This window comes from Streptomyces sp. NPDC020807 (genome assembly GCF_040641575.1).
Classification (GTDB): Bacteria; Actinomycetota; Actinomycetes; order Streptomycetales; family Streptomycetaceae; genus Streptomyces.
The window spans coordinates 280,632-327,482 of the sequence record NZ_JBFADU010000006.1; the positions used below are offsets into that span (position 1 = coordinate 280,632).

42 protein-coding genes (1 of these 42 cut by a window edge) are annotated in these 46,851 nt (G+C 73.8%); 28 read left to right on the forward strand and 14 right to left on the reverse strand.

The window, feature by feature from the left end:
• The 9 genes from AB0G79_RS13420 to nadE form a co-directional block, all read left to right on the forward strand.
• On the forward strand, positions 1-304 hold the 3' portion of the coding sequence (locus AB0G79_RS13420; protein ID WP_360805022.1) for an amino acid ABC transporter ATP-binding protein. 452 nt of this gene lie to the left of the window's left edge; only the last 304 of its 756 coding nucleotides appear in the window; its start codon lies beyond the left edge, outside the window; the stop codon is at positions 302-304.
• A gap of 52 nt (positions 305-356) precedes the next feature.
• Positions 357-1,232: a glutamate ABC transporter substrate-binding protein gene (locus AB0G79_RS13425; RefSeq protein ID WP_360805025.1), complete on the forward strand. Its 876-nt coding sequence runs from the start codon at positions 357-359 to the stop codon at positions 1,230-1,232.
• Between the two features lie 10 nt (positions 1,233-1,242).
• Positions 1,243-1,908 carry an amino acid ABC transporter permease gene (locus AB0G79_RS13430; protein WP_360805028.1) on the forward strand — a complete coding sequence of 222 codons (666 nt, stop codon included), beginning with the start codon at positions 1,243-1,245 and terminating at the stop codon, positions 1,906-1,908.
• Positions 1,905-2,873: an amino acid ABC transporter permease gene (locus AB0G79_RS13435; RefSeq protein WP_360805031.1), complete on the forward strand. Its 969-nt coding sequence runs from the start codon at positions 1,905-1,907 to the stop codon at positions 2,871-2,873. The genes AB0G79_RS13430 and AB0G79_RS13435 overlap by 4 nt, the downstream gene beginning before the upstream one ends.
• Positions 2,874-2,962: 89 nt before the next feature.
• The gene (locus AB0G79_RS13440; RefSeq protein WP_360805034.1) at positions 2,963-4,585 is read left to right on the forward strand and encodes a molybdopterin-dependent oxidoreductase; all 1,623 of its coding nucleotides are present in this window, start codon (positions 2,963-2,965) and stop codon (positions 4,583-4,585) included.
• Positions 4,586-4,637: 52 nt separating this feature from the next.
• Complete coding sequence (locus tag AB0G79_RS13445; RefSeq protein WP_360805037.1) at positions 4,638-7,076, forward strand: regulator; 2,439 nt, start codon at positions 4,638-4,640, stop codon at positions 7,074-7,076.
• Between the two features lie 80 nt (positions 7,077-7,156).
• Entirely contained in the window at positions 7,157-7,447 is a 291-nt protein-coding gene (locus AB0G79_RS13450) for a hypothetical protein (protein WP_360805040.1), read from the forward strand.
• Between the two features lie 42 nt (positions 7,448-7,489).
• Positions 7,490-8,629, forward strand: a complete 1,140-nt coding sequence (locus AB0G79_RS13455; RefSeq protein ID WP_360805042.1) for a sulfite oxidase — start codon at positions 7,490-7,492, stop codon at positions 8,627-8,629.
• A gap of 57 nt (positions 8,630-8,686) precedes the next feature.
• Entirely contained in the window at positions 8,687-9,517 is an 831-nt protein-coding gene (nadE, locus tag AB0G79_RS13460) for an ammonia-dependent NAD(+) synthetase (RefSeq protein ID WP_360805045.1), read from the forward strand.
• A gap of 19 nt (positions 9,518-9,536) precedes the next feature.
• On the opposite strand, the gene AB0G79_RS13465 is transcribed toward nadE, so the two are convergent.
• A complete protein-coding gene (locus tag AB0G79_RS13465; protein ID WP_360805048.1) occupies positions 9,537-10,553 on the reverse strand; it encodes a hypothetical protein in 1,017 nt (338 codons plus the stop codon).
• A gap of 115 nt (positions 10,554-10,668) precedes the next feature.
• Between AB0G79_RS13465 and AB0G79_RS13470 the strand changes: the two genes are divergently transcribed.
• From AB0G79_RS13470 to AB0G79_RS13480, 3 genes are all read left to right on the forward strand, one after another.
• Positions 10,669-11,967: an alpha/beta fold hydrolase gene (locus tag AB0G79_RS13470; protein WP_360805051.1), complete on the forward strand. Its 1,299-nt coding sequence runs from the start codon at positions 10,669-10,671 to the stop codon at positions 11,965-11,967.
• A 113-nt stretch (positions 11,968-12,080) separates the two neighbouring features.
• Entirely contained in the window at positions 12,081-13,013 is a 933-nt protein-coding gene (locus AB0G79_RS13475; protein WP_360805054.1) for an SIS domain-containing protein, read from the forward strand.
• A complete protein-coding gene (locus AB0G79_RS13480; protein WP_360805057.1) occupies positions 13,010-13,762 on the forward strand; it encodes a PIG-L deacetylase family protein in 753 nt (250 codons plus the stop codon). Before AB0G79_RS13475 ends, AB0G79_RS13480 begins: the two co-directional genes overlap by 4 nt.
• Positions 13,763-13,857: 95 nt before the next feature.
• Here AB0G79_RS13480 and AB0G79_RS13485 read toward each other — a convergent pair whose 3' ends face one another.
• Both AB0G79_RS13485 and AB0G79_RS13490 read right to left on the reverse strand, forming a co-directional pair.
• On the reverse strand, positions 13,858-14,634 hold the full coding sequence (locus tag AB0G79_RS13485) for a VOC family protein (RefSeq protein WP_360805060.1): 777 nt from the start codon (positions 14,632-14,634) through the stop codon (positions 13,858-13,860).
• A 102-nt stretch (positions 14,635-14,736) separates the two neighbouring features.
• Positions 14,737-15,735: an NAD(P)/FAD-dependent oxidoreductase gene (locus AB0G79_RS13490; RefSeq protein ID WP_360805063.1), complete on the reverse strand. Its 999-nt coding sequence runs from the start codon at positions 15,733-15,735 to the stop codon at positions 14,737-14,739.
• A 67-nt stretch (positions 15,736-15,802) separates the two neighbouring features.
• Here AB0G79_RS13490 and AB0G79_RS13495 point away from each other — a divergent pair, with 67 nt between their 5' ends.
• From AB0G79_RS13495 to AB0G79_RS13545, 11 genes are all read left to right on the forward strand, one after another.
• Positions 15,803-16,390 carry an XRE family transcriptional regulator gene (locus tag AB0G79_RS13495; RefSeq protein ID WP_360805066.1) on the forward strand — a complete coding sequence of 196 codons (588 nt, stop codon included), beginning with the start codon at positions 15,803-15,805 and terminating at the stop codon, positions 16,388-16,390.
• Positions 16,391-16,462: 72 nt separating this feature from the next.
• Positions 16,463-17,431, forward strand: a complete 969-nt coding sequence (locus tag AB0G79_RS13500) for an NADPH:quinone oxidoreductase family protein (protein WP_360805069.1) — start codon at positions 16,463-16,465, stop codon at positions 17,429-17,431.
• Positions 17,428-18,609 carry an acyl-CoA dehydrogenase family protein gene (locus AB0G79_RS13505; protein ID WP_360805072.1) on the forward strand — a complete coding sequence of 394 codons (1,182 nt, stop codon included), beginning with the start codon at positions 17,428-17,430 and terminating at the stop codon, positions 18,607-18,609. The genes AB0G79_RS13500 and AB0G79_RS13505 overlap by 4 nt, the downstream gene beginning before the upstream one ends.
• On the forward strand, positions 18,606-19,712 hold the full coding sequence (locus AB0G79_RS13510) for an acyl-CoA dehydrogenase family protein (protein WP_360805075.1): 1,107 nt from the start codon (positions 18,606-18,608) through the stop codon (positions 19,710-19,712). The genes AB0G79_RS13505 and AB0G79_RS13510 overlap by 4 nt, the downstream gene beginning before the upstream one ends.
• An 89-nt stretch (positions 19,713-19,801) precedes the next feature.
• Complete coding sequence (locus tag AB0G79_RS13515) at positions 19,802-21,418, forward strand: ABC transporter substrate-binding protein (protein ID WP_360805078.1); 1,617 nt, start codon at positions 19,802-19,804, stop codon at positions 21,416-21,418.
• Positions 21,415-22,407, forward strand: coding sequence for an ABC transporter permease (locus AB0G79_RS13520; RefSeq protein ID WP_360805081.1), 993 nt, complete (start codon positions 21,415-21,417; stop codon positions 22,405-22,407). The genes AB0G79_RS13515 and AB0G79_RS13520 overlap by 4 nt, the downstream gene beginning before the upstream one ends.
• Positions 22,400-23,236 (forward strand): ABC transporter permease, encoded by an 837-nt coding sequence (locus AB0G79_RS13525; protein ID WP_360805084.1) that lies wholly within the window; start codon positions 22,400-22,402, stop codon positions 23,234-23,236. The genes AB0G79_RS13520 and AB0G79_RS13525 overlap by 8 nt, the downstream gene beginning before the upstream one ends.
• Positions 23,233-24,600: an ABC transporter ATP-binding protein gene (locus tag AB0G79_RS13530; RefSeq protein WP_360805087.1), complete on the forward strand. Its 1,368-nt coding sequence runs from the start codon at positions 23,233-23,235 to the stop codon at positions 24,598-24,600. Before AB0G79_RS13525 ends, AB0G79_RS13530 begins: the two co-directional genes overlap by 4 nt.
• On the forward strand, positions 24,593-25,264 hold the full coding sequence (locus tag AB0G79_RS13535) for an ATP-binding cassette domain-containing protein (RefSeq protein ID WP_360805090.1): 672 nt from the start codon (positions 24,593-24,595) through the stop codon (positions 25,262-25,264). The genes AB0G79_RS13530 and AB0G79_RS13535 overlap by 8 nt, the downstream gene beginning before the upstream one ends.
• Before the next feature lie 129 nt (positions 25,265-25,393).
• Positions 25,394-25,588 (forward strand): hypothetical protein, encoded by a 195-nt coding sequence (locus AB0G79_RS13540; RefSeq protein WP_360805093.1) that lies wholly within the window; start codon positions 25,394-25,396, stop codon positions 25,586-25,588.
• Positions 25,589-25,757: 169 nt separating this feature from the next.
• On the forward strand, positions 25,758-27,305 hold the full coding sequence (locus AB0G79_RS13545) for a hypothetical protein (protein WP_360805184.1): 1,548 nt from the start codon (positions 25,758-25,760) through the stop codon (positions 27,303-27,305).
• A 57-nt stretch (positions 27,306-27,362) separates the two neighbouring features.
• Here AB0G79_RS13545 and AB0G79_RS13550 read toward each other — a convergent pair whose 3' ends face one another.
• From AB0G79_RS13550 to AB0G79_RS13565, 4 genes are all read right to left on the reverse strand, one after another.
• Positions 27,363-28,163, reverse strand: coding sequence for a VOC family protein (locus AB0G79_RS13550; RefSeq protein ID WP_360805096.1), 801 nt, complete (start codon positions 28,161-28,163; stop codon positions 27,363-27,365).
• 97 nt (positions 28,164-28,260) lie between these two features.
• Positions 28,261-28,797, reverse strand: a complete 537-nt coding sequence (locus AB0G79_RS13555) for an NUDIX domain-containing protein (RefSeq protein WP_360805099.1) — start codon at positions 28,795-28,797, stop codon at positions 28,261-28,263.
• 13 nt (positions 28,798-28,810) lie between these two features.
• The gene (locus AB0G79_RS13560; RefSeq protein WP_360805102.1) at positions 28,811-29,779 is read right to left on the reverse strand and encodes a universal stress protein; all 969 of its coding nucleotides are present in this window, start codon (positions 29,777-29,779) and stop codon (positions 28,811-28,813) included.
• Positions 29,780-29,870: 91 nt separating this feature from the next.
• Complete coding sequence (locus AB0G79_RS13565; RefSeq protein WP_360805105.1) at positions 29,871-30,278, reverse strand: DUF5997 family protein; 408 nt, start codon at positions 30,276-30,278, stop codon at positions 29,871-29,873.
• Between the two features lie 65 nt (positions 30,279-30,343).
• Between AB0G79_RS13565 and AB0G79_RS13570 the strand changes: the two genes are divergently transcribed.
• Both AB0G79_RS13570 and AB0G79_RS13575 read left to right on the forward strand, forming a co-directional pair.
• Entirely contained in the window at positions 30,344-31,195 is an 852-nt protein-coding gene (locus tag AB0G79_RS13570) for a LysR family transcriptional regulator substrate-binding protein (RefSeq protein ID WP_360805108.1), read from the forward strand.
• 53 nt (positions 31,196-31,248) lie between these two features.
• Positions 31,249-31,821: a Type-2Aa cytolytic delta-endotoxin gene (locus tag AB0G79_RS13575; RefSeq protein ID WP_360805111.1), complete on the forward strand. Its 573-nt coding sequence runs from the start codon at positions 31,249-31,251 to the stop codon at positions 31,819-31,821.
• Positions 31,822-31,875: 54 nt separating this feature from the next.
• Here AB0G79_RS13575 and AB0G79_RS13580 read toward each other — a convergent pair whose 3' ends face one another.
• The 3 genes from AB0G79_RS13580 to AB0G79_RS13590 form a co-directional block, all read right to left on the reverse strand.
• Positions 31,876-33,546, reverse strand: a complete 1,671-nt coding sequence (locus AB0G79_RS13580; protein WP_360805114.1) for an FAD-dependent oxidoreductase — start codon at positions 33,544-33,546, stop codon at positions 31,876-31,878.
• 55 nt (positions 33,547-33,601) lie between these two features.
• Positions 33,602-34,495 (reverse strand): diiron oxygenase, encoded by an 894-nt coding sequence (locus AB0G79_RS13585; RefSeq protein ID WP_360805117.1) that lies wholly within the window; start codon positions 34,493-34,495, stop codon positions 33,602-33,604.
• 212 nt (positions 34,496-34,707) lie between these two features.
• A complete protein-coding gene (locus AB0G79_RS13590; protein WP_360805187.1) occupies positions 34,708-36,486 on the reverse strand; it encodes a S8 family serine peptidase in 1,779 nt (592 codons plus the stop codon).
• A 229-nt stretch (positions 36,487-36,715) separates the two neighbouring features.
• Here AB0G79_RS13590 and AB0G79_RS13595 point away from each other — a divergent pair, with 229 nt between their 5' ends.
• A complete protein-coding gene (locus tag AB0G79_RS13595) occupies positions 36,716-37,654 on the forward strand; it encodes a GNAT family N-acetyltransferase (RefSeq protein WP_360805120.1) in 939 nt (312 codons plus the stop codon).
• A 68-nt stretch (positions 37,655-37,722) separates the two neighbouring features.
• Here the strand turns inward: AB0G79_RS13595 and AB0G79_RS13600 are convergent, their stop codons facing one another.
• Together AB0G79_RS13600 and AB0G79_RS13605 are read right to left on the reverse strand one after the other, a co-directional pair.
• Positions 37,723-40,743 (reverse strand): carbohydrate binding domain-containing protein, encoded by a 3,021-nt coding sequence (locus AB0G79_RS13600; RefSeq protein WP_360805123.1) that lies wholly within the window; start codon positions 40,741-40,743, stop codon positions 37,723-37,725.
• A 214-nt stretch (positions 40,744-40,957) separates the two neighbouring features.
• Positions 40,958-41,425, reverse strand: a complete 468-nt coding sequence (locus AB0G79_RS13605) for a MarR family transcriptional regulator (RefSeq protein ID WP_360805126.1) — start codon at positions 41,423-41,425, stop codon at positions 40,958-40,960.
• 111 nt (positions 41,426-41,536) lie between these two features.
• Here AB0G79_RS13605 and AB0G79_RS13610 point away from each other — a divergent pair, with 111 nt between their 5' ends.
• Positions 41,537-43,018 (forward strand): MFS transporter, encoded by a 1,482-nt coding sequence (locus AB0G79_RS13610; RefSeq protein WP_360805129.1) that lies wholly within the window; start codon positions 41,537-41,539, stop codon positions 43,016-43,018.
• A 97-nt stretch (positions 43,019-43,115) separates the two neighbouring features.
• Here the strand turns inward: AB0G79_RS13610 and AB0G79_RS13615 are convergent, their stop codons facing one another.
• Positions 43,116-43,928 (reverse strand): VOC family protein, encoded by an 813-nt coding sequence (locus AB0G79_RS13615; protein ID WP_360805132.1) that lies wholly within the window; start codon positions 43,926-43,928, stop codon positions 43,116-43,118.
• A 149-nt stretch (positions 43,929-44,077) separates the two neighbouring features.
• Positions 44,078-45,007, reverse strand: a complete 930-nt coding sequence (locus AB0G79_RS13620) for a MerR family transcriptional regulator (RefSeq protein WP_360805135.1) — start codon at positions 45,005-45,007, stop codon at positions 44,078-44,080.
• Positions 45,008-45,080: 73 nt separating this feature from the next.
• Between AB0G79_RS13620 and AB0G79_RS13625 the strand changes: the two genes are divergently transcribed.
• Positions 45,081-46,712 carry an alpha/beta fold hydrolase gene (locus AB0G79_RS13625; RefSeq protein ID WP_360805138.1) on the forward strand — a complete coding sequence of 544 codons (1,632 nt, stop codon included), beginning with the start codon at positions 45,081-45,083 and terminating at the stop codon, positions 46,710-46,712.
• Positions 46,713-46,851 lie beyond the last annotated feature (139 nt).

Genomic DNA, 46,851 nt, shown 5'->3' on the forward strand with positions numbered 1-46,851 from the left:
GCAGCGCGTGGCGATCGCCCGCGCCCTCGCGATGGAACCGAAGGTGATGCTCTTCGACGAACCGACCTCCGCGCTCGACCCCGAGATGATCAACGAGGTCCTGGAGGTCATGCAGCAGCTCGCCCGGGACGGCATGACGATGGTGGTCGTCACCCACGAGATGGGGTTCGCCCGCTCCGCGGCCAACCGCGTCGTCTTCATGGCGGACGGACGGATCGTGGAGGAGACGACCCCGGACGAGTTCTTCGGCAATCCGCGCAGCGAACGGGCCAGGGACTTCCTGTCCAAGATCCTCCACCACTGACGAGCCGTGGCCCTCGCGCGCCCAGCAGCCCCCAGGGGTGATCGCCATGGTCATGAGCCACACGCACACGACGCCGCTCGGGATCGGGAGGGCGGTGAGGGCCTCCGTCGCCGTCGCGGCGGCCGTGGTCCTCTCCGTCACGTCGGCCGGATTCGCGCAGGGCGCCTCCGGAGCCGTACCCGCCGACCACGGCGACGGCGACGAGATCACCATCGGCATCAAGTACGACCAGCCGGGCATCGGCCTCAAGACGCCCGACGGCACGTACACCGGCTTCGACGTCGACGTGGCCACCTACGTCGCGAAGCAACTCGGCCACGACCCCGCCGACATCGTGTGGAAGGAGGCGAAGAGCGCCGACCGCGAGACGCTGCTCCAGCGCGGCGACGTCGACTTCATCGTCGCCTCGTACTCGATCAACGACAAGCGCGCGGAGAAGGTCGACTTCGCGGGCCCCTACCTCCTCGCCCACCAGGACGTGCTGATCCGCGCCGACGACGACTCGATCAAGGAGCCGTCCGACCTCAACGACAAGAAGCTCTGCTCGGTCACCGGCTCGACCTCCGCGCAGAACGTCAAGGACAAGATCGCCCCCGACGCCCAACTCCAGGAGTACGGCGGCTACTCCGAGTGCCTGACCGGCCTGGAGAACGGCGTCGTCGACGCCCTCACGACGGACGACTCGATCCTCGCGGGGTACGCGGCGCAGCCGGAGTTCAAGGGCAAGTTCGAGCTCGGCGGCTTCGAGATGAGCAACGAGAACTACGGCATCGGCGTCCAGAAGGGCAGCGAACTCAAGGCGAGGATCAACACCGCCCTGGAGAAGATGGTCGCCGACGGCTCCTGGGAGGCGGCGGTCAAGAAGAACTTCGGGCCCGCCGGCTACCAGAACGAACCGGCCCCGGAGATCGGCGTCGTCGTGAAGTGAGCGGACCGCCGTGTTCGACTTCCTCGAAGGCTACAACCTGCTGGGAGCCTTCTGGACCACCGTCCAGCTGACCGTCTACTCCGCGGTCGGCTCCCTGGTCTGGGGGACGCTGCTCGCCGCCATGCGCGTGAGCCCCGTCCCCCTCATGCGGGGCTTCGGCGCCGCGTACGTGAACGTCGTCCGCAACATCCCCCTCACCGTCATCATCGTCTTCACCTCGCTCGGCCTCTTCCAGACGCTCGGCGTCAGCCTCGGCGCCGAGCGGTTCACCACCATCAACTTCCGGCTCGCCGTCCTCGGCCTCACCGCCTACACCAGTGCCTTCGTCTGCGAGGCGCTCCGCTCCGGCATCAACACCGTCCCCCTCGGCCAGGTCGAGGCGGCCCGCGCGATCGGGCTGAGCTTCCCGCAGGTCCTGCGGATCGTCGTGCTCCCGCAGGCGTTCCGCTCCGTCGTCGGACCGCTCACCAACGTCCTCATCGCCCTCACCAAGAACACGACGGTCGCGGCGGCGATCGGCGTCGCCGAAGCGGCGCTGCTCATGCGGGAGATGATCGAGAACGAGGCCCAACTGATCCTGATCTCCACGATATTCGCCGCCGGATTCCTCTGCCTCACCCTGCCGACCGGCCTGTTGATGGGCTGGATCGCCAAGAAGGTGGCGGTGAAGCGGTGAAGAGCGAGAAGGACGTCCCCACCGTCCTGTACGACGTGCCCGGCCCCCGCGCCCGGCGGCGCAACCTCCTGTGGACCGTCCTGTTCCTGCTGGCCCTCGCCGCCGTCGTCTGGTGGGTCGTGGCGGGCCTCGCCGCGAAGAACCAGCTCGAATGGTCCAAGTGGGCACCCTTCTTCACCGACCCCCGCGTCTGGGAGACGTACATCCTGCCCGCCCTCGGGAACACCGTGATCGCCGCCGGGCTCGCGATGGTCATCGCCCTGCCCCTCGGTGCGTTCCTCGGCATCTCCCGCCTCTCCGACCACCGCGCGGTCCGGGGCGCGGCCGGAACGGTCGTCGAGTTCTTCCGGGCCATCCCCGTCCTCATCCTCATGCTCTTCGCCAACGCCGCGTACTCCGAGTTCACCGACATCAGCCCCGACACCCGGCCCCTGTACGCGGTCGTCACCGGCCTCGTCCTCTACAACGCCTCCGTCCTCGCCGAGGTCGTCCGCGCCGGCATCCTCGCCCTCCCGAGCGGCCAGACCGACGCGGCCAAGGCGATCGGCATGCGCAAGGGCCAGACCATGGCGTACGTGCTGCTCCCGCAATCCGTCACCGCCATGCTGCCCGCGCTCGTCAGCCAGCTCGTCGTCATCGTCAAGGACACCGCGCTCGGCGGCGCGATGCTCGGCTTCTCCGAACTCCTCGCCTCCGTGCGGCCGATGAGCGCGAACTACGGCGCGAACACCATCGCCTGCTTCACCGTGGTCGCCGTCATCTTCGTGGTCCTCAACTTCGCGCTCACCACCTTCGCCTCCTGGCTGGAGCGACGCCTGCGGCGCGGGAAGAGGAGCACGGGCGCGGTGGTCGGCGTCGAGGCGGTCGAAGAGCTGGCGGTCCCGGGAGACGCGCCGGGGGACACCCGGGGAGCCGGCCGTGGCGACGCCACCGGAGACCGGCCCGACCGACGGGACGCCCCCTGACCAAGGGGTGCCTCACCGATCATGCCGGTCTCGTCGACGAGACCCCCCAGGGACTTGTGCGGGAAGCGTGACGTGCCGAAGTTCGACCCATGAACCCGGATACGCCCACCTCGGCGGCGCCCCCACCCACGGACCGACTGCTGGCCGCGCTCGCCGGACTGGTCAGCGCGTACGTCTCCCTCGCCGTGGCCGACCTCGTCGCCTCCCGCGTACGGCCCGAGGCCGCACCCGTCCCGGCCGTCGGCGGCGCCGTCGTCGACCGGACACCGGCCGGAGTGAAGGAATGGGCGATCCGCACCTTCGGCGAGGCCGACAAGACCGTCCTGACCGTCGGCATCCTGCTCCTCCTCGGCCTCCTCGCCGTCGCGATCGGCCGCATCGCCCTCCGGAACCGCGCCCTCGGCGCGGCGGCGGCCGGGGCCTTCGGCGTGATCGGCGCCGTGGCGGCCGTGACGCGCCCCGACTCCGACTCCGCCCTCGACGCCCTGCCGTCGCCGGCGGGCGCGGCGTGCGGGGCGCTGCTCCTGTACGTCCTGGCCGGGCGGCTCGGGGCCCCGGGAGGGGGGAACCGCCGGGGAGCCGAGCCCCGTCCGGGACCGGCCGCCGGTCGGGCCGACCGGCGCGGCTTCCTGCTGGTCGCCGGGGGCGCCGGCCTGGCCGCGACCGGGGCCGTCGCGCTCGGCCGTGCCGCGGGCTCCCCCGTACAGGAGCGCGCCGCCGCCTCACGTGCCGCGCTCCGCCTGCCGCGGCCGGCGTCCCCCGCCCCGCCCGTGCCCGCCGGGGCGCAGCTCCCCGTCCCCGGCATCAGCCGCTTCCTCACCCCGAACGGTGACTTCTACCGCGTCGACACCGCGCTCGTCGTGCCCAAGGTCGACGCCGACCGCTGGCGACTGCGCCTCCACGGCCTCGGCGTCCGCGAGGAGACCGTCCTGACCCTCCCGCGGCTGATGGCCCGGCCGGCCGTGGAGCGGGACATCACGCTCGCCTGCGTCTCCAACGAGGTGGGCGGCCCGTACGTCGGCAACGCCCGCTGGCTCGGCGTCCCCCTCGCCGACCTGCTCCGCGAGGCCGGCGTCCGGCCGCCCTCCCAGGGCGGGCCCGCCGACCAGCTCGTGGCCCGCTCCGTCGACGGGATGACGATCGGCACCCCCGTCGAGGACGTCATGGACGGCCGCGACGCGCTCCTCGCCTACGGGATGAACGGGGAGCCCCTGCCCTTCGCCCACGGATTCCCCGTCCGCATGGTCGTCCCCGGCCTGTACGGGTACGTCTCCGCCTGCAAATGGATCACGTCCCTCGAACTGACCACCTTCGACGCGTACGACGCCTACTGGGTCCCGCGCGGCTGGGCCGCCGAGGCCCCGGTGAAGACGCAGTCCCGCATCGACACGCCCCGCGCCCTCGCCCGCCCGGACGCCGGAACGGTCACGGTCGCCGGGGTCGCCTGGGCCCAGCACCGGGGCGTCGAACGGGTCGAGGTGCGGATCGACGACGGCCCCTGGCGCCCCGCCCGGCTCGCCGCCCCGACCGGCCGCGACACCTGGCGCCAGTGGTCGTACGCCTGGGAGGCCGCCCCCGGCCGCCACACGATCGGCGTCCGCGCCACCGACGCCACCGGCGCGACACAGCCGGAGCCGCGGAAGGACACCATGCCGGACGGCGCCGAGGGATGGCACACGGTGGAGGTGACGGTGCGCGGGCGCCGAACGTAACGAACCAGGTCGAGCGGGCCCGTTCGGCGGTGCGATGGGGGAGACTGCTGCCGTGCGTGGACATCTTCCGGACGAGAGCCCCGGGTTCGTGGGGCGCCGCGAGGAACTGGAGCACGTCTCCGCCGCGTTGACGGAGCACCGGCTCGTCACCGTGACCGGCGTCGGCGGGGTCGGCAAGACCCGGTTCGCCCTGCGGGCCGCCCGCCACGTCGCCGAGCGGTTCCCGGACGGCGCCTGGTGGGCCGACCTCACGCCGCTCGACGGCGACCGGCTGCTCGTCGCCCTCGTCGCCGACTCCGTCGACCTCTCGGACCACACGCCCGGCATGGCCACCACCGCGCTCCGCCGCCGCCTCGCCGAGGACCGGCTCCTCCTCGTCCTCGACTCCTGCGAACACCTCACGGAACCGTGCGCCCGGCTCGTCACCGAACTCCTCGCCGCCGCGCCCGGGCTGACCGTCCTCGCCACCAGCCGCCGGTCCCTCGGCGTCGAAGGGGAACACGTCGTCGCCCTCGAACCCCTGCCGCCCGACGGACCCGACGCCCTGGAACTGCTGCGCACGGCCACGGGGGAGACGCTCCCGGCCGAAGGGCCCGCCGCGGACATCTGCGTACGGCTCGAAGGCATCCCGCTCGCCCTGGAGCTCGCCGCCGCGCAGATCCGGCGCGTCGGCGCCGAGGCCGTACGCGACCAGCTCGCCTCCCGGCCCGACGAGCCGCCGGGCGCCCGCTTCGACCTCCTCGCCTCCACCGAACGGGTCTGGCCCAGCCGCCACGAGACGCTGCGCGCGGCCATCGGCTGGAGCCACGCCCTGTGCGACCCCCTCGAACGGCTCCTGTGGGCCCGGCTGTCCGTCTTCCGCGGCCCCTTCGACCCGGCGTCGGCCACCGCCGTCTGCTCCGGCGGCCCCCTCACCGCCGACACCCTCCCGGCCGTCCTCGACGGACTCGTCCGCTCCTCCGTGGTCCAGCCGCCCGACGCGGCCGGACGCCACCGGATGCTCGACACGATCCGGGCGTACGGGGCGACGTGGCTGGACCGCACCGGCGAGAGCGCGACGGTCGCCGACCGGCACGCGGACCACTTCCGGGCCCTGGCCCGCCGGGCCGACACCGCCTGGCTGGGCGCGCCCCGCCTCCGCCACGGCGGCGCCGACGCCCACCACACCGACCTGCGCAGGGCCCTCGACCACCTGCTCCGCACCGACCCCGACGCGGCCCTCGACCTCATCGGCTCCGTCGCCTTCGCCTGGTCCTGCCGCGGCCACCTCCGCGAGTCCCGCGACGGCCTCGAACAGGCCCTGTCCCGCTCCGCCTCCCGCGGCCGGGCCCGCTCCCGGGCCCTGTGGGCCCTGGGCGTGACCCTCCTGCTCCAGGGCGACTTCGCCCCGGCCCAGGAGGTCGGGGAACAGTGCGCGCGGGAGGCGCGGTACGCGGAGTACGAGGAGTACGCGGAGTACGGGGAATGCGAGGAGGGACGGGGAACGGGGCCGGCCGTACCGCCGACGGAGCCGCCGGTACGGCCGGAACGGCCGGGGCCGTCGGCCGATTCGCCCGGCTCCGGGTCCTCGGCGGGCCCGGCCGAGTCCGGGCCGCCGGCGGAACCGGCCGAGACCGGGCCCCTCGGAAGCGGCGGCGCGGCCGCGCCCGGCGCCGGGGCGAGCGCCGAGCCCGGGCCGGCGAGCGGGCTTCGGCCGGGTTCGGTGGTGGTGCCGGCGGCCGGGCCGCACGCCGAGCCGCGTCCCGGCCCGGCCGCCGCTCCGGCGCGGGACGCGGCGGGCGGGACACACGGGGTCCCGCCCGCGGCCGGCGGCTCGCGGGCCGCGCCGGAGTCCGTGCGGGCTCCCGCGCGGGACCTCACCCTCGACGCCGCCGCGCTCGGCGGGCTCGTCGCGCTGACCACCGGGCGGGTGCGGGCCGCGTACGTCGTCGTCGGGCACGTGCTGGAGTCCGTGCCCGGCGGGCCGGGGGACTCCGCCGCGCGCCTGCGGTGCGAGCTCGTGCGGGTCTTCGCGCTCACCGGGCTCGGGCGGCTCGCCGAGGCGCGGGACCGGGCGCTCGCCCTGCGGGCCGTGTGCGACGAGCTCGACGAGCACTGGACCCGTACCGCCCTGGAGTACCAGCTCGCCCTGACCGGACTCCTGGAGGGCGACCCGGTGGCCGCCGCGCGGCACGCGCGGGCCATGCTCGACGGGACGCGGCGCCTCGGCGCCACCCTCGGCGTCGCCCTCGGGCTCGACGTCCTCGCCACCGCGCTCGCCGCCGCCGGGGACGCCGAGCGCGCGGCCGACGTCTCCGGCACCGGCGAGGCCTACTGGCGCTTCACCGGCCAGCCGCGCCGCGGCCTGCCGGGACTCCGCGCCCTGCACGAGACGTACACGGACGCCGCCCGCGCGGCGATCGGCGCGGCGGCGTACGAGGAGCTGTTCCAGCGCGCCCTCACCGGCCTGCCGCAGGACGGCCTCGACCGGGCGCTGCGCGAGAGCGGCTAGCCGGTCGCGCGCAGCGCGGGGCCCGGCCGGACGCCGGTCTCGCGGGGCCCGGCCGGTCGCGGGCCTGGCATCCTGGGGCGATGCGATCCGAGCTCCGAAGCGCCGAGCGGGGCCTGCGGGCCCTCCTCAACACGTGGGATCCGATCGGGGTCGCCGACGAGGTGCGGGACGAGTACGACTGCATGATCGGCCCCCTGCTCGCCATGCTCCGGGGCGGCGCCGACCCGACGGCGATCGCCGCGTTCCTCCGACGTGACATGGAGGACCACTTCGGTCTGGGCTGCACGGAGTCCGAGGCGGAGGCCGTGACCGCCCGGCTGACGTCCTGGTGGGCTACGGTCGCGCCGGGCGAGGGCACCGGCTCCCCGTAGGCCGAACAGGACACCCCACCCGCCCCGGCGCACCATGAAGGCATGGACATCAGCCCGCCGGGACGGCTCGCCGGGCCCGAGGAGGGCATCAGCGCGCAGGAGCTGGCCCTCGCGACCCGCAACCACGGCCTGCCCCTCGAAGCACTGCGGTACGACGTGTCCCCGCCCGGCCTCCACTACGTCCTCGTGCATTACGACATCCCCGCCACCGACCCCGACGCGTGGCGGCTCACCGTCGGCGGCCGGGTGCTCCGCGAGGTCGCGTTCGGCATGGACGAGCTGCGGGCCCGGCCCGCCGTCACCCGCCGGGTGACCCTGGAGTGCGCCGGCAATGGGCGGGCCCGGCTGCTGCCCCGGCCCGTCAGTCAGCCCTGGCTGGTGGAGGCCGTCGGGACGGCCGACTGGACCGGCGTGCCGCTCGCCGCGCTGCTCTCTGACACCGGGGCCGGCGAGGACGCCGTCGAGGCGGTGTTCACCGGCACCGACCACGGCGTCGAACGGGGCGTCGAGCAGGACTACCGCCGCAGCCTGCCGCTCGCCACCGCCGCCGACCCGGCCCGGGACGTCCTCGTCGCCTACGCCATGAACGGCGCCCCGCTGCCCCCGCAGCACGGCAGCCCCCTCCGGCTCGTCGTGCCCGGCTGGTACGGCATGGCCCACGTGAAGTGGCTCCACGACATCACGCTCACCGCCACCCCGTACACCGGCTTCCAGCAGGCCGTCGCCTACCGCCTCCGCCAGGAGCCGGACGACCCGGGGGAGGCCGTCACCCGCATCGCGCCCCGGGCCCTGATGATCCCGCCCGGCTTCCCCGACTTCATGTCCCGCGTCCGCGTCGTCCGCCCCGGGCCCGTCCCCCTCGCCGGACGCGCCTGGTCGGGCCACGGGCCCGTCACCCGGGTCGAGGTCAGCGCGGACGACGGGACGACGTGGAGCGACGCCGACGTCACGCGCGACCCCGCCCACCCGTGGGCCTGGAGCGCGTGGCGGGCCGACTGGACGGCGGCCCCGGGGCCGTACCGCCTCACCGCGCGGGCGACGGACGCCGAGGGGTACGTCCAGCCGCTCACCGGCCCGTGGAACCGCGGCGGCTTCGCGAACAACCTCGTCCAGCACGTCGAGGTGTACTGCGCGGCGGAGGGGGAGGACCTCCGACCGGGAGGTGCGCGCGACGGCGCGTAGAGTCGACAGGGGCGCACCACGCCCCCGACATCGACCGACCCCGACGAGGAGCCCCCCGTGACCGACCCGGCGCCCATCGCCGTCCAGCAGCAGATCGCCCGGGACCTCCAGGTCTCCGAGACCTTCGACCCGGCCGTGGAGATCGAGCGTCGCGTGGCCTTCCTCGCCGAGCGGCTCACCACCACGGGCCTGCGCTCGCTCGTGCTCGGGATCAGCGGCGGCGTCGACTCGACCACCGCAGGCCGCCTCTGCCAGCTCGCCGTCGAGCGCGCCCGCGCCGCCGGTCACGACGCGACCTTCTACGCGATGCGCCTGCCGTACGGCGTCCAGGCCGACGAGAGCGACGCGCAGACCGCCCTCGGCTTCATCCGCGCCGACGAGGTCCTCACCGTGGACGTGAAGGCCGCCAGCGACGCCGCCCTCGACGCCGCGCTCGCGGGCGGTGTGACCTTCCGGGACGCCCACCACCAGGACTTCGTCCAGGGCAACATCAAGGCCCGCCAGCGCATGATCGCCCAGTACGCGGTCGCCGGCGCCAAGGACGGCCTCGTCGTCGGCACCGACCACGCCGCCGAGGCGGTCTCCGGCTTCTTCACCAAGTTCGGCGACGGCGCCGCCGACGTCGTCCCGCTGACCGGCCTCACCAAGCGCCGCGTCCGCGCGGTCGCCGCCGAGCTCGGCGCCCCCGCCGAACTCGTCTGGAAGGTCCCGACGGCCGACCTGGAGACCCTCGACCCGGGCAAGCCCGACGAGGACGCGCTCGGCGTGACGTACGACGACATCGACGACTTCCTGGAGGGCAAGCCGGTCACCGAGGCCGCCTTCGCCACGATCGTCCGCCGCTACGAACTCACGGAGCACAAGCGGCAGCTGCCGACCGCGCCCTGAGCGGGGCGGGGCCGAGGCCCTACGCCAGGTACGCGACCCGCACCTCCCCCTCCGCGAAGTCCCGGCGCGGGAGACGCAGGCCGAGTGACGTCTCCAGCGCGTGGAAGTACAGCGCGTAGGTGTCCGTCACCTCGGGGTGGTCGAGCTCGGCCCGGCGCAGGGCGCGGTTGAGGAAGTCGAGACGGCCGCCCCGCAGGTACGCGGGGCGGCCGCGCTCGTACCCGATCAGTTCCAGGATCTCGTCGTCCCCGTCGTCGACGCGCCGGCCGCCCCGTACGTAGTCGAAGGAGTAGACGGCCTTGGCGGCGGTGGCGGTCAGCGAGACGAAGTCCTCGATCCCCAGCGCCTCGTAGGGCTCCTTGTCCGCGACGGCCCCCCGCGGCGTGCCGTTGTGCAACAGGTACGTCCACTCGCCCGCCCGGCCGTAGCAGCAGCTCTCCCACTGGCGCTGCGAGGGGATCTGCCCGCCCTCCAGGGCCTCCAGGTCCTTCCGGCGCGTTCCGGCCGCGACCTGTGCCGGATCGGCCCCGTACCGCAGGGCCAGCCGCTCGGGGTCGACGGTCCGGCCGGGGGCCGCGCGGTAGAAGTCGAGGAACGTGTACGGGTCCTGGCCGAGCCAGGACCGGGCTATCCAGGCGAGACCCTCCAGCGGGTCGAGCCCGCAGGCCTCGACCGTCCCCGTGTCGTCCAGGCCGCCGGTACGGTACCGGCGACCCCACGCCGGATCGGCACGGTCCAGCGCGTCCGCCACCTCCGTGGGGCTGCCGCCGAGCCGGCGGACCGCCTCCTCGGCGAGCAGGTACACCACCTGGTCGAGATCCTTGGTGGCGAACAGCTCCCGGTACTCGCGACGGCCGTGCACGGTACCGTTCTCGTCGAGCAGGAGGAAGAGGTCGTCGTTCCACGAGTTCTCGACGTGGTCGTCCGCCTCCTCCTCCGACCGGACGACGCGGGGCAGCGCGGTCCCGTCGAGGGGGGAGTGTCCGGCGACCGCCCCGTGCCAGGCATCCGCGAGTGTGCGCTCAGTGATCTCCATGGCCCGAGCATAGGAACCGGCACTGACAGGAGGCCGGTCCGCCCGCCCGGCTCCGCCATGTGATCCACTGTCCTCGCGGGGGTGCACGATTACCGGATCATCAGCAGGAGCAGCGTTGACCACCTACCGTCAGCCCGGCCTCGTCCTCACGGACCACCGTTTCCCCGTCCCCCTCGACCACGACCGGCCCGACGGCGAGCGGATCGAGGTGTTCGGGCGTGAGCTCGTCGCCGCCGGCCGGGAGCGCGAGGACCTGCCCTGGCTGGTCTACCTGGAGGGCGGGCCCGGGTTCGGGGCGCGGCGGTTCGTCGGGCAGCAGGCGTGGCTGGGGCGGGCCGTGCGGGAGTACCGCGTGCTCCTGCTCGACCAGCGCGGCACCGGCCGGTCCACCCCGGCCAACCGGCAGACCCTCGCCCTGCGCGGCACCCCGCGCGAGCAGGCCGACTACCTCGCCCACTTCCGCGCCGACTCCATCGTCAGGGACTGCGAGCTGATCCGCCGCCGGCTCACCGGCGGCGCCCCCTGGACCGTCCTCGGCCAGAGCTTCGGCGGCTTCTGCGCCACCCACTACCTCTCCACCGCGCCCGAGGGTCTCGACACCGTCCTCGTCACCGGCGGCCTGCCCTCGCTCCACGCCACCGCCGACGACGTCTACCGCGCCGCCTACCCCCGCGTCCGCCGCAAGAACGAGGACCACTTCGCCCGCTACCCCCAGGACGCCGAGCGCGCCCGCGCGATCGCCGCGCACCTCGCCGACCGCGAGGTCACCCTCCCCGGCGGCGGGCTCCTCACCGTCGAGGCCTTCCAGTCCCTCGGCATCCTCCTCGGCTCCGGCGACGGCACCCACCAGCTCCACCTGCTCCTGGAGCACGCCTTCGTCCCGACGCCCGGCGGGCCCGAGCTCGCCGACGCCTTCCTGGAGCAGGTCCAGGCCCACCTGTCGTACGCGGGCCACCCCCTCTACGCCGTGCTCCACGAGGCCATCTACGCCCAGGGACAGGGCCCCACCGACTGGGCCGCCGAGCGGGTCCGCGCCGAGTTCCCCGAGTTCGACGCCCGCGCGGCCCTCGCCGCCGGCGCGCCGTTCCTCTTCACCGGCGAGACCGTCCACCCCTGGCTCTTCACCACCGACCCCGCCCTGCGCCCGCTCCGCGAGACCGCCGAACTCCTCGCCGCCCGCGCCGACTGGGCCCCGCTGTACGACCCCGAGCGCCTCGCCGCGAACGAGGTCCCCGTCGCCGCCGCCGTCTACCACGACGACATGTACGTGGACACCGCCCACTCCCTGGAGACGGCGCGGGCCGTGCGCGGGCTGCGCACCTGGGTCACCGACGAGTTCGAGCACGACGGCGTACGGGCCGGGGGACCGCGCGTCCTCGACCGGCTGCTCTCCCTCGCCCGGAACGAGGTGTGACGCGGCCGGTGTGACGAGGGAGGCTGACGCGGCCGGTGTGACGCGTAAAAGTCCAAGCGTTGCGGCCGGATTACTCATGGTGCCGATCTCTCACCGAGGGTAGAACTCGCCCCATGAGCACCCACGTCAGCGCCGAGATCGCCGCCCAGCCCGACTGCTGGCGCCGCGCCGCCGACCTCGCCGACCGCGACGCACGCCTCCTGCCCTCCCGGGGCGAGCGCGTCGCGGTCGTCGGCTGCGGAACCTCCTACGCCATCGCCCGCGCCTACGCGGCCCTCCGGGAGTCCCTCGGCGCGGGCGAGACCGACGCCTTCCCCGCCTCCGACCCGACCCCGCTGGGCCGCGCCTACGACCGGGTCGTCGTCCTCACCCGCTCCGGTACGACGACGGAGGTCGTCGACCTCCTCACCGGGGCGGCGGGCCGTGTCCCCACCCTCGTCGTCACCGGCGTCCCCGACAGCCCGGCCGGACAGCGCGCGGACCGGATCGTCGACCTCGGCTTCGCCGACGAACGCTCCGTCGTCCAGACGCGGTTCGCCACCACCGCCCTCCAACTCCTGCGCGCGGGGCTCGGCGTGGACCTCGGCCCCGCCATCGCCGACGCCGAACTCGTCCTGTACGAACAGCTCCCCGTCGCCTGGGAGCGCCGCGGCCAGTTCACCTTCCTCGGCACCGGCTGGACCGTCGGCCTCGCCGACGAGGCCGCACTCAAGCTGCGTGAAGTCGCCCGCGCCTGGACGGAGTCGTACAACGCGATGGAGTACCGGCACGGCCCCATCGCGATCAGCGACCGTGCCAGCCTGGTCTGCTGCTTCGGCCCGGCCCCCTCCGGTCTCCAGGAGGAAGTCGACTCCACCGGCGCCCTGTTCGCCGCCGACGCCATCGACCCGGTTGCCGCGCTCGTCCGCGCCCAGCGCCTCGCCGTCGCCCTCGCGGCCCGCCGCGGCCTCAACCCCGACCGCCCGCGCAACATCTCACGGTCCGTCATCCTCGCCGGGGCGTTCCGCCCGACCGCCGCGGACGCGGCCCGTATCCTGCGTTCATGATCGAGACTGATGTGACGGACCTCGCGGACATGCCCGGCGACTGGCAGCGCGCCCTCGCCGTCGTCGCCCACCCCGACGACCTGGAGTACGGCTGCGCCGCCGCCGTCGCGCACTGGACCGACGCGGGCAAGGAGGTCGTGTACGTCCTCGCCACCCGCGGCGAGGCCGGCATCGACACCCTCGCCCCCGACGTGTGCGGTCCCCTGCGCGAGCAGGAGCAGCGCGACAGCGCGGCCGTCGTCGGCGTCGACACCGTCGAGTTCCTCGACCACCGCGACGGCGTCATCGAGTACGGGCTCCCGCTGCGCCGCGACATCGCGGCGGCGATCCGCCGCCACCGCCCCGAGCTCGTCATCACCCTCAACCACCGCGACACCTGGGGCGGCGGCCCCGGCGCGCCGTGGAACACCCCCGACCACCTGGCCGTCGGCCGGGCCGTCCTCGACGCGGCGGCCGACGCGGGCAACCGCTGGATCTTCCCGGACCTCGCCGAGCAGGGCCTCGACCCCTGGAACGGCGTCCGCTGGGTCGCCGTCGCCGCCTCCAGCACCCCGACCCACGCGGTCGACGCCACCCCGGGCCTCGACCGCGCGATCCGCTCGCTGCTCTGCCACCGCGCCTACATCGAGGCCCTGACGGACCAGGACCCCGAGGAGTACGTGCGCGAGTTCCTCACCGGCACCACCTCGCGCGCGGCCGACCGCTTCGGCGGCCGCCCGGCGGTCGCGTTCGAACTCTTCGGCCGCTAGGTGTATTGACTCGCAGCGTTGTTGACGCGGCTGATGGGCGGGTGTCCTGGGCCTCTCTGAGGCAGAAGTCGGCGGGAGGCCGCTGCGGGCGGCGGTCACCCCATCGGTGCGGGCTTCAGTACCGCGAAGGGCGCGCCGAAGGGGTCCGCCAGCCAGGCGATGCGGCCCACGTCCGGGATGTCGGCGGCCGGCATGATCACCGAGCCGCGGTTCTCCGCCGCCGAGGCGGCGATCTCGTCGGCGTCCTCGACCGCGAAGTACGGGATCCAGGCCGGCTGCATGCCTTCCTGGAGCGTGGCGGCGCCACCGAAGGAGGCGTCCTCCTGGTCGCCCTCGGCGGTGGAGATCACCCGGTACGTCATGCCGGGCGCCTCCATCTCCGCCCACCGCCAGCCGAAGAGCCGCCGGTAGAAGTCGAGGACGCTCTCCGGGCCGGCGACGTGGAGTTCGGCCCAGACCAGGGTGTTCCTCGACGACGTCCGGTCCAGGCCCTTCGTCCGGCCGGGCTGCCAGACGGCGAACCGCGCGCCGCCCGGGTCCGTGAGGTTGGCCATCCGGCCCGCGTCCATGACGTCGAACGCGGGGGTCCGCACCGTGCCGCCCGCCTCGGCCGCCGTCTTCTCCGCGGCGTCGGCGTCCGGGGTGTGGAAGTAGATCGTCCAGGCGGAGCTCGCGCCCTCCTCGGTGAGCGGGCCGATCGCGGCGACCGTCCGCCCGTCCTGCTGGAAGAAGCCGTAGCCCCCGGCCTCCGGGCCCGCCGACGCGAACTCCCAGCCGAAGACGGCACTGTAGAAGTCGGCGGCGGCCATCGTGTCCGGGCTGCCGAGGTCGATCCAACAAGGCGAACCGGTGGTGTAATCCGTACCGAGCATGGGCGCTGTCCCGTCCTTACCTGACGCCTGGCTGATGCTGTTCAGGCCACCATGGCCGATCCTCGCCCATCGGGAGGGGCGGCGCACCGCGCCCTCCCCGTTTCATCCCGCCGACCGGCGGTCCGCCGCCGCCTCCAGGTCCCCGAAGAGCAGCTCGGCGTTGAGGGCCACGCCCGCCCGGTAGCCCGCGCTCACCGCGTTGACGACCTGTTCGTGCGCTCCCGTCACGTTCCCCGCCGCCCACACGCCCGGCACGCTAGTCCGCCCCGTCTCGTCGACCGCGACGAACGGGCCGAAGGGCGTCTCGCGCGACGCGGCGCCCAGCTGCCGCAGCACCCCGTCGCGGGGCGTGAACCGCGCCGCCGCCGCGAACAGCACCTCGCGCGGGACCGTGCGCCCGTCGGCCAGGCGTACGCCGGTGAGCGCGTCGTCCTCCACGGCGAGCCCCGCCACCTCGCCCCGGACGACCCGGACGCCGGCCGCGTCGAGCAGCGCCGACTCCCGCTCGGTCGGCTCGGCGGCCGTGTGCAGGAAGAGGGTCACGTCCTTCGACCAGTGCGCGACGACGAGCGCCTGGTGCGCGGGTGTCGTCGGGTGGGCGATCACGCCGAAGGCCCGGTCGCGGACCTCCCAGCCGTGGCAGTACGGGCAGTGCAGCACGTCCCGGCCCCAGCGCCCGGCGAGGCCGTCGATCGCGGGGAGCTCCTCGTCGACGAGGCCCGTCGTGACGACGAGCCGCCGGGCCCGTACGGCCCCGCCGTCCGCCAGGGTGACGGTGAAACCGCCCCGGCCGTCGGCCTCCGCGCCGGTCGCCCGTCCGTCCCGCCACTCGACCCCGTACGCGGCGATCTCGGCCCGGCCGGCCGCCAGGTACTCCGCCGGGCTCGTCCCGTCGCGGGACAGGACGCCCTGCATGTGGGCGGCGGGGGCGTTGCGCGGCTCGCCCGCGTCGACGACGAGGACCCGGCGGCGCGAGCGGCCGAGGACCAGCGCGGCGCTGAGCCCGGCGGCGCCGCCGCCGATCACCACCGCGTCGTAGTCGTGGCCGCGGCCGTGGTCGTGAGGGGCCGTGGGGAGGGTGTTCTCCGTGGGTGCGTTCATGCGTCGAGCGTCGCCGGGATGCAGAGAGCGCGGCAAGTGATGTTGCCGTTTCTGCAACACTGGATCCATGACCGAAGACGACCGCATCGCCGCCGTCCTGGACGACGTCGGCCCTCGCCTCCGCCGTGTCCGCCGCGACCGCGGGGTGACCCTCGCCGAGCTCTCCGCCGACACCGGCATCTCCGTGAGCACCCTCTCCCGCCTGGAGTCCGGGCAGCGCAAGCCCAGCCTCGAACTGCTCCTGCCGCTCGCCCGCGCCCATCAGGTCCCGCTCGACGAGCTGGTCGGCGCCCCCGCCGTCGGCGACCCCCGGGTGAGGGCGAAGCCCATCGTCCGGCACGGCCGCACGATGTACCCGCTCACCCGTCAGCCGGGTGGCCTCCAGGCGTACAAGATCGTCCAGGAGAGGACCTCCGAGCCGCCCGAGCCGCGCGTCCACGAGGGGTACGAGTGGCTGTACGTGCTCTCCGGCAGGCTCCGGCTGATCCTCGGCGAGAACGACGTCGTCATGGGCGCCGGTGAGGCCGCCGAGTTCGACACCCGCGTCCCGCACTGGTTCGGCCCCGCGGGCGACCAGCCGGTGGAGTTCCTGAGTCTGTACGGGCCGCAGGGGGAGCGCATGCACGTGCGAGCGCGCCCCAAGAAGTCGGGCTGAGCCGTTCCGCCAGGTGCAAGCGACCGCTTAGTATGCCGTCGACCGACCAACCGGTACGGAGGAGGCTCGCGGATGCAGGCATGGCGTGTGTACGAGAACGGCGAACCGGGCGCGGTCATGCGCCGCGAGGAGGTGGAGCCACCCACCCCCGCCGACGGGCAGGTCCTGCTCAGGGTCCGCGCCGCGAACGTCAACTTCCCCGACGCGCTCCTCTGCCGCGGCCACTACCAGGTCCGGCCCCCGCTGCCCTTCACCCCCGGCGTCGAGGTCTGCGCCGAGACCGAGGACGGCCGCCGGGTCGTCACCACCGTCGCCCTCCCGCACGGCGGCTTCGCCGCGTACACCCTCGCCGACGCGGCCGGGCTGCTGCCCGCCCCCGAGGCCCTCGACGACGCCGAGGCCGCCGCCCTCCACATCGGCTACCAGACCGGCTGGTTCGGCCTGCACCGCAGGGCCGCCCTCCAGGAGGGCGAGACCCTCCTCGTGCACGCCGCCGCCGGCGGCGTCGGGAGCGCCGCCGTCCAGCTCGGCAAGGCGGCCGGAGCCACCGTCATCGGCGTCGTCGGCGGACCCGGGAAGGCCGCCGTCGCCCGCGCCCTCGGCTGCGACGTGGTGGTCGACCGCCGATCCGAGGACGTGGTGGCCTCCGTCAAGGCCGCCACCGGAGGCCGGGGCGCCGACGTGATCTACGACCCCGTCGGCGGCGAGGCCTACCAGCAGTCCGCCAAGTGCGTGGCCTTCGAGGGCCGGATCGTCGTCGTCGGCTTCGCGAGCGGCACCGTCCCCGCCCCCGCCCTCAACCACGCCCTCGTGAAGAACTACTCGATCCTCGGCCTCCATTGGGGCCTGTACGCGCAGCGGGACCCGGCCCTCGTCGCGCGCTGCCACGAGACCCTCACCGCCTACGCGGCCAAGGGGCTCGTCAAGCCGCTCGTCGGCGAGCGCGTCCCCTTCGCCCGCGCCGCCGAGGCCGTCCAGCGCGTCGCCGACGGCACCACCACCGGCCGCCTGGTCGTCCTCCCGGAAGGAGCCGAAGCGTGATCGACGCCGACGAACTCCGTACCCGCACGCGGAAGTTGCTCACCGAGCACCCGCCGGCCAGTACGGAGCGCACCGACTTCCTGCGTGCCCGCTTCGATGCCGGACTCGCCTGGGTCCACTACCCCGTGGGCCTCGGCGGACTCGACGCGCCCCGCGCCCTCCAGGCCGTCGTCGACGCCGAACTCGCCGCCGCCGACGCCCCCGACAACGACCCCCGCCGGATCGGCATCGGCCTCGGCATGGCCGCGCCGACCCTCCTCGCTTACGGCTCCGACGAGGTCAGGCGCCGCTTCCTGCGGCCCCTCTGGGTCGGCGACGAGGTGTGGTGCCAGCTCTTCAGCGAGCCGGGGGCCGGGTCCGACCTGGCCGCGCTCGGGACCCGCGCCGTCCGCGACGGCGAGGACTGGGTGATCGACGGGCAGAAGGTGTGGACGTCCAGCGCCCACGTCGCCCGCTGGGCGATCCTCATCGCCCGTACCGACCCGGACCTCCCCAAGCACCGGGGCATCACGTACTTCGTCTGCGACATGACCGACCCCGGCGTCGAGGTCAGGCCCCTGCGCCAGATCACCGGCGAGGCCGAGTTCAACGAGGTGTTCCTCACCGGCGTCCGCATCCCCGACGCGCACCGCCTCGGCGAGGTCGGCGACGGCTGGCGGGTCGCGCAGACCACCCTCATGAACGAGCGGGTCTCCATCGGCGGCGCCCGCATCCCCCGCGAGGGCGGCATGATCGGCAAGGCCGCCGCGACCTGGCGCGAACGCCCCGAGCTCCGCACCCACGAGCTCCACCGGCGCCTCCTCGACCTCTGGGTCGACGCCGAGGTCGCCCGCCTCACCGGCGAGCGCCTCCGCCAGCAGCTCGTCGCGGGCCAGCCGGGGCCCGAGGGCAGTGCGACGAAGCTCGGCTTCGCCCGCCTGAACCAGGCCATCAGCGGCCTGGAGGTCGAACTCCTCGGCGAGGAAGGCCTGCTGTACGGCGAGTGGGAGATGCGCCGCCCCGACCTCGTCGACTTCACCGGGCGCGACGCCGGCTACCGCTACCTCCGCTCCAAGGGCAACTCGATCGAGGGCGGCACCACCGAGGTCCTGCTCAACATCGTCGCCGAACGCGTCCTCGGCCTCCCGGCCGAGCCCCGCAACGACAAGGACGTCCCCTGGAAGGACCTCGCCCGATGACCGGACAGACGGACCAGCTCGACCTGCTCTACTCCGACACCGAGGAGGACCTCCGGGCCGCCGTCCGCGCCCTCCTCGCCGACCGGGCCGGACACCGGACCGTCCTGGCCCGGATCGAGACGGGCAGCCCGTACGTGCCCGGCCTGTGGAAGTCCCTCGCCGGGGACATCGGCGCCGCGGGCCTCCTCGTGCCCGAGGAGTACGGCGGGCAGGGCGCGAGCCACCGGGAGGCGGCCGTCGTCCTGGAGGAGCTCGGGCGCGCGGTGACCCCGGCGCCGTACCTCACGAGCGCGGTCGTCGCCACGGAGACGCTGCTCGCCCTCGCGGGGGAGAGCGACCCGGCCGCCGAGCTCCTCGGCGGCCTCGCGGGCGGCGGCACGGTCGCGGTGCTCGCCGTCCCGCTGACGGCGGCCCCGGACACGGCCCCCGACGCCGCCCCCGACCCGGGCCGGGGCACCGGTGCCGTGGCCGACGCCGTCGCCGCCGACGTCCTCCTCGTCCCCCGCGCCGACGGCCTCCACGCCGTCCCGGCCGCCGAGGCGACCGTCGTGCCGCAGACCCCGCTCGACCTCACCCGCCCCCTCGCGCGCGTCCTGGCCGGGCCCGGCACGGGCTCCCGGCTCGCCGGTCCCGACGAGACCCGCGCCGCCGTCCGGCGCGGGCTCCTCGCGGGTGCCGGACTGCTCGCCTCCGAGCAGCTCGGCCTCGCCGCCTGGTGCCTGGAGGAGAGCGTCCGGCACACCCGCGAGCGGCACCAGTTCAACCGGCCCGTCGGCTCCTTCCAGGCGCTCAAGCACCGCATGGCCCAGCTCTGGCTGGACGTCGTCGGCGCGCGGGCGGCGGCCCGTGCCGCAGCCGACGCCCTCGCCGCCGGTGCCCCGGACACCCGGCTGACGGTCGCGGTGGCGCAGGCGTACTGCGCGAAGGTGGCGGTCCGCGCCGCGGAGGAGTGCGTCCAGCTGCACGGCGGCATCGGCATGACCTGGGAGCACCCCGCGCACCTCGCCCTCAAGCGGGCCAAGTCCGACCAGCTCGCGCTGGGCTCGGCGGGCCGGCACCAGGACGTGATCGCGGGTCTCGTCGGCCTTCCCGCCCCCGCGTAAGGGGCCCGCTTCGTCCGCACCCCTTTACATACTGTTTAATTGCAACTCGTTCGCAATAACAGTTGATCTCCAAAAAGGGGTGTGGACGCATGACCGCCCGATCCAGCCGCCGTACCACCACCGCGATACTCGCGGGTTCCGTGGCCCTGACGGCGGCGGCCTGCACGAACCCCGGCTCCACCGCCGGCGGCTCCACAGGGCCCAAGGATTCCGCGGTCGTCGGCATCGCCTACGAGCCCGAGACCCTCAGCCCCCTCCTCGGCTACGGCAAGGACGGCAACTCCAAGATCTTCGACGGGCTCCTCGCCTTCGACGCCGACATGAAGCTCAGGCCGGCCCTCGCCGTCCGGCTCCCCGAGGTCAGCGCCGACGGCCTCACGTACACCTACACGCTCCGCGACGGGGTCACCTTCAGCGACGGCGCCCCCTTCACCGCGAAGGACGTCGTCTTCACGTACCGGACGATCCTCGACCCGAAGACCAACAACGCCTCCCGCACCGAACTCGACGCGGTGAAGAAGGTCGAGGCCGTCGGCGACAAGACCGTCGTCTTCACCCTGAAGTACCCGTACGCGCCCTTCGCCGAGCGCACCGTCCACGCCATCGCGCCCGAGCACGTCGCCGCGAAGCAGGACGTCAACACCGGCGCCTTCACCACCAAGCCGGTCGGCACCGGCCCGTACGTCCTCACCGGCTGGTCCAAGGGCGAGAAGCTCAGCTTCACGGCCAACCCCACCTACTGGAACGGCGCGCCCGCGGTGAAGAAGTTCACCATGGCCGTCGTCAAGGACGACGACGTCCGCGCGACCCGACTGCGCGCCGGAGACCTCGACGGCGCCATCCTGCCGCCGAACCTCGCCGCCGGGTTCGAGGACGACGCGGCGAAGACCACGTACGCGGCGAAGACCTACGACTACCGCACGGTCACCCTGCCCAGCCACAACGCCGTCGCGGGCGACACCGCCGTCCGCCGCGCCCTCGACGTCGCCGTCGACCGCCAGGCCATGGTGGACCGGATCCTCGAAGGCGCCGGAAAGCCCGCCTACGGCCCCGTCCCCACCGACAGCCCCTGGTTCGCCAAGGGCACCGAGCGCCGCCACGACCTCGCCGGGGCGAAGAAGATCCTCGACGAGGCCGGCTGGAAGCCCGGCCCCGACGGCGTCCGCGTGAAGAACGGCGTCCGCGCCGCGTTCCCGCTCTGGTACCTCTCCGGCGACAAGCTCCGTCAGGACCACGCCCTCGCCTACGCCTCCGACGCCAAGAAGGCCGGCATCGCGATCACCGCCCAGGCCGGCACGTGGGAGGTCATCGAGCCGCGCATGAAGACCGACGCGGTCCTCGCGGGCGGCGGCTCGCCCGGCGACCCCGACTTCGACCAGTACCTCCTCCTGAAGTCCTCCCTCGCGGGCGACGGCTTCAACAACATGGCCCGGTACGACAACAAGACCGTCGACAAGGCCCTCGACGAGGGACGGAAGACCGACGTCCCCGCCGAGCGGAAGGCCGCGTACGACACCGTCCAGCGCGAACTGGCCAAGGACCCCGGCTACACCTTCCTCACCCACATCGACCACCTGTACGTCGTCAACGACCGCTGGGACGGCCTGAGCACCCAGGTCGAGCCGCACGACCACGGCCTCGCCTCCGGCCCCTGGTGGAACGTCGAGACGTGGAAGCCGAAGAGCGGCGGAGAAGCGAAGAAGTGAGCCGCCGCCTCCCCTGGGGGGCCATGGCGCGGATGACGGGACGGCGCGCCCTCGCCGCCGTCCCCGTCCTCCTGACCGTCACCCTCGCGGTGTTCGCCGTCGCCGCAGCCTCCCCCTTCGACCCCGTCAAGGCCTACGCGGGCACCGCCGGACTCACCGCCTCGCAGGAGAACCTCGACCAGCTCCGCGCCAACCTCGGCGCCGACCAGGGCTTCCTCACCCGCTGGTGGGACTGGCTCACCGCAGCCGTCACCGGCGACCTCGGCGACTCCACCGTCATGCGCATGCCGGTCGTCGACGTCATCACCGAACGCCTCGGCTGGTCCGTCCTCCTCGCCGTCACCGCCTTCCTGACCGCCATCGTGCTCGGCACCCTCCTCGGCGTCCTCGCCGGCCGCCGCCGCGGCGGCCTCGTCGACCGGACGGTGACCTCCGCCGCGTACACCCTCGAAGCCGCGCCCGCCTACTGGCTCGGCCTCCTCGCGATCTGGTTCTTCGCCCTCCAGCTCGGCGTCCTGCCCGCCGGCGGGCTCACCGACACCGCCAGCGACACCGTCACCGCCGACCAGGTCGCCCGCCACCTCGTCCTGCCCGCGCTCGTCCTCGGCCTCTCCCAGCTGCCCTGGTTCTTCCTCTACGTCCGCCAGGGCGTCGGCGACGCGCTCGACGAGGACCCCGTACGCGGCGCCCGCGCGCGCGGCCTGCGCGAGCGCACCGTCCTCGGCGGGCACGCCCTGCGCTCCGGCATGCTGCCGATGCTCACCCTCGTCGGCTCCCGCGTCCCCGAGCTCATCACCGGCGCGCTCCTCGTCGAGACCGTCTTCAGCTGGCCCGGCATCGCCGCCGCCACCGTCCAGGCCGCGACCGCCGTCGACTTCCCGCTCCTCGCCGCGCTCACGGTCCTCGCCACCGCCGCCGTCCTCCTCGGCAACCTCCTCTCCGACCTCCTGTACGGACTCGCCGACCCGAGGGTGGGCTTCGATGGCTGACCCGCGCACCCACCGACTCCGGCTCTGGAGCTCCGCCGTCACCGTCGGCGTCCTGCTCCTGGCCGTCGTCCTGGTCCCCCTGCTCGTCCCCCTGGACGAACAGGCCGTCGACCTCTCGCAGAAGCTCCTCCCGCCCTCCTGGGACCACCCCTTCGGCACCGACGACCTCGGCCGCGACCTGCTGCTCCGCTGCGTCTACGGCCTGCGGGTCTCGCTGCTCGTCGGACTGGTCGCCGCGCTCGTCGCCACCGTCGTCGGCACGGCCGTCGGCGCCGCGGCGGGCGCGCTCGGCGGCTGGACCGACCGCACCCTCATGCGGATCGTCGACACCTTCTCCTCCGTGCCGCACCTGCTCCTCGGCATCTTCGTCGTCGCGCTCTTCCGGCCCGGGGTCTGGCCCGTCATCGTCTCCGTCGCCGTCACCCACTGGCTCTCCACCGCCCGGATCGTCCGCTCCGAGGTGCTCTCGCTGCGCACCCGGCCCTTCGTGGACGCGGCCGTCTCCGGCGGGGCCTCGCGGTGGCGCGTCGCCGTCCGCCACCTGCTGCCCGGCGTCCTGCCGCAGGCCGGTCTGGCGGCCGTCCTGATGATCCCGCACGCCATGTGGCACGAGTCGGCCCTGTCGTTCCTGGGACTCGGGCTGCCCAGCCACCAGGCGAGCCTGGGCAACCTCGTCCAGAACGCGCGCTCCTCGCTCCTCGCGGGCGACTGGTGGCCGACGCTCTTCCCCGGCCTCCTGCTGATCATCCCGACCCTCGCCATCGCGGGCCTCGCGGGCGTCTGGCGCGACCGCCTCAATCCGCGCCGCCGATCGGAGCTGATGCTGTGAACGGGAACCTCCTGCGCGCCCTGGACGCCGTCGCCGCCGAACGCGCCGGGGACGCGCTCCTCAGCGTCCGCGGCCTCACCGTCCGCTTCCGCCTGGGCGGCGGCCGCGCCGTCGCCGCCGTCAGCGACGCCGACTTCGACCTCGCGCCGGGGGAGTGCCTGGCCCTCGTCGGCGAGAGCGGCTGCGGCAAGTCGGTCCTCGCCTCGGCCCTCCTCGGCCTCCTCCCCGGAAACGCGGAGACCTCGGGCACGGCGATCCTCGCGGACCCGCCTGGCGGCGAAGGCCGTACGGGCGCGGGTGCGGACTCGGGCGCGGGCGCACGCCGCGCCGCCGACGGTGGCGCCGCGCGCCGCGTCACCGGCGGTGCGCCGCTCGCCGGTGCCGGCGGCCGCCACGCCACCGGCGCCGACGACCGCCACGCCAGCGCCGGCGCCCCGCATGCCGCTGCCGACGACGGCGAGCCGGCCGGCCGGCCGGGCCGTGCCGGGCGCGGCGAGAAGACCGGGGCGCGCGGCGGGACCGGCTTCTCCACGGGGGCGGGCGGCGGACAGGACGCCGGTGGCCGCCGCGGCGCCCGCTCCACCGCGGAGACGGCTGACGGGCGGGCCGCCGGTCCGCGTGTCGGCGCCGAGTCGGCCGTCGACCTCCTCGCCGTCGGCGAGGAGACCCTCGCCCGGACCGTACGCGGGCGGCGCGTCGGCCTCGTGCCGCAGAGCCCCGCCGCCCACCTCACCCCCGTGCGCACGGTCCGCGCCCACCTGGAGGAGACCGTCCGGGCCCTCACCGGGACCGCCCGGCGGGCGCGGCGGAAGGCCGCCGAGGAGGCCGCCGAGCGGGCCGCGTTCCCCGCCGGGCACCTCGACCGCTACCCGCACGAGCTCTCCGGCGGACTCGCCCAGCGCGCCGCCACCGCGCTCGCGCTCGTCGGGGACGCCCGGCTGCTGCTCGCCGACGAGCCGACCACCGGCCTCGACCGGGAGCTCGTCGACCGGACCGTGGACGAGCTGCGGCGCCACGTCGACGAGGGACGGGGCCTGCTCCTCATCACCCACGACCTCGCCGCCGCCGCGCGCATCGCGGACCGCGTCGCCGTCATGTACGCCGGCCGGATCGTCGAGATCGCCCCCGCCCACCGCTTCTTCGGGCCCACCGGCCCCCGGCACCCGTACGCCCGCGGGCTCCTCGACGCCCTTCCCGAGCGGGCGTTCACCCCCGTCCCCGGGATGCCGCCCGAGCTCTCCGACCTCCCCCCGGGGTGCGCCTTCGCCCCGCGCTGCCCCCGGGCCACCGACCTCTGCGCCACCACCCGCCCCGAGCCGCGCGCCGGGGTCGCCTGCCACCACCCGGAGCAGTCCCGTGCTTGAACTCGACTCCGTCACCGCCGGATACGACCGCCGCGCGCCCGTCTTCCGGGGCGCCTCGCTCACCCTCGCGCCCGGCGAGTCCGTCGGGCTCCTCGGACCCAGCGGCTGCGGCAAGTCGACCCTCGCCCGCGTCGCCGCGCTCCTGCACCGCCCCGACGCGGGGCGGCTCGTCCTCGACGGCGTCGAGGTGCGCGCCTGGCGGCACCGCGCGCCGCGTGCGCTCCGTACCGCCGTCGGCGTCGTCTTCCAGCAGCCCCGCACCGCCGCCGACCCCCGCCTCACCCTCGCCGACATCGTCGCCGAACCCCTCCGCGCCACCGGCCGCGGGGCCGGGGCGGCCGACCGGCTCGCCGAGCTCGCCCCCGTCGTCGGACTCACCCCCGACCTGCTCGGCCGCCGCCCCCACGAGGTCAGTGACGGGCAGCTCCAACGTGCCTGTCTGGCGCGCGCGTTGACCCTGAAGCCGCGCTGGCTGGTCTGCGACGAGATGACCGCGATGCTCGACGCCTCCACCACGGCGGCGCTGGTCGCCGCCGTCGAGCGGTACCGCGCGGAATCCGGCGCGGGGCTCCTCGCCGTCGGTCACGACCGCGCCCTCCTGCACCGCTGGTGCGACCGCACGGTGGAGTGGACCGACTGCCTGCCCCCGGTGGCCCGACCGTAACCGGCCCCCCGCCCGGCCCGATCTCACCCGTATGGCCGCCCCGCCATACGCCCGGACGGACCGCCCATTCCGCCACACTGTCCGCCGAACGCCGCAATTCCGGTGCGGCGACGGAGGGACGTGAAGGCGATGGCCGTTTCCATTTCTGTGCTCGTACTGCTGCTCGTACTGGCGGTGGTCTTCATGCGCAGCGGCGGGCTCAAGCTCACCCACGCGCTCGTCTGCGCCCTGCTCGGCTTCCTCCTCGCCGGTACGAGCATGGCCCCGACGATCCACAACGGCGTCGCCGCCACCGCCAACGTGGTCTCCAGCATCAAGCCGTGACGACGCTCCGGAGATCATTGCGTGATCGTTAAGTGCCCATGAAACGCGGGGCAGTTGCATGTACTTCTCCGGGGCGCGGACCTAGCGTCTGCCGACGGCGCGACAGACGTCAGCAACCCGAGGAGCCGCCGTGACCACCCCTCCGCCCCGAAGACGAGCCCGCGCGCTCGTGATCACCGTGCTCGGCGCGGTCCTCCTCGCGGGCGGCGCCCCCGTCGCCCAGGCCGAGGAGATCCCCCTCGGCGTCGGGCACCGGCTCGTCGACCACTACGACGGCGCCCCCGCCACCGCCAGGCCCGTGCCGGGACAGGCCCCCGCCCAGCACCCGCACCTCGCCCCGAACGGGCGCAGCGGCATGCACGCCGACGGCGCGGGCAGCGGCACCCACCCGTTCCCGGGCCCGCTCGGCCGCGACCCGAAGGTGACCAGCGAACAGATCGCCGCCGTCGGCGGCGAGTGCGCCACCGTCACCTTCGACGCCGCCGGCCGCCTCGTCACCGTCTGCGGCACCTTCACCGGCTTCCTGCTCAAGCTGCTCGACCCGCGCACGCTGGTCACGCTCGCCGAGTACAAGCTGCCGCAGCGCTCCTCCACCGTCGAGGCCGTCACCCGCCTCGACTTCGAGAAGATCTTCAAGGACACCTCGGGCGGCGCCTACTTCTACCTCGACGACCGGGACCGCGTCGTCCTCGCCGACTCCCGTCAGCACGTGCTCCGCATAGCGCACCGCCAGAAGACCGACGGGACCTGGCAGTTCGTCGTCGAGAACGACTGGGACCTCACCTCCCTCGTCCCGCACGACTGCGTCACCTGGACCAACCTCTTCCCCAGCGGCGTCTGCGACCCCGTCACCTCCGTCATGCCCGACTGGGACGGCCGCATCTGGTGGGTGACCCGACTCGGCCGCGTCGGCACCGTCGACCCGGCGACGGGCGCGCTCCGCGCGATCCGGCTCGACGGCGAGGAGATCCAGAACTCCTTCTCCGTCGCCGAGGACGGCGTCTCGATCGTCACCGACCACGCCCTGTACAGCTTCCGCGCCGACGTCGACGGCACCCCGCGCGTGCGGTGGCGCGAGACGTACGACCGGGGGACCGGCACCAAACCCGGCTCCGTGAACCAGGGTTCGGGCACCACCCCGGACCTCTTCGGCGACCGGAGCCAGTACGTCGCCATCACCGACAACGCCGACGACCGCATGAACGTCCTCGTCTACCGCAGGGACGTCGACGTCCCCGCCGGCGAACGACTCGTCTGCAAGGTGCCGGTCTTCGGGTCCGGGGCGTCCACCACGGACAACTCGCTGATCAGCTGGGGCAACAGCCTCGTCGTCGAGAACAACTACGGCTACGAGAACCCGAGCACGCTCACCTTCGGCCGCAGCGTCGTCGGCGGCGCGACCCGGATCGACGTCCGCGCCGACGGCAGCGGCTGCGACACGGTCTGGGAGAGCGACGTCCGCTCGCCCTCCACCGTCCCGAAGCTCTCCACCGCCAACGGGCTGCTCTACTTCTACGAGAAGCGCCCCAACGCCCTCGGCATCGACGCCTGGTACCTCACCGCCGTCGACTTCCGCACCGGACAGCGCGCCTTCAGCCGCTTCACCGGTACGGGACACGCCTACGACAACAACTGGGCGCCGATCACCCTCGGCCCCGACGGCACCGCGTACGTGGGTGTCTTCAACGGCATCGTCGCCGTCCGCGACGGAGCCTGACACGCCGGTGGCGCGGCCCTCCGGAACAAGGAGCGCCGCGCCACCGGACCGTTCGGGTCAGTCGAAGTCGGGCATCTCGCCGACCGCCGTCTTCACGTCGATCACCGCGAAGACCGCGCCCTGCGGGTCGCGGAGCGTCGCGAACCGGCCGAACGGGCTGTCCATGGGCCCGAAGATCTTCGTTCCCTTGAGGGCCTCGGCCTTCCGCACGGCCGTGTCGCAGTTGTCGACGGCGAAGTAGATCTGGACGTGCGAGGGGATCTCCGGCGGGAAGTCCTTCGCCTCCATCTTCATCCGTCCCAGGACGGGCTGCTCGCCGCCCAGGTCGAAGACCTTGTAGTCGACGTGCTCGTCCGCCATCTTCTTCGTGCGGTAGCCGAAGACGGAGGTCAGGAAGGCGTCGGACTTCTCCGGCTCCCGCGTGAAGACCTCGGCCCAGACGTACGAGCCGGGCTCGCCCTCCAGCTCGAAGCCCACGTGGTCGCCCGCCTGCCAGACGCCGAAGACCACGCCCGCCGGGTCCTGCGCGAGGCACATCGACCCGAAGGTGCCGACCTGCATCGGTTCCATCAGGAGCGTGCCGCCCGCCGCCCGGATCCTCTCCGCCGTCGCCGCGACGTCCGGCGAGGCGAAGTACAGACACCAGGCCGACTGCGGCTCTCCGTCCTGCCCGGGCATCGGCGGGACGACGGCCGCGACCGCCTTCCCGTTCCTGTACGCCTGCGTGTAGTTGCCGTACTCGGACGAGGACTCGCCGAACGTCCAGCCGAGCACGTCGCCGTAGAACGTCTTCGCGCCCTCGACGTCGGTGAACATCGCGTCGGACCAGACCGGGGTGCCCTCGGGTCGTGAAGCCATGACCGTAACTCTCCCTCATGCGTTCGCTTGCAGGTCTCTCCGCCACGCTAACCAGGCCCGCCGGACCCCGCTCGGTGACGCGGGGTGACGGCGCCGCTCAGTCGGCGAGGCGGCTCATCGCGTACCGGTGGAACGGGCCGTCCGGGAGCGGAAGCGCGGGCCGCCACATCCGCAGGACCTGGGCCGAGGGCAGGAAGAGCCCCTCCGGCAGCCGTTCCGGGTCCGTCCACTCCCAGCGCTCGATCTTGTGCGGCTCGGCCACCGCCGGCGTGCCGGAGAAGACGCGGACCGTCGTGGCCGCCGTCATCCGGGTCAGCTCCGCCGAGGTGACCGAGTCCAGGACCAGCCCCAGGACCTCCACGTCGGCGGCGTCCGCCACGAGCGTGGTCTCCTCCGCCAGCTCGCGGACGGCCGCCTCCTCGACGGACTCGCCGGGATCGACCTTGCCGCCCGGCAGCTCCCACACGCCGGACGGGTCGAGGCCGAGCAGGACCCGTCCGCGCGCGTCCACGACGACGACACCCGCGCCGAGCGAGGCCTGCGCGGCGGGCGGCCGGACGTTGCGGAGGGCTGCGGAGGCCCGGTCTTCGGTCGGCGCGTGGTCTTCGGCCGACGCCTGGTCTTCGGTCGTCATGCCCCCGTGTCTATCAGTCGCCACTGACAACGCCCGCCGACGGCGGCACCACCGCCACCGGACAGTGCGCCTCGTGCAGCACGGCATGCGCCACCGACCCGATGAGCAGCGTGCCGATGCGGTGCCGGTGGTGCCGCCCCACGACGAGCAGACCGGCGTCCCGCGAACCCTCCTCCAGGAGGCCCGCCGCGTCGCCCGGCACCACCGAGGCCCGCACCTCCACCTCCGGCCGGCGCTCCGCGAACGGCCGCAGCCGCGCCAGCTGCTCCCGCTCCGCGCCTCCGACGAGCTCCGCCGTGTCCTCGACGTCCGGCAGTGGCGGCGGCACCTGGAGCGCGGGCGACGGGACGGCGAGCAGTGCGGCGGGCTCCGGCGGCAGCCGGAACGCCGTCACCGCCTCCAGGGGTACGCCGGCCAGCCCGGCCGCCTCGAACGCGAAGGCCACCGCCTCGTCCGGCGTCTCCTCCGGCTGGAGCCCGAGCAGCACCCGGCCCGCCCCGGGCCCCAGCGAGGCCTCCGGCGCCCGGGCCTCGTGCGGGACCACGACCAGGGGGCAGGGCGCCGTCATCGCGAGGGTCCGGCTCGTCGAGCCGAGCAGCAGCGTCATGAACCCGCCGTGCCCGCGGGAACCGGTCACCAGGAGCCGCCCGCCCCGGGCCGCCGCCGGCAGCGCGTCCGTCACGCTGCCGTCGAGGGACTCGTACCGCACGGGGATCCGGTGCCCCCGCTCCTCGACCACGGTCCGGACCGCCTCCAGGACCGTGTCGGGCAGGGACCGCTCCTCGCCCAGCGAGGAGATCCGCGCCTCCCCGAGCTGGAGCGCGTCGGAGCGGACGTGCGCGACCACCAGCGGCGCGCCCATTCTCTCGGCGGCGCCCAGGGCCCAGTCCAGGGCCCGCAGGCTGTGGCCGGAGCCGTCGACGCCGACCACGACCGGCGGCTCGGAGACGGCGCCTTTCCTGTCGTTCAGGGAGGAATCCATGGGAGATCCCTCCCGCACCCGTTCGGACGCCACACCGGCCCGCACCGAAACGAATCGGTGCGGGCCGGTGGGGGGGTGGAGCGGGTGGGGCTCAGGCGTTCTGCTCGCGGCGCGCCTTCTCCGCGCGCTCCGCGTTGCGCTCCTTGATGCGGACGGTCTCCTTGCGGACCTCCGACTGCGTGGTGCGCTCCTTCTTCAGCCACTCGGGGAGCTCCTGCTTGATCGCCTCGATCTGCTCCGTGGTGAGGGGCTCGGTGATGCCGCCGCGCGCGAGACCGGCGATGGACACGCCGAGCTTGTTGGCGACGACCGGGCGCGGGTGCGGGCCGTTCTCGCGCAGCTCCTGGAGCCAGGCCGGCGGGTTGGCCTGGAGCTCGGTCAGCTCGGCGCGCGAGACGACACCCTCCTGGAACTCGGCGGGGGTGGCTTCGAGGTACACACCCAGCTTCTTCGCCGCGGTCGCGGGCTTCATCGTCTGGGCGTTCTGGTGCGACGTCATGGTGTCAAGGGTATCGAGCATGCGGGCGACCTCCGACCACGTCGGCTACCCGGTAGCCTTGCGGGGTGACAGGCACGGACGTTCCCCTCGCGGATTCCCCTGCGGAATCCCCCACCACTCCTTCCTTCCGGCTCGTGTACGTGCCGGGCGTGACGCCCTCCAAGTGGGTGCGGATCTGGAACGAGCGCCTGCCCGACGTACCCCTCGCCCTCGTCCAGGCGGAGCCCGCCGAGGCCTTCGGCCTGCTCCGCGGGGGCGCCGCCGACGCCGGTCTCGTCCGGCTCCCCGTCGACGGGGACGACCTGAGCGCCATCCCGCTCTACACCGAGACCACGGTCGTCGTCGTCCCCAAGGACCACCTCTTCGCCGAGGTCGAGGAGATCTTCCCGGGCGACCTCGCCGACGAGCTCGTCCTCCACCCCCTCGACGACACCCTCCGCTGGGAGCAGCCGCCCGGCCGCCCCGCCCTGGAGCGCCCGGCGACGACCGCGGACGCGATCGAGCTGGTCGCGGCCGGTGTCGGTCTGGTCGCCGTCCCGCAGTCCCTCGCCCGCCTGCACCACCGCAAGGACCTGACCTACCGGACGCTGAACGACGTCCCGCAGTCGCGCGTGGCCCTGTCCTGGCCGGCGGCCGAGGAGGCCCCGGACCTGGTGGAGGAGTTCATCGGGATCGTGCGAGGCCGCACGGTCAACAGCACCCGCGGCCGCCGCGCCGAGGAGCTGAAGGGGAAGAAGCAGCCCCGGCCGGACCAGAAGAAGAAGCCCGGCGGTGCCAAGCAGACCGGCGCCAAGCAGGGCGGGCCCAAGGGCGGCGCCAAGAGCGGAGCGCGTAACGCCGCCAAGGGCACCGCGCCGGCGCGCGGCAAGAGCGCCAGGACGAGCAAGGGCGCCAAGCCCCGGCGCGGGCGCGGCTGAGCCGTCCCGCCATACTGGCCCCTCTTGATCACCGAGATCGCCCAGGAGGAGCTTTGGCCGCCAGTTTCAGGACCGTCGTCGAGGTGGGTCCCGCCCACCTCGACCAGGCCCGGTCGATCGACCGGGTGTTCCAGGACGCGATCGCGCCCGCGACCGTCAACTTCGACTTCGAGGCGATCCGGGAGGCGGCCGCCGCCGTCCCCGACGCCACCGTGGTCCGCATGGTGCGGGGCTGGGGGCTCCAGGAACACGCCCCCGTCCTCGTCATGGTGCTCTCCCTCAAGGAGGCCGTCCGCCAGGCCCTGCCCCCGGAGTACGCCGAGGCCGGCTTCTGGGAGACCGTCGAGCGCGAGCTCGTCGGCGCCTTCACCGGACTCGCCGCCCAGGAGGGACAGCCCGGACTCGTCTTCTACGAGGAGTCCGAGCACCGCACCCGCTTCTACCGGGACCTCTTCTTCGCCCTCCAGGACGAGAAGACCGGCGACGACGTCTACGCCCTCGCCTTCTGCGTCGACGTGACCGTCGAGCTGCCCAGGGCCGAGGCCACCGCCCTGGAGCTGACGGACGTCGTCCCCTTCGCCGTCCGGCTCAACGCGATCGTGCTCCGCCAGGCCGTCGGCGCCTGATCCGCACGAAGCACCGGCCCGCCGTCCCGGGCCGTCCACCGCGAGCGGCGGAGCTCACCGCGACAGCCGCCACCGCCCGCCCCGCGCCGCCGCGACCAGTTCCGGCACGGTCGCCAGCTTCACCCTCGGCCGCCCCGCCGCCCGGCCCCGCTCCCGCTCGGCCCGGTCGATCGCCGCGAGACCGCGCGCGTCCACCAGAGTCCCGCTCCGGCTCCGCAGCAGCTTCCGGAAGCCCTGCGGCGTCCCCGTCGGCGTCGGCAGAGCCCCCGCCACCGCGTCCGCGAGCAGCGTCCCGATCGTCTCCTCCGCGCACGCCCGGTTGGCACCGATGCCGCCCGACGGGCCGCGCTTGACCCAGCCGACGACGTACGCGCCGGACATCCCGGCGATCCGCCCGCCCTCGTGCGGGACCGTGCCCGTGGCCTCGTCGAAGGGCAGTCCCGGCAGCGGCACCCCCCGGTAGCCGACGGCCCGGACGAGCAGCCCGGTCGCGATCCCCGTGCCCTCCCGTCCTCCGTCCGCCGCCGTGACGCGGACGCCCCGCACGGCGTCCTCGCCGAGCGCCTCCACCGGAGCGGAGTGGAACCGCAGCACGATCCGGCGCCGGTCGCGCGCGGGCCCCCGCGTCCAGTCCACCGCCTCCAGGGCCACGTCCTTCAGGAGCGCCGCCTTCTCGCCGGCCGAGGCGGCGTCGATCGCCGCCCGCGTGCGCGGGTCGTGGTCGTCGACGACCAGGTCGACGCCCGGCAGGTGCGTGAGGGCGAGGAGCTCGGAGCCGGTGTACGCCGCGTCCTCGGGGCCCCGCCGGCCGAGGAGCACGACCTCGCGGACCGTACCCCTGAGGAGGGCGGCGAGCGCGTGGTCGGCGATGTCCGTGCCGGCGAGCGAGGCGGGGTCCGAGACGAGGACGCGGGCGACGTCGAGGGCGACGTTGCCGTTGCCGACGACCAGGACCCGCTCGGCGGCGAGCGCCGAGAGGTCGACCGCGTCCGGGTCCGTCTCCGGATGCGCGTTGTACCAGGAGACGACGGAGGTCGCGGAGACGCTGCCGGGCAGGTCCTCGCCGGGGATGCCGAGGCGCCGGTCGGCCGGCGCCCCGACCGCGTACACCACCGCGTCGTGGTGCGCGGCGAGTTCCTCGACGGTGACGTCCCGGCCGATCTCCACGCCCAGCCGCAGCCGGGCGCGCGGGTGGGAGTGGAAGCGGGCGAAGGTGTCGCCCGCGCCCTTGGTCGCCGGATGGTCGGGGGCCACCCCGTACCGGACGAGCCCCCCGGCCACCGGGAGCCGGTCGATCAGGGTCACCTCGGCGTTGGTGTGCAGGAGCAGGTCCTCCGCCGCGTACATCCCGGCCGGGCCGGTGCCGACGACCGCGATCCGCAGGGGCGCGAAGTCGGAGGGGAGGGAGCGCGGGAAGGACGGCTCGCCCCAGGGGTGGAAGTTGGGGGAGGCCAGGACCGGTGCGGGTGTGCGCTCCGCGTAGTAGCGGGCGTTGACGGACTCGTACTCCCGCAGGCGGCCGGTGAGCCGCTCCACGGGGAAGACGGCGTCGACCGGGCAGGCGTCGGCGCAGGCTCCGCAGTCGATGCAGGCCTTCGGGTCGATGTACAGCATCTCCGTGGTGCCGAAGTCCGGTTCCTCCGGCGTCGGGTGGATGCAGTTGACCGGGCACACGGCGACGCAGGTCGCGTCGTTGCAGCAGGTCTGGGTGATCGCGTAGGTCATGTCGTCGGCTCTGCTCTGCTCGGCTCGGAGAGGGGACGGGAGACGGGAGACGGGGTCAGACGAGGTGGGCGCGCTGGTAGAAGAAGAGCGCGGGCCGCGTCAGCATGCCGACGTCGGCGAGGAACTCCATGAGCCCGGCGCAACTGGCGCGCAGCTGCGCCTTGTAGTGCTCGTTGGCGGCGGCCTCGCGGACGGCGCGCTCGGGGTCGAGCCCGGCCCGCACGTACACCTCGGGGCTGACGAGGCTGGTGATGATGTAGTACGCGGCGATGGCCACGATCAGCGCCTGGAAGTGGCGGCGGGGCCGGCTCGCGCGGGCGAGGTGGCGGCGCGTCTCGTCCCGGGCGAACTTCATGTGCCGGGATTCCTCGACGACGTGGATGTTGCTGATGGTCCGGACGAAGGGGACGACGCGCTCGTCGCGCATCCAGTCGCGCTGCATGACGTCGAGGACCTCCTCGGCGACGAGGATGCCGGCGTACGCGGCCTCGCCGAAGCCGACGGTCTTCATGAAGCGGCCGAGTTCGAGCACCGCGCGGCGCGGCTTGTACCCCGGGGCGCCGAGCTTCTCCGAGCCGCGCGCGAACATGATCGAGTGCCGGCACTCGTCGGCGATCTCGGTGAGGGCCCACTGGAAGCGCGGGTCGGTGTGGTCCATGCGGTAGATGTCGCGGAGCACCATCTGCTGGAGGATCATCTCGAACCAGATGCCGGTGCTCGCCACCGACGCGGTCTCCTGACGGGTCAGCTCCTTGCGCTGCTCCTCCGTCATCTCGTTCCAGTAGGCCGTCCCGTAGAGGCTGTTCCACTCCGGGCTCTGGCCGTGGAAGTCCTTGTCGAGCGGGGTGTCCCAGTCGACCTCGACGGCGGGGTCGTACGAGAGCTTCGCGGCGGACGTGAGCAGCCGCGAGGCGATGTCGGTGCCTTCGTTGCGTGCGTCGTGTCCCATGGGGCGGCTCCTCGGCTCCTCGGCTCCTCGAACCTTGTTAGACATCACGTCTAGCAAGCTTGTTAGACGGAAGGTATAGCAAGACTCCGGGGTGTTCCTACCCCCCGGTGCGGACTTTCTCGCCCGGGAGTTACCGCGAGTACGTCGCGGGTGCCGTCCGGGTACGCGAAAGGGGCCGGAACCTGTCGGCTCCGGCCCCTCCCGCGTACGGATCAGAAGGTCAGGTTCCAGGCGTCGATCTTGCCCGTGTCCTGGCTGGCGTTGTCGTTGACGCGCAGCTTCCACACGCCGTTCGCGACCTCCGAGGAGGCGTTGACCGTGTACGTCTGGAGGATGTTGTCCGTGCCGCTGCCGGTCCGGTTGTGCACCGTGTAGACCGAGCCGTCCGGCGCCACCAGGTCGACCTTCAGGTCGCCGATGTAGGTGTGCTTGATGTCCACGCCCACCTTCAGGGTGGCCGGGGCGTTGCCCGTCACGCCGGACACCGTGATCGAGCTCTCGACCGTGGCGTTGTCGGCGATCGCGACGTCGGCCAGGTTCTCGAAGTACGCGCCGGGCGGCGGGGTCGAGCCGCCGACCGCCTTGAGGGCGTCGACCGCGCCTTCGCCGAAGAAGCCGTTCTTCGTGGAGGTTCCGGTGCAGCGGGCGTCCGAGGGGCAGGCCCGGTCGGTCGCCTGGACGCCGAGCTGGTCACGGATCTGCGCCGGGGTGAAGGCCGGGTTGACGCTCGCGATGAGCGCGGCGACACCGGCGACGTGCGGGGACGCCATCGACGTGCCGCTCATGTTGCCGTACTTGCCGCCAGGCAGCGTCGAGTACACCTGGGTCGAGCCGTCACCGCCCGGCGCGGCGACGTCGATGACGCCGTTGCCGAAGTTCGAGTACGAGGCCTTCGCGCCGCCGCTCGCCTGCGAGGCGACCGTCACGACGCCCGGGAGCTCGGTCGGGATGTCGATGCAGGCGTTGGTGATGGTGCGGGTGACCGGCGTCGAGTCGTTGGGGGACTCGGAGTCGGTCGTCTTGTTCGCCAGGTCGTAGTTCGAGTTGCCGGCCGCCGCCACCTGGAGCGAGCCCTTGCCCTCGGCGTAGACCTGGGCGCGACGGACGCCCTCGATGATCGCGGCCTGGTCGATGTTGTCCGGGCAGTTGAACTGCCACGGGTCCGTGTAGTAGCTGTTGTTGGTGACCTTGAAGCCGTGGTCACCGGCCCACATGAAGCCGCAGATCGTGTTCTCCGCGAAGAACAGGCTGCTGCCGGGCTCCGCGATGCGGACCGAGGAGATCTTCACGCCCGGCGCGACGCCGATGACGCCCTTGCCGTTCTTCGCGGCGGCGACCGTGCCGGCGACGTGCGTGCCGTGGGTGCCGACGTCACGCCACGCACCGGTGCGGGTGTCCGCCTTGCCGTAGGCGCAGGACGCCGAGTCGGCGGCGTTGAAGTTGGGCGCGATGTCCTGGTGCTGGTCGTCGACGCCGGTGTCCAGGATGCCGACCTTGACCGTCGCCGCACCGGTGGTGACGGCCCAGGCCTGGTCGGCCTTGATCTGCGTCATGTCCCAGCGGTTGGACTCGGTCAGGGTGGTCGCGGACTGCGACGGGTTGGCCGGGAGCGCCGGGTTGTAGGCGTCGGCCGGGACGTCGGAGGTGCGGGTCGCGCCGACCTGCTGGACGCCGCTCACCGTGCGCATCGAGGACGCGAAGGTCGCGGAGGTCGAGTGGGCCACGATCACGCCGATGGCGTCGTACGTGGCGAAGACCGAACCGCCGTTGGTCGCGACCGCGCCGGAGACGGCGGCCGTGCCGCCGGGGGCGGTGATGACCAGGTAGGCGCGGGTGCCCGCGGCCCAGGCCGAGGGGGCGGCGACGACGTTGGTGCTCGTGGGCGTGCGGGCGGCGTCGGCCGAGTTGGCCGCGACGGGCGCCGTGTCAGCGGTGGCGGTCGTGTCGAGGGGTGCCGCCTGGGCGAATCCTGCGGGAGCGGCGAGCGCCATGGTCGTGCCGAGGGCCGCGACGGCGATGGCCGAGATTCTCAACCGGCTGGATATGTGGGAAAACAATGCGTCCTCCGATGACCCGGTGGCGCGGGTGGCGCCTGCCGGGCCCTGTGATGTGTGGGGTGGACGCAAGATCCCAGAATCGGAGGTCGGAGGGAAGTCTTCTGTCGGAAAAGCCCGTTCGTGTTGCGTACTGTTGATCTAAAGGTGCCGGAAAGGTGGTTGTATGCACGAGAAGGTGCCCTTCGCTCCCGGCGGGCGGGGCGGCTGGAGAGTGCTGTCCGAAAGCGACCTGGACCGGGTCGTCGCCCTCGCCGCGCGCGTCGCCGCGCACGACGGCGGCCTCCCCGCGACCGCCACCGGGGAGTTCCTGCGACGGCGGTACGTGGGACTGGGCGAGGAGCGAAGGGCGTTCGCCGTCGGGGCCTTCGCCGGGGACCGGCTCGTCGCGTGCGGAGCCCGACGGCCGGTCGCCGAAGGGACCATGATCACCGGCCTCGTGGACCCCGACCACCGCCAACGCGGCCTGGGGGGCACCCTGTTCGCCCTCCTCACGGAGGCGTCCGGTGGCGCGTCCGGACCACTGCTCCTGGAGACCGAGTCCCTGAAGCCCCACGGCGAGGCGTTCCTCGCCGCCCGGGGCCTCGTGCGCACCTTCGCCGAGGACGTGCTGCGGCTCGGACCGGACACCGCGCCGCCGGCCGTGCCGCTGCCCGGCGGGATCACCCCGGAGGAGTGGTCGGACACCAACCGGGCCGACTTCCACGCCGCGTACCGCGCCTCCTTCGCCGACCGGCCGGGCTTTCCCGACCCCACCCTGCACGCCTGGACCGTCTGGCTCGTCGACGACACCTTCCTGCCCGGCTGCTCCCTCCTCGCCCGGACCGCCGACGGCACCCCCGTCGCCTTCGTGACCTGCGCCGAGGAGTACGTGGTCCAGCTCGGCGTCGCACCGGGCCACCGCCGCACCGGCCTCGGCCGGGCCCTCGCCACCGCCGCGCTCCACCGTCTGCGCGCCCACGGCCACGGCGAGGTGTACCTCGACGTCAACACCGACAACCCGGCCTCGGCCGCCCTCTTCCGGGGACTCGGCTTCGCGCCCCTCACCCGACGGGCCCGGTTCGCGGGAGGGGGCCGCCACGGGACGGCGGGCGACGGGGAGTGACGACGGAGGCGAGGACGCGGCGCCCGTCCGGGCGGCCGGCCTCGCCTCCGCCGTCCCTCTTCCGGTTCCTACTTCAGGTAGGGGCCGTCGGCGCCGATCTTGCCGGGGCCGTTCAGGACGTACACCCGGAGGTTGCCCTTGCCGGGTGCGGCGACCGTGAGGCTGCCGTTGGTGACGGTCCGGACGTCTCCCGTGACGGCGTCGGTGTAGGTGCCGTTCGGGATGCCGGAGTAGGTCGCGCCGCCCGAGACGGCGACAAGCGCGAAGCTGTCCGTCGAGCCGCTGGTGTAGCGGCGCTTGAAGGCCATGCCGCCCGAGATGCCCTCGGTCGAGTACTGGCCCGTCTGGAGTGCGGGGATCGCGCGGCGGATCTGGTTGAGCCGCTGCACGTGCCTGACCAGCGGCTGCTGGAGCGTGGTGGCGACCGTGCCGGAGGCCGACGAGACCTGCGAGAAGTCGGAGGCCGTGACGGAGCCCGCGAGGTGCGCGCCGTAGTAGGCGCGGCCCGTGGTGGCGAGCGGGCAGGTGGGCCCGCAGTCGATCTTCTGGCCCTTCTGGAACTCGATCTCGGAGCCGTAGTAGAGCGTCGGGATGCCGCGGAAGGTCCACATCAGCGACATGTTCTCGGCCCAGGCGTCGGTGCCGCCCGCGTACCGCTCGCTCGACTTGTTGGGGCCGTAGTCGTGGCTGTCGACGTAGACGACGTTGTAGGTGGCGTCGTTGTAACTGTCGTCGGAGTCCTTGCCGTTGAAGTAGGCGTTGGAGGCGTCACCGAAGTTCATGTGCATGCGCATGTCGATGACGTTCATGCCCGAGAAGCGGCTGTGGTCGGGGGTGTGGTAGCTGTTCCCGTTCAGGAAGGCGTTGTTGGAGGTGGGCTGGTTGCCGGTGCCCTGCTGCTGCTCGTAGTCGTACATCTCCAGGGCGGCCTTGGTGTCGTCGGCGTCGTACTCCTTGCGCTCCTTCCAGGTGTAGAACTGCGCCGAGTGGTTGACCGAGCCGCGGTTCCACTTGTCGTTCACGAAGGCGGCGACTTCGCCGAAGACGAAGAAGTTCTTGGCGGCCTCCGCTCCGTGACGCTGCGTCACGCGTTCCTGGATGGCGGGGAGGAAGCGGCGGTTCCAGGTGGTGCGCGGGATGTGCACGGCGGTGTCGACGCGGAAGCCGTCGACGCCCATGTCGATGTACTTGTTGTAGGCGCCGATCAGGTAGTTCTGGACGGTCGCGTTCTCGGTGTTGAAGTCGGCGAGGTCCTCGTGCAGCCAGCACGAACGGGAGTCCTCGCCCTCCCAGTTGCCGATCCAGCACTGGTGGTAGAGGGCCTTCGGGAACATGCCGGAGGTCGGGCTCGGCCACTGGCAGTTGTAGACGGTGTAGCCCTCGGCGCTCTTGCCGCCGGTCGGCTTGCCCCAGTTGAGGCAGGTGTTGCCGGTGGGCTCGGCCGTCGACCACAGGTCGCCGTTGTAGTACGACTTCCCGGACTTGGCGTCGATGGTCAGGCCGTCGTACTCGAAGCCGGGCTGCTTCTCGTCGTAGTACCAGCTCCACTGGCTGTCCCTCACGCCGTACACGGTCGGCGTGAAGAGGCCCTTGGCGCCCCAGCGGGAGGAGTGGTTGTAGACGACGTCCTGGTAGATCTTGACGCCCTTGGCGTGCGCGGCGTCGATCAGGTCCTGGTAGGAGGCTCCGGCGGACTCCAGGCGCGGGTCGACCTTGTAGAAGTCGTAGCCGTGGTAGCCGTGGTAGTCGTAGTCCGAGCGGTTGAGGACGACCGGGGTCACCCATATCGCGGAGAAGCCGAGGCCCTTGATGTAGTCGAGCTTCTGGATGAGGCCCTTGAAGTCGCCCCGGAACATGGGGTCGTCGTTGGCCGCGTTGCCCGACTTGGTGTGCTGGCTGCCGCCCCGGTTGTTCGTCGCGTCGCCGTCGTTGAAGCGGGCGGTGAGGACGAAGTAGATCGGGTCCTTGCGCGGGTCGGTGCCGAGCGGCTTGCCGGTCGCCGGCGTCTGCGGCCCGTCGCCGGTGGTGGCGGTCGCGGCGGCCGAGGCGGCCGAGACGTTCCCGGCGGCGTCCACGGCCTTCACGGTGTACGTGTACGCGGTCCGCTCGGCGAGGTTCGTGTCGGAGAAGACGGTGGAGCCGACGTCGGTCACGACCGTGCCGCCGGTCCCGCCGGTGCGCGTGACCTGGTACTTCGTCACGCCCCTGTCGTCGGTCGCGGGGTCCCAGGTGAGGAGGACGGAGACGCCGTCGGCGGCGGCGGTGACCCGGGCGGGCGCCGTCGGGGCCTGCGTGTCGGGGACGGCGGCGGCGCACGGGTCGGCGGCGGCGGCCGTCACCACGTTGTTCCGTACGGTGCTGACGCCGGTGCCGATCGTGTAGTCGGAGCCCCGGTTGTTGTCCCAGGTGCCGTTGCCGTTGTTGAAGGCGGCCTTGAGGGAGGTGGCCGTGCCGAGGTCGATCTCCCGCTTCCACCAGCCGGTGCAGGCGGCCTGCATGCCGACGCCGGGGACGGTCGTCCAGGCGCCGCCGGCGGGCTGGTAGTGGACGTTGACGGTGGACCAGCCGAGCGCCTCGGTGGAGTAGTACACCGTCGCCCTGCCGGCGGCGGAGGGCGAGGGCGTGGGTGTGGGGGTCGGTGTGGGCGTGGTCCCGCCGCACGGGTCGGAGTGGGCGACGACGCCGTCCTTGACCGTGATGGCGCCGGTGCCGAGGGCGTAGTTCTTGCCGCCGTTGTTGTCCCAGGTGCCGTTGCCGTTGTTGAAGGTCGCCTGGAGGCCGCCGGCTGTCCCGAGGGTGACGGTCTTCTTCACCCAGTCCGTACAGGCGGCCTCCATGGCCACGCCGGGGACGGTCGTCCAGGCGCCGCCGTCGGGTGCGTAATGCAGGTTGTAGAGCGCCCAGTTCTTCGTCTTCGTCCAGTAGAAGACCGTGGCGGTGTTGTCGGCGGTGGCGGCCACCGGGGCCGTGCGCGGGGCCGATTCGGGGGAGGTGGGGGAGCCGGGTGCGGCGACCACCAGGCCGAGGACGCCGGCGGCGGCCAGGGCGGCGACCGGGCGGGCCGGTAGCCGTCTGCGGGTGCGAGTCATCGGGATCTCCAGGCGGGGGGCGCCGTGTCTCCGTGCGGAACCCGGCCGTGAGGCGGGGATGCGGGCTCTGTTGGAAACACAGTCGGAAAGTTGCAGAAACATCTTGCGTCGGCCGGAAGTTACCGGTGCTCGGGTCCCGCGTAAAGGGATCGAACAGAAACGGGGCCCGCGACCGAGGTGGTCACGGGCCCCGCGGGGGCGTGGTGAGGGTGGGTCAGGGGCGTGGCCAGGGGCGGCCTTCGAGACGTTCGATGTCCTGGTTGAAGCGTTCGAGGAAGGCGGCGAACCGGGCCACGTCCTCGGCGGGCCAGTGCTCCATGACCCGGTCGAGCCCCTCGATGTTCGCGTCCCGGTCGGCGGCGAGCCGCCGCGCGCCCTCCTCGGTGATGCGGAACTTGCGGGCGATCCCGCCGTCGGGGTCGGGGATGCGCTCGACGACGCCGGTGCGGAGCATCGCGGCGGTCTGCCGGTTGAGGGTGGAGGCGTCGAGGCCGAAGGCCTCGCTGAGCTGCCCGATGGACATGGGCCCGTGCATGCTGATGCGGCTCAGCAGGACGTACGCGCTCCGGTCGAGCTGGCCCCCGCCGGCCCGGGAGCGGGGGGCGTAGAGGTGGGCGTGCCGGCTGAGCAGCATGGTCTCGAACTCGACCAGGTGGGTCGGCTTGTCCGCGGGCTTGTCCATGCGGTCATTCTCTCCCGAAGTGATCGCATATGCATCATGCACGGCTTGTGTATATAGCAATGCTTATGCATCATGCATAGAAAGATCCCGCTGTGAAACCCAGGAGAACCCGTGGACGGCCCCCAGCCCGAAACCCGCACCGGAGGCGTCGTCGGCGTCCTCGCCCTCGCGGGCATCGTGGCCGCGCTCATGCAGACCCTGGTGGTGCCGCTCATCGGCGACCTGCCGAAGCTCCTCGCCACCACCCCGTCCAACGCCTCCTGGGTGATCACGGCCACCCTCCTCGCCGCCGCCGTCGCCACCCCCGTCGCCGGACGCCTCGGCGACACCCTCGGCAAGCGCCGGGTCCTCCTCGCCTCCGTCGTCCCGCTCGTCGCGGGCTCCGTCGTCTGCGCGCTCGCCGAATCCGTCGTCCCGATGATCGTGGGCCGGGGCCTCCAGGGCCTCGGCATGGGCGTCGTCCCCGTCGGCATCAGCCTCCTCAGGGACGTCCTGCCGCCCGAGAGGCTCGGCGGCTCCATCGCCCTCATGAGCGCCTCCATGGGCGTCGGCGGCGCCCTCGGCCTGCCCTTCTCCGCCGCCGTCGCCGAGAACGCCAGCTGGCGCGTCCTCTTCTGGGTCGCCGCCGCCTTCAGCGCCCTCGTCGGCCTCGCGATCTGGCGCGTCGTCCCCGCCGGCCCCCGCAACCCGGCCCCCGGCCGCTTCGACCTGCCCGGCGCGCTCGGCCTCGGCGCCGGACTCGTCGCCCTGCTCCTCGCCGTCTCCAAGGGCGCCGGCTGGGGCTGGGGGAGCGCCACCACCCTCGGCCTCTTCGCCGGCTCGGCCGTGGTCCTGCTCGCCTGGGGCTTCTGGGAGCTGCGCACCACCGACCCGCTCGTCGACCTCCGCGTCACCGCCCGCCCGGTCGTCCTCCTGACCAACGCGGCCTCGGTCCTCGTCGGCTTCGCGATGTACGCGCAGTCGCTCGTCGTCCCGCAGCTCCTGCAGTTGCCCGAGGCGACCGGTTACGGCCTCGGCCAGTCGATGATGGAGATGGGCCTCTGGATGGCCCCGGCGGGCCTGATGATGATGGCCCTCGCCCCGCTCGGCGCGAAGCTCTCCGCGGCCAAGGGCCCCAAGGTCACCCTCTCCGTCGGCTCCCTCGTCATCGCCGCCGGGTACGCCTCCTCGCTCGCCCTGATGGGCTCCACCTGGGGGCTGCTCGTCGTCACGATCGTCTGCAACACCGGCGTCGGCCTCGCGTACGGCGCGATGCCCGCGCTCATCATGGGCGCCGTCCCGCAGGCGGAGACCGCCTCGGCCAACAGCTTCAACACCCTCATGCGGTCCATCGGCACCTCGGCGTCCGCCGCCGTCATCGGCGTCGTCCTCGCCCAGCTGACCACCACCCTCGGCGGCCACACCCTCCCCTCCGAGGACGGCTTCCGCACCGCCATGACGATCGGCGCGGGCGTCGGCCTCGTCGCCGCCGTCGTCGCCGCGCTCATCCCCGCCCGCACCACCCCGGCCACCGGCGCCGGCCCGGTCGTGCCCGCACAGGGCGACTCCACCGGGACCGGCGACGAGGCCGGGTCGCGGGCCGCCCTGCGGTAGCCCGTACGGAAGAGGAGAGCCCGTACGGAAGAGGAGAGCCCGTACGGAAGAGGAGAGCCCGTACGGAAGAGGAGAGCAACGCGCGGGAGGGCGTCCGTTACGGGGCGTCCTCCTCCGTCGCCGGGTCGAGGGTGAACAGGGCGCCGTCCGGGTCGCGGACGACCACGCCGCCGTCCGTGCCGTCCGGGGCGCCCACCCCGCCCCACTCCTCGCCCGGCACGAGCGTCCCGCCGTTCGCGACCACCGCCGCCTTCGCGGCCTCCAGGTCGGGAACCCGGAACCGTACGAGCCAGCGCGGGCGCAGCTGCGGACGGGGGGAGGCCGACTCCACGGGGCCGCTGTTCAGGCGGGCGACGGCCTCGTCCCGCCACCGCAGGACCACCTGGTCCTTCTCGTAGCTCACCTCGCAGCACCCCGGGCTGCCGTCCGCCCAGCCGAGGACCCCGCCGTAGAACACCGCCGCGTCGAACGCGTCCCGCGTGTGCAGTTCGAGCCAGGCCGGGGCCTTCCGCTCGCCCACCCGCCACCGCGAGACGAGCCGCCCCTCCCACACCGCGAACGCCGCTCCCTCCCGGTCCGTCGCGAGCGCCGCCCGCCCCCGGGGCGGGAACGCCACCGGGCCCACGCCGATCGTGCCGCCGCGCTCCCTGATCCGGGCCACCGCCGCGTCCGCGTCGTCGACCGCGAAGAACGCCGTCCACGCCACCGGCACCGCCAGCTGCGAGGCCACCGCCGCGATCCCCGCCACCGGCACCCCGTCCAGCTCGCCCACCGCGTACTCGTCCCCGAGCGAGCCCCGCCGGAACGACCAGCCGAGCACCGCCCCGTAGAACCGCTCCGCCGCGTCCAGATCACGCGCCGCCAGACTCAGCCAGCACGGCGCGCCCACCGCTTCCGCGCTCACCGTCACCCTCACCATCTCCTCACGCCCCGATCCTCGTTCCCAGGCCCAGGGACCGCCCCTTCCCCGCCCCCGCGTCCGGCATGCGCGCGTTCACCCGTGTGCCGACGAAGTCCACGCGGCAGGGGTGTCCGCGGGGGTGTTCCGTGACGGAGGCGTCAGGCGGACCGCGCGGCGACCTGACCGGCCAGGGCGACCGACAGGTGGTGGTGGAGGGCGCCGAGGACCGGCTCGCCCGGGGCGAAGAGGACGGCGGCGAGCTTCCAGTACCGGCGGATCACCGGGCCGTCGCTCGTACCGAGCAGCCCCAGGAGCCGCCGCCGGAACGCGGGCGTGTCGCGGGCGCCCAGGGCGCGCGCGTACGCCGCCACGAAGCAGTCGACGGCCTCGTCCGCCTCCGCGAGCGCCCCGCCCGGCCCCTTCCGCGCGCCGGCCGCCAGCGTGTACGCCTCGCGCAGCCCCTCGTACAGGACGGCCGCGCGGTACGTCCCCGCCGGGAGCGGCGGCGCCGGACGGAACGATGCGTCGGCGAGCCGGGGATCGGTCACCAGGGTGTGCAGCCGCGCGAAGGCGAGGACCTGCTCCGGCGTCGGGTCCTCCGGAGGCCGCGGGATCACCGAGTCGAGCACCGAGCCGGCCAGCGGCGCCGGCAGACGCACCGGGAGCGAGCACCGCCAGAACCGGGCCAGCGCGCCGGTGTCCGGCGGCAGCGCGATCGCGCCGACCAGCCGCAGCCGCTCCGCCCGGTCCCCGGCCGCGCACTCCTTGACGAGCCGCAGCGAGGCCTCGCGCCACCGCATCGCCGTCAGTCGGGACCCGAGCTCCCGCAACTGTCCCGCGAGGACCTCGTCCAGGGCCTCGTCCCGCTCGATGACCCTCTCGACCTCCGGCACGGGCAGGTCGAGCCCGCGCAGCGAGCGGATGAGCAGCAGCCGGTCGACGGCCTCGGGTCCGTACCGCCGGTGCCCGCCGCCGCTGCGGCCGGCCTCGGGGAGCAGCCCGCGATCGGAGTAGTAGCGGACGGTCTTCACGGTGACACCCGCGCGCGTGGCGAGCTCACCGATGCTCAGCAGGTCGTCGGACCCCACGACTTGAACCTCCCCCGACGGGAGCTTTTAGCGTAACGGCACGACATCGCCGAGGAGTCGCAAGGAGACGATCATGACGGCATTCGTTCTGGTGGCGGGCGCCTTCACCGGGGGATGGGTATGGGGCGGGACGGTGGCGGGGCTGCGCGCCGCGGGTGCGGAGGCGTACGCGGTGACGCTCACCGGCATGGACGGGGAGAGCGGCGCGGAGGACCGCGTCGTCGATCTGGAGACGCACGTCGACGACGTCCTCCGCCTCGTCGACGGGCTCACCGCGCGCGAGGTCGTCCTCGTCGGGCACGGGTACGGGCTCCGCCCCGTCCTCGCCGCCGCCGACCGGCGCCCCGGCCGGATCGCCCGGCTCGTCGCCCTGGACACGGCCCTGCCGCAGCACGGCGAGACCGCGCTGAGCGGCGTACAGGACCCGGACGTCCTGGCCCGGACGGAGGCCGATCCCGGAGCGCCCCGGATCCCGGCGCCGACGCGGGACACCTGGCCGCGCTGGGGGAGCACGGAGGGCGTCCCCGCCGAAGCCCTCGACCGGCTGGCCCGGCTCGCCGCGCCCCAGCCGCGCGCCACCTTCACCCAGCCGCTCCGGCTGACCGGCGCCGCCGCGACGCTGCCGGTCACCGGGTTCCTGTGCACCGCCAACGGCGCGAGCCTCGACATCGTGCGGATGCTCGTCGCGTCGGGCCCGCCGCAGTTCCAGGCGCTCGCCCAGGACCACGTGCGCTTCATCGAACTGGCCACCGGACACTGGCCGATGCTGTCCGACCCCGCCGGACTGGCCACCGCCCTGCTGCGCGCGGCGGCGGGCGAGGGGGAGCGGGTCACCGCGCCGGAACTGGCGGCCGCGACGGAACACGCGACGCCGTCCCACCTCCTGCCGTTCCTCCTCGACGTCCCCGAGGCGCCGCGCGAGCGGCACGGCCGCGTCGACCTCCACCTCCCGGACGCCGGGGAGCCGCGTCCCGCCGTCGTCTTCGTGCACGGCGGGCCCGTCGCCCCCGGCCGGCGGCCCACCCCGCGCGACACCCCGTTCTTCCTCGGGTACGGCCGCTACGCGGCGAGCCTCGGGGCCGTCGGCGCGACTTTGGACCACCGGCTGCACGGCCTCGGCGACTACCCGCGCGCCGCCGAGGACCTCGCCGAGGCCGTCGCGTTCGTCCGCGCCGACCCGCGCGTGGACCCGGACCGGATCGCCCTCTGGTTCTTCTCCACGGGCGGGCCGCTCGCGGCCGACTGGCTCGCGGCGCCCCCGCCGTGGCTCCGCTGCGTGGCGGCGAGCTACCCGGCGCTCGGGCCGCTGCCGGGCTGGGGCGCGGTGGACCCCCGCTTCCGGCCGGCCGACGTGGTGGGAACCGCCGACGGGCCGCCGGTCGTTCTCACCCGTGCGGGGCGCGAGCACCCCGCCTTCGCCGACACCGTCCAGGCCTTCCTCGACGCCGCCGCGAGGCGGAACGCGGACGTCGAGATCGTGGACGTGCCGGACGGGCACCACGCGTTCGAGCTGGTCGATCCGACCGACGCGTCCCGCGCGGCCGTGGAGCGGGCCATGCGCTCCGTCCTGGGCCACCTCGGGCACGTCGGCGACACGCGCCACCTCGACCATGTCGGCGACACGCGCCACCTCGGCCACGTCGGCGACACGCGCCACCCCGGCCATGTCGGCCGCACGCGCCACCCCGGCCGTACCGGGAGCTGACACCTCCCGGTACGCCGACGGGGCCGGGGGCGCGACCCCCCCCCGCCCGCCCCCCCCCCCGCGCCCGGTTCCCCCGGGGGGTACCCCGGGACCACCCGGGGGGGGTCCCCGCCGAAACGAACAAACACCCCCCCGGGGC

Bases quoted from the DNA above. Each gene is read 5' to 3' on its own strand.
- AB0G79_RS13625 (WP_360805138.1), top strand. From the start codon at position 45,081: ATGACGGCATTCGTTCTGGTGGCGGGCGCCTTCACCGGGGGATGGGTA.
- AB0G79_RS13480 (WP_360805057.1), top strand. From the start codon at position 13,010: ATGATCGAGACTGATGTGACGGACCTCGCGGACATGCCCGGCGACTGG.
- AB0G79_RS13590 (WP_360805187.1), bottom strand. From the start codon at position 36,486: ATGGCGCTCGCCGCTCCCGCAGGATTCGCCCAGGCGGCACCCCTCGAC.
- AB0G79_RS13440 (WP_360805034.1), top strand. From the start codon at position 2,963: ATGAACCCGGATACGCCCACCTCGGCGGCGCCCCCACCCACGGACCGA.
- AB0G79_RS13510 (WP_360805075.1), top strand. From the start codon at position 18,606: ATGACCGGACAGACGGACCAGCTCGACCTGCTCTACTCCGACACCGAG.
- AB0G79_RS13595 (WP_360805120.1), top strand. From the start codon at position 36,716: ATGCACGAGAAGGTGCCCTTCGCTCCCGGCGGGCGGGGCGGCTGGAGA.
- AB0G79_RS13560 (WP_360805102.1), bottom strand. From the start codon at position 29,779: ATGGATTCCTCCCTGAACGACAGGAAAGGCGCCGTCTCCGAGCCGCCG.
- AB0G79_RS13555 (WP_360805099.1), bottom strand. From the start codon at position 28,797: ATGACGACCGAAGACCAGGCGTCGGCCGAAGACCACGCGCCGACCGAA.
- AB0G79_RS13515 (WP_360805078.1), top strand. From the start codon at position 19,802: ATGACCGCCCGATCCAGCCGCCGTACCACCACCGCGATACTCGCGGGT.
- AB0G79_RS13485 (WP_360805060.1), bottom strand. From the start codon at position 14,634: ATGCTCGGTACGGATTACACCACCGGTTCGCCTTGTTGGATCGACCTC.
- AB0G79_RS13495 (WP_360805066.1), top strand. From the start codon at position 15,803: ATGACCGAAGACGACCGCATCGCCGCCGTCCTGGACGACGTCGGCCCT.
- AB0G79_RS13425 (WP_360805025.1), top strand. From the start codon at position 357: ATGAGCCACACGCACACGACGCCGCTCGGGATCGGGAGGGCGGTGAGG.
- AB0G79_RS13550 (WP_360805096.1), bottom strand. From the start codon at position 28,163: ATGGCTTCACGACCCGAGGGCACCCCGGTCTGGTCCGACGCGATGTTC.
- AB0G79_RS13455 (WP_360805042.1), top strand. From the start codon at position 7,490: ATGGACATCAGCCCGCCGGGACGGCTCGCCGGGCCCGAGGAGGGCATC.
- AB0G79_RS13580 (WP_360805114.1), bottom strand. From the start codon at position 33,546: ATGACCTACGCGATCACCCAGACCTGCTGCAACGACGCGACCTGCGTC.
- AB0G79_RS13540 (WP_360805093.1), top strand. From the start codon at position 25,394: ATGGCCGTTTCCATTTCTGTGCTCGTACTGCTGCTCGTACTGGCGGTG.
- AB0G79_RS13500 (WP_360805069.1), top strand. From the start codon at position 16,463: ATGCAGGCATGGCGTGTGTACGAGAACGGCGAACCGGGCGCGGTCATG.
- AB0G79_RS13490 (WP_360805063.1), bottom strand. From the start codon at position 15,735: ATGAACGCACCCACGGAGAACACCCTCCCCACGGCCCCTCACGACCAC.
- AB0G79_RS13565 (WP_360805105.1), bottom strand. From the start codon at position 30,278: ATGACGTCGCACCAGAACGCCCAGACGATGAAGCCCGCGACCGCGGCG.
- AB0G79_RS13450 (WP_360805040.1), top strand. From the start codon at position 7,157: ATGCGATCCGAGCTCCGAAGCGCCGAGCGGGGCCTGCGGGCCCTCCTC.
- AB0G79_RS13525 (WP_360805084.1), top strand. From the start codon at position 22,400: ATGGCTGACCCGCGCACCCACCGACTCCGGCTCTGGAGCTCCGCCGTC.
- AB0G79_RS13600 (WP_360805123.1), bottom strand. From the start codon at position 40,743: ATGACTCGCACCCGCAGACGGCTACCGGCCCGCCCGGTCGCCGCCCTG.
- AB0G79_RS13475 (WP_360805054.1), top strand. From the start codon at position 12,081: ATGAGCACCCACGTCAGCGCCGAGATCGCCGCCCAGCCCGACTGCTGG.
- AB0G79_RS13585 (WP_360805117.1), bottom strand. From the start codon at position 34,495: ATGGGACACGACGCACGCAACGAAGGCACCGACATCGCCTCGCGGCTG.
- AB0G79_RS13465 (WP_360805048.1), bottom strand. From the start codon at position 10,553: ATGGAGATCACTGAGCGCACACTCGCGGATGCCTGGCACGGGGCGGTC.
- AB0G79_RS13605 (WP_360805126.1), bottom strand. From the start codon at position 41,425: ATGGACAAGCCCGCGGACAAGCCGACCCACCTGGTCGAGTTCGAGACC.